General features: G+C 63.8%; 55 protein-coding genes, 1 tRNA gene, 1 rRNA gene and 1 pseudogene (1 of these 58 running past the window's edge). 22 read left to right on the top strand and 36 right to left on the bottom strand.

Annotated features, from left to right (window positions below; genetic code table 11):
- A protein-coding gene (gene car / locus CH276_RS23085; protein WP_094629460.1) for a carboxylic acid reductase crosses the window boundary here: on the top strand, positions 1–251 show its end. Its footprint begins 3,277 nt before the window's first position; the window shows 251 of its 3,528 coding nt (coding positions 3,278–3,528); its start codon lies off the left edge, out of view; the stop codon is at positions 249–251.
- 42 nt (positions 252–293) lie between these two features.
- Here car and CH276_RS23080 read toward each other — a convergent pair whose 3' ends face one another.
- Genes CH276_RS23080 through CH276_RS23065 form a run of 4 tightly spaced genes read right to left on the bottom strand, consistent with a single transcriptional unit; the run spans position 294 to position 5,160 of the window.
- Positions 294–1,874, bottom strand: coding sequence for a regulator (locus tag CH276_RS23080; RefSeq protein WP_094629427.1), 1,581 nt, complete (start codon positions 1,872–1,874; stop codon positions 294–296).
- Between the two features lie 8 nt (positions 1,875–1,882).
- Positions 1,883–2,596, bottom strand: coding sequence for a cysteine hydrolase family protein (locus CH276_RS23075; RefSeq protein WP_045195078.1), 714 nt, complete (start codon positions 2,594–2,596; stop codon positions 1,883–1,885).
- Positions 2,593–4,428, bottom strand: coding sequence for an allophanate hydrolase (atzF, locus tag CH276_RS23070; protein WP_094629426.1), 1,836 nt, complete (start codon positions 4,426–4,428; stop codon positions 2,593–2,595). Before atzF ends, CH276_RS23075 begins: the two co-directional genes overlap by 4 nt.
- A 57-nt stretch (positions 4,429–4,485) precedes the next feature.
- Positions 4,486–5,160 carry a GntR family transcriptional regulator gene (locus CH276_RS23065; protein ID WP_045195076.1) on the bottom strand — a complete coding sequence of 225 codons (675 nt, stop codon included), beginning with the start codon at positions 5,158–5,160 and terminating at the stop codon, positions 4,486–4,488.
- A gap of 102 nt (positions 5,161–5,262) precedes the next feature.
- Between CH276_RS23065 and CH276_RS23060 the strand changes: the two genes are divergently transcribed.
- Positions 5,263–5,559, top strand: coding sequence for a DUF503 domain-containing protein (locus tag CH276_RS23060; RefSeq protein WP_094629425.1), 297 nt, complete (start codon positions 5,263–5,265; stop codon positions 5,557–5,559).
- Positions 5,560–5,576: 17 nt separating this feature from the next.
- Here CH276_RS23060 and CH276_RS23055 read toward each other — a convergent pair whose 3' ends face one another.
- Positions 5,577–6,140 carry a dihydrofolate reductase family protein gene (locus CH276_RS23055; RefSeq protein WP_032398152.1) on the bottom strand — a complete coding sequence of 188 codons (564 nt, stop codon included), beginning with the start codon at positions 6,138–6,140 and terminating at the stop codon, positions 5,577–5,579.
- A 79-nt stretch (positions 6,141–6,219) separates the two neighbouring features.
- Here CH276_RS23055 and CH276_RS23050 point away from each other — a divergent pair, with 79 nt between their 5' ends.
- The 5 genes from CH276_RS23050 (at position 6,220) to CH276_RS23030 (ending at position 8,960) form a co-directional block, all read left to right on the top strand.
- Positions 6,220–7,371, top strand: coding sequence for an NAD(P)/FAD-dependent oxidoreductase (locus tag CH276_RS23050; RefSeq protein WP_094629424.1), 1,152 nt, complete (start codon positions 6,220–6,222; stop codon positions 7,369–7,371).
- 19 nt (positions 7,372–7,390) lie between these two features.
- Complete coding sequence (locus CH276_RS23045) at positions 7,391–7,681, top strand: hypothetical protein (RefSeq protein ID WP_032398153.1); 291 nt, start codon at positions 7,391–7,393, stop codon at positions 7,679–7,681.
- Positions 7,682–7,731: 50 nt separating this feature from the next.
- Entirely contained in the window at positions 7,732–8,151 is a 420-nt protein-coding gene (locus CH276_RS23040; RefSeq protein ID WP_094629423.1) for a hypothetical protein, read from the top strand.
- The gene (locus tag CH276_RS23035; protein WP_094629422.1) at positions 8,148–8,441 is read left to right on the top strand and encodes a transcriptional regulator; all 294 of its coding nucleotides are present in this window, start codon (positions 8,148–8,150) and stop codon (positions 8,439–8,441) included. The genes CH276_RS23040 and CH276_RS23035 overlap by 4 nt, the downstream gene beginning before the upstream one ends.
- A 96-nt stretch (positions 8,442–8,537) precedes the next feature.
- Positions 8,538–8,960, top strand: a complete 423-nt coding sequence (locus CH276_RS23030; protein WP_032398156.1) for a VOC family protein — start codon at positions 8,538–8,540, stop codon at positions 8,958–8,960.
- A gap of 15 nt (positions 8,961–8,975) precedes the next feature.
- Here the strand turns inward: CH276_RS23030 and CH276_RS23025 are convergent, their stop codons facing one another.
- From CH276_RS23025 to CH276_RS23010, 4 genes are all read right to left on the bottom strand, one after another.
- Complete coding sequence (locus CH276_RS23025) at positions 8,976–10,247, bottom strand: MFS transporter (protein ID WP_094629459.1); 1,272 nt, start codon at positions 10,245–10,247, stop codon at positions 8,976–8,978.
- Between the two features lie 13 nt (positions 10,248–10,260).
- Entirely contained in the window at positions 10,261–10,896 is a 636-nt protein-coding gene (locus tag CH276_RS23020; protein WP_094629421.1) for a GyrI-like domain-containing protein, read from the bottom strand.
- 118 nt (positions 10,897–11,014) lie between these two features.
- Entirely contained in the window at positions 11,015–12,559 is a 1,545-nt protein-coding gene (locus tag CH276_RS23015) for an alanine/glycine:cation symporter family protein (protein WP_094629420.1), read from the bottom strand.
- Positions 12,560–12,651: 92 nt separating this feature from the next.
- Positions 12,652–13,869, bottom strand: a complete 1,218-nt coding sequence (locus CH276_RS23010; RefSeq protein ID WP_235387101.1) for an EAL domain-containing protein — start codon at positions 13,867–13,869, stop codon at positions 12,652–12,654.
- 186 nt (positions 13,870–14,055) lie between these two features.
- Here CH276_RS23010 and CH276_RS23005 point away from each other — a divergent pair, with 186 nt between their 5' ends.
- The 9 genes and pseudogenes from CH276_RS23005 (at position 14,056) to CH276_RS22965 (ending at position 25,898) form a co-directional block, all read left to right on the top strand.
- A complete protein-coding gene (locus CH276_RS23005) occupies positions 14,056–15,420 on the top strand; it encodes a serine/threonine-protein kinase (RefSeq protein WP_094629419.1) in 1,365 nt (454 codons plus the stop codon).
- A gap of 30 nt (positions 15,421–15,450) precedes the next feature.
- Entirely contained in the window at positions 15,451–16,785 is a 1,335-nt protein-coding gene (locus tag CH276_RS23000; protein WP_094629418.1) for a flavin monoamine oxidase family protein, read from the top strand.
- An 11-nt stretch (positions 16,786–16,796) separates the two neighbouring features.
- A pseudogene (locus CH276_RS22995) lies at positions 16,797–17,194 on the top strand (alanine:cation symporter family protein); the annotation flags it as partial.
- 261 nt (positions 17,195–17,455) lie between these two features.
- Positions 17,456–19,060, top strand: coding sequence for an SLC13 family permease (locus CH276_RS22990; RefSeq protein WP_094629417.1), 1,605 nt, complete (start codon positions 17,456–17,458; stop codon positions 19,058–19,060).
- Positions 19,061–19,246: 186 nt separating this feature from the next.
- Entirely contained in the window at positions 19,247–21,310 is a 2,064-nt protein-coding gene (locus CH276_RS22985) for an AMP-binding protein (protein ID WP_094629458.1), read from the top strand.
- A 708-nt stretch (positions 21,311–22,018) separates the two neighbouring features.
- Positions 22,019–22,468, top strand: a complete 450-nt coding sequence (locus CH276_RS22980) for a carboxymuconolactone decarboxylase family protein (protein ID WP_094629416.1) — start codon at positions 22,019–22,021, stop codon at positions 22,466–22,468.
- A gap of 149 nt (positions 22,469–22,617) precedes the next feature.
- On the top strand, positions 22,618–23,370 hold the full coding sequence (locus CH276_RS22975) for a DNA-formamidopyrimidine glycosylase family protein (protein WP_254923948.1): 753 nt from the start codon (positions 22,618–22,620) through the stop codon (positions 23,368–23,370).
- A gap of 108 nt (positions 23,371–23,478) precedes the next feature.
- Entirely contained in the window at positions 23,479–25,326 is a 1,848-nt protein-coding gene (locus CH276_RS22970; RefSeq protein WP_094629415.1) for a DEAD/DEAH box helicase, read from the top strand.
- The gene (locus CH276_RS22965; protein WP_141214773.1) at positions 25,326–25,898 is read left to right on the top strand and encodes a hypothetical protein; all 573 of its coding nucleotides are present in this window, start codon (positions 25,326–25,328) and stop codon (positions 25,896–25,898) included. The genes CH276_RS22970 and CH276_RS22965 overlap by 1 nt, the downstream gene beginning before the upstream one ends.
- A gap of 21 nt (positions 25,899–25,919) precedes the next feature.
- Here CH276_RS22965 and CH276_RS22960 read toward each other — a convergent pair whose 3' ends face one another.
- Complete coding sequence (locus CH276_RS22960; RefSeq protein ID WP_032398164.1) at positions 25,920–26,384, bottom strand: SRPBCC family protein; 465 nt, start codon at positions 26,382–26,384, stop codon at positions 25,920–25,922.
- A 47-nt stretch (positions 26,385–26,431) separates the two neighbouring features.
- On the bottom strand, positions 26,432–26,800 hold the full coding sequence (locus CH276_RS22955; protein ID WP_094629413.1) for a winged helix-turn-helix transcriptional regulator: 369 nt from the start codon (positions 26,798–26,800) through the stop codon (positions 26,432–26,434).
- Between the two features lie 79 nt (positions 26,801–26,879).
- On the opposite strand from CH276_RS22955, the gene CH276_RS22950 reads away from it, so the two are divergent.
- The gene (locus CH276_RS22950) at positions 26,880–27,290 is read left to right on the top strand and encodes a RidA family protein (protein ID WP_094629412.1); all 411 of its coding nucleotides are present in this window, start codon (positions 26,880–26,882) and stop codon (positions 27,288–27,290) included.
- 57 nt (positions 27,291–27,347) lie between these two features.
- Here the strand turns inward: CH276_RS22950 and CH276_RS22945 are convergent, their stop codons facing one another.
- The 5 genes from CH276_RS22945 to CH276_RS22925 form a co-directional block, all read right to left on the bottom strand.
- A complete protein-coding gene (locus CH276_RS22945) occupies positions 27,348–29,339 on the bottom strand; it encodes a TerD family protein (protein WP_094629411.1) in 1,992 nt (663 codons plus the stop codon).
- A 132-nt stretch (positions 29,340–29,471) separates the two neighbouring features.
- On the bottom strand, positions 29,472–30,260 hold the full coding sequence (locus CH276_RS22940; RefSeq protein WP_303396066.1) for an amino acid ABC transporter ATP-binding protein: 789 nt from the start codon (positions 30,258–30,260) through the stop codon (positions 29,472–29,474).
- Positions 30,257–30,997, bottom strand: coding sequence for an amino acid ABC transporter permease (locus tag CH276_RS22935; RefSeq protein WP_094629410.1), 741 nt, complete (start codon positions 30,995–30,997; stop codon positions 30,257–30,259). Before CH276_RS22935 ends, CH276_RS22940 begins: the two co-directional genes overlap by 4 nt.
- Before the next feature lie 30 nt (positions 30,998–31,027).
- Positions 31,028–31,888 carry an ABC transporter substrate-binding protein gene (locus CH276_RS22930; RefSeq protein ID WP_094629409.1) on the bottom strand — a complete coding sequence of 287 codons (861 nt, stop codon included), beginning with the start codon at positions 31,886–31,888 and terminating at the stop codon, positions 31,028–31,030.
- Between the two features lie 206 nt (positions 31,889–32,094).
- A complete protein-coding gene (locus CH276_RS22925; protein ID WP_094629456.1) occupies positions 32,095–33,099 on the bottom strand; it encodes a LacI family DNA-binding transcriptional regulator in 1,005 nt (334 codons plus the stop codon).
- 172 nt (positions 33,100–33,271) lie between these two features.
- On the opposite strand from CH276_RS22925, the gene CH276_RS22920 reads away from it, so the two are divergent.
- The 4 genes from CH276_RS22920 to hydA are packed head-to-tail and all read left to right on the top strand — an operon-like array spanning position 33,272 to position 37,157.
- The gene (locus CH276_RS22920) at positions 33,272–34,234 is read left to right on the top strand and encodes a dihydrodipicolinate synthase family protein (RefSeq protein ID WP_032398170.1); all 963 of its coding nucleotides are present in this window, start codon (positions 33,272–33,274) and stop codon (positions 34,232–34,234) included.
- Entirely contained in the window at positions 34,224–35,372 is a 1,149-nt protein-coding gene (locus CH276_RS22915) for an NAD(P)/FAD-dependent oxidoreductase (RefSeq protein WP_094629408.1), read from the top strand. Before CH276_RS22920 ends, CH276_RS22915 begins: the two co-directional genes overlap by 11 nt.
- Positions 35,373–35,385: 13 nt before the next feature.
- Positions 35,386–35,772 (top strand): allophanate hydrolase-related protein, encoded by a 387-nt coding sequence (locus CH276_RS22910; RefSeq protein ID WP_032398172.1) that lies wholly within the window; start codon positions 35,386–35,388, stop codon positions 35,770–35,772.
- The gene (hydA, locus tag CH276_RS22905) at positions 35,769–37,157 is read left to right on the top strand and encodes a dihydropyrimidinase (protein ID WP_032398505.1); all 1,389 of its coding nucleotides are present in this window, start codon (positions 35,769–35,771) and stop codon (positions 37,155–37,157) included. Before CH276_RS22910 ends, hydA begins: the two co-directional genes overlap by 4 nt.
- Before the next feature lie 50 nt (positions 37,158–37,207).
- On the opposite strand, the gene CH276_RS22900 is transcribed toward hydA, so the two are convergent.
- Positions 37,208–37,630 carry a phosphate acetyltransferase gene (locus CH276_RS22900; protein WP_094629407.1) on the bottom strand — a complete coding sequence of 141 codons (423 nt, stop codon included), beginning with the start codon at positions 37,628–37,630 and terminating at the stop codon, positions 37,208–37,210.
- Between the two features lie 789 nt (positions 37,631–38,419).
- On the opposite strand from CH276_RS22900, the gene CH276_RS22890 reads away from it, so the two are divergent.
- The gene (locus CH276_RS22890) at positions 38,420–39,694 is read left to right on the top strand and encodes a GGDEF domain-containing protein (protein ID WP_094629405.1); all 1,275 of its coding nucleotides are present in this window, start codon (positions 38,420–38,422) and stop codon (positions 39,692–39,694) included.
- Positions 39,695–40,032: 338 nt separating this feature from the next.
- Here the strand turns inward: CH276_RS22890 and CH276_RS22885 are convergent.
- From CH276_RS22885 to rrf, 19 genes are all read right to left on the bottom strand, one after another.
- Positions 40,033–40,106, bottom strand: a tRNA-Pro gene (locus CH276_RS22885).
- Between the two features lie 85 nt (positions 40,107–40,191).
- Positions 40,192–41,640, bottom strand: a complete 1,449-nt coding sequence (der, locus tag CH276_RS22880; RefSeq protein WP_032398188.1) for a ribosome biogenesis GTPase Der — start codon at positions 41,638–41,640, stop codon at positions 40,192–40,194.
- The gene (gene cmk, locus CH276_RS22875; protein WP_094629404.1) at positions 41,637–42,320 is read right to left on the bottom strand and encodes a (d)CMP kinase; all 684 of its coding nucleotides are present in this window, start codon (positions 42,318–42,320) and stop codon (positions 41,637–41,639) included. Before cmk ends, der begins: the two co-directional genes overlap by 4 nt.
- Positions 42,320–43,513: a pseudouridine synthase gene (locus CH276_RS22870; protein ID WP_094629403.1), complete on the bottom strand. Its 1,194-nt coding sequence runs from the start codon at positions 43,511–43,513 to the stop codon at positions 42,320–42,322. Before CH276_RS22870 ends, cmk begins: the two co-directional genes overlap by 1 nt.
- Before the next feature lie 12 nt (positions 43,514–43,525).
- On the bottom strand, positions 43,526–44,209 hold the full coding sequence (gene scpB / locus CH276_RS22865) for an SMC-Scp complex subunit ScpB (RefSeq protein ID WP_045195024.1): 684 nt from the start codon (positions 44,207–44,209) through the stop codon (positions 43,526–43,528).
- Entirely contained in the window at positions 44,206–45,042 is an 837-nt protein-coding gene (locus tag CH276_RS22860; RefSeq protein WP_032398191.1) for a segregation and condensation protein A, read from the bottom strand. The genes scpB and CH276_RS22860 overlap by 4 nt, the downstream gene beginning before the upstream one ends.
- Positions 45,039–45,965: a ParA family protein gene (locus tag CH276_RS22855; RefSeq protein WP_371828399.1), complete on the bottom strand. Its 927-nt coding sequence runs from the start codon at positions 45,963–45,965 to the stop codon at positions 45,039–45,041. The genes CH276_RS22860 and CH276_RS22855 overlap by 4 nt, the downstream gene beginning before the upstream one ends.
- A 146-nt stretch (positions 45,966–46,111) precedes the next feature.
- Complete coding sequence (gene xerD, locus CH276_RS22850; RefSeq protein WP_032398193.1) at positions 46,112–47,026, bottom strand: site-specific tyrosine recombinase XerD; 915 nt, start codon at positions 47,024–47,026, stop codon at positions 46,112–46,114.
- 5 nt (positions 47,027–47,031) lie between these two features.
- A complete protein-coding gene (locus CH276_RS22845) occupies positions 47,032–47,664 on the bottom strand; it encodes an NUDIX domain-containing protein (RefSeq protein ID WP_094629402.1) in 633 nt (210 codons plus the stop codon).
- Positions 47,661–49,394 carry a CTP synthase gene (locus CH276_RS22840; RefSeq protein ID WP_032398195.1) on the bottom strand — a complete coding sequence of 578 codons (1,734 nt, stop codon included), beginning with the start codon at positions 49,392–49,394 and terminating at the stop codon, positions 47,661–47,663. The genes CH276_RS22845 and CH276_RS22840 overlap by 4 nt, the downstream gene beginning before the upstream one ends.
- A gap of 150 nt (positions 49,395–49,544) precedes the next feature.
- Positions 49,545–50,492 carry a copper transporter gene (locus CH276_RS22835; RefSeq protein ID WP_094629455.1) on the bottom strand — a complete coding sequence of 316 codons (948 nt, stop codon included), beginning with the start codon at positions 50,490–50,492 and terminating at the stop codon, positions 49,545–49,547.
- A complete protein-coding gene (steA, locus tag CH276_RS22830) occupies positions 50,489–51,673 on the bottom strand; it encodes a putative cytokinetic ring protein SteA (protein ID WP_032398510.1) in 1,185 nt (394 codons plus the stop codon). Before steA ends, CH276_RS22835 begins: the two co-directional genes overlap by 4 nt.
- 84 nt (positions 51,674–51,757) lie before the next feature.
- The gene (gene recN, locus CH276_RS22825; RefSeq protein WP_176459399.1) at positions 51,758–53,527 is read right to left on the bottom strand and encodes a DNA repair protein RecN; all 1,770 of its coding nucleotides are present in this window, start codon (positions 53,525–53,527) and stop codon (positions 51,758–51,760) included.
- A gap of 2 nt (positions 53,528–53,529) precedes the next feature.
- Positions 53,530–54,495, bottom strand: a complete 966-nt coding sequence (locus tag CH276_RS22820; RefSeq protein WP_032398196.1) for an NAD kinase — start codon at positions 54,493–54,495, stop codon at positions 53,530–53,532.
- Positions 54,492–55,313: a TlyA family RNA methyltransferase gene (locus CH276_RS22815; protein ID WP_032398197.1), complete on the bottom strand. Its 822-nt coding sequence runs from the start codon at positions 55,311–55,313 to the stop codon at positions 54,492–54,494. The genes CH276_RS22820 and CH276_RS22815 overlap by 4 nt, the downstream gene beginning before the upstream one ends.
- A 1-nt stretch (position 55,314) precedes the next feature.
- Complete coding sequence (locus CH276_RS22810) at positions 55,315–55,557, bottom strand: hypothetical protein (protein ID WP_032398198.1); 243 nt, start codon at positions 55,555–55,557, stop codon at positions 55,315–55,317.
- A 77-nt stretch (positions 55,558–55,634) separates the two neighbouring features.
- A complete protein-coding gene (locus tag CH276_RS28775; protein WP_094629400.1) occupies positions 55,635–56,624 on the bottom strand; it encodes an HAD-IIA family hydrolase in 990 nt (329 codons plus the stop codon).
- Positions 56,621–57,502, bottom strand: a complete 882-nt coding sequence (locus CH276_RS28770) for a hypothetical protein (protein ID WP_082322671.1) — start codon at positions 57,500–57,502, stop codon at positions 56,621–56,623. The genes CH276_RS28775 and CH276_RS28770 overlap by 4 nt, the downstream gene beginning before the upstream one ends.
- A 72-nt stretch (positions 57,503–57,574) precedes the next feature.
- Positions 57,575–57,671: ribosomal RNA gene (gene rrf / locus CH276_RS22795) — 5S ribosomal RNA — on the bottom strand; the annotation flags it as partial.

The raw sequence follows: 57,671 nt of genomic DNA, 5'->3' as shown, positions 1-57,671 counted from the left end.
TCGTCGAGAACTACGACGAATGGTTCGAGCGTTTCAACGCTGCAGTCGAGGCTCTGCCGGAGAAGCAGCGTTCGCACTCGCTGCTCCCGTTGATCGACTCGTACGCACGTCCGCAACACCCGTCGTCCGGAGCGATTCTGCCTGCCGACGAGTTCGCCTCCGCCGTCGGGGACATTCCGCATCTCGGACGCGAACTGATCGAGAAATATCTCTCCGATCTGGTGGCGCTCGAGCTCGTGAGCACACGCTAGAGCAGTTCCCGGTGCGGGCCGTACGGCCCGCACCGGGAAGCACTACTCGCCGACCGGTTGCGGCTCGCCCGTCGGCTTCGAAGCCGGAGTCAGCCGCGAGTACGCCAGACACACCAGTCCGAAGAACAGATAGCCCAGGGCGACTTGGGGATTGGCTGCCCACCCCACCTCGTGTGAATGAATCAGACCGACCCACGACAGTGCCGCGGCCACCCCACCTGCTGCGGCGGCAGCGAGAAACCGTTTGTCGAGAACGAACGTGACGATGGTGCCCAGCATCAGTCCGGCGAGTACCGCACCGGATCCGAACGTCTTCAGCCCGTCGTACACGACACCCGCCTGACCCAGTGCCTCGCTCCCCACTTCCGTCGCCGATGTACCTGCGGCGCTGAGCGCGTTGTCGATCAGGCCCACCGCCCACTCCGCGAGGTTGGGTAGCAGTGCCACCACCACCGCGATGGCGTGCAGCTTCGGCACCGACTGAAATGCCTGGGCACCGATCAGCAGGCCGATGTACAGCAGAATCGGGACGATCGCGGGTATCGGAAGCAGCGTGGCCAATAGACCGAAGAGCCCGAGAAAACACATCAGGCCGATCGCGATGCCCGACGCGAGCGAGTAGCCGGTCCGTCCGCCTGCGTCTTTCCAGCCCGGATGGCCGATGTAGACAGCGGGCGGGAACGGCGATCCGAAGGCAGATCCGACGACCGCTCCGAATCCGTCTGCGAGCAGCACACTGCGGAGGTTGTAGTTGTCTCCCGCAGCGGACGCGCTCTCGACGTTGCTCATCGCCTCGGTGAAGTTGTAGACACCCAGAGGAATTGCGGTCGCGAGCAGCGGAGCCAGGTTACCGAGACCGTCGAGAAGCAGATCGAGGCGCAGATCGGGAAGCCCGAGTGCGATATTGCCGGCAGCCTCGGTCACGTCCGGCACCGACATGTATCCGCCGATCCAGCCGATAGCCGTGCCTACCAGAAGCGCGGCGAGACCGACCGGAATGTTGCCGGGCAGTTTCACGTCCGTGAAGAAGCCGATGAGAATGATTGCGAGAACGGGCAACCCGATCCAGGCGGCCTCCCACATCTGCGCGGCCGGGCGCATCGCGATGAACGTGATCGAGATGCCGGCGAGTGTGCCGAGCATCGCCGCGCGGGGGGTGATCCTGCGAATGTAGGGTCCGACGAACGCTCCGATCATGACGATGATGCCGATCATGAAGGCCCAGGCGAGCCCCGCCGCCCAGGCCTGCATCGCGTCACCCGTCGCCAGGTAGACCGGAAGCATGACCACGAACACGACGATGAACATGTGCGGGACGCTCGGACCGTACGGAAGCGCCGTCACATCGGTTCGGTTCTCGCGCTTGGCGAGCCGACGAGCGAGAACCATGTAGTACAGGTTCCCCAGGATCAGGGCGATCCCGAGGGCAGGCAGCAGGGTCCCGAGGACGTCGCTTCCTGGAATTCCGACCACCGCGATGCTCAGTGTGGTCAGGGTGAGCACGTTGACGAGAATGTTGAAGCCGAGTCCGAAGAATGCGTTGGTGTCGCCCTTCGTCCACCACGCGAGGGTGAGCGAGGACGAAGAGCCTGCAGCGGGTGAGTCTTTCACGTCCATGGTCATGTTCGGTCCTATCGACTTGCCGAGGTGGGGACGAGTGCAACCAACGCGGCCTCGACGTCCTCCGACGGCGCGGTCCAACCGAAAATGCCGCCTTGAGCCGAGATCATCTCGAGGCCCACGCGCTGAAACTCCGGGAAGTACGAACCGACACAGTCCGTCACGACGAGGCATTCGTATCCTCGATCGTTGGCCTCGCGAACCGTGGTGTGCACGCACACCTCGGTCGTCACACCGGTGACGAGCAGGGTGGTGATTCCGGCGCTCGTGAGGATCTCGGAGAGCTCGGTGGCGTAGAACGCCCCTTTGCCGGGCTTGTCGATGACGGTCTCACCTTCGAGTGGCGCCAGTTCGTCGACTATGTCGTGACCGTACTCACCGCGAACGAGGATGCGACCGAACGCTCCCGGATCGCCGATGCGCTGCGATGGTGTGCCGCGGCGTAATTTCGCCGGCGGGCAGTCCGAAAGGTCCGGTAGGTGCCCCTCCCTGGTGTGGATCACGGGTATCCCCGCTTCCCTGGCCACTGCGATGAGACCTGCGAGTGGTTCGATCACGGATCGGAGCAGGCCGACATCGTTGCCGAGGCTCTCCCCGAACCCTCCGGGGAGCAGAAAATCCCTCTGCATGTCGATCACGAGCAGTGCCGTCGTCGTGGGATCGATGGTGAACTCCGACGGAGACGCCGACGGTATCGACGTTTCCGGTGTCTGTGCTGAGGTCATGAGATCTCCTGTGCTGCAATGGAAGTATCGTGAGCAGAATTGATCGCCCGGGAATATGCCCGCCAGCCACCGAACTCGCTGATGTCGTCGACGGTGTGCCGATGCGCGCCGGTCTGGACAGTCGCGTCGCAGACGTAGCCGAGAACGTCGGAACCGTCGGCCAGCAGTACTCGTCCCAGAGCGAGCACCGCTGGCATTCTGCCCGCGAGTACCGCAAGAGAAGCGGCGGGCAGACGCCACCTCTCCACGTCGATTGCGCTGCCGCCGAGAGGAACTCGCAACAGTCCGGGTGTCGGGTCGGTGGTTCCGATCCGAAGCAGTGTGTACGTCGGCGCGGTGGACGTCGCCTCGACCAGGGCCCCACCGAGCTCGAGCAGCTGCGGGTTGGCGCGCTCCCCCGACAGGTGGTGCCCGGCAACGACGATGTCGATGGTCTCGAGGGTCGACCCTTCGGCTGCTGCGGGATGCGGTGGAACGGCACGCCGTTCTCCGAGCAACCGGGCCGCGACCGCGAGGATCATATCGTCGGCCAGCGCAGGCCCGATCACCATGAGGCTGACCGGTCGACCGTCCTGGGTGAGCCCGACGGGAACCGCTACGGCCGTCAGGTCGAGAAGGTTTCCGAAGTGGGTGTAGTGACCGAGCTTCGTATTGCACGCGACGGGGTCTGCGAGTACCTCCGGCACGGTGAAGGTGGTGCCGATGGTCGGCACGATCATCACGTCCATCGACGTCCAGAGCCGAGAGACACGAGCGCGAAGGTCTTGCAATCTCTGCAGAGCACGGAAGGCATCGACAGCGGTGTAGTTCCGCCCTCCCAGAAAGATCTCGCGGACGACCGGGACGATGGAATCGGGCTTCTCGCTCAGGAATTCGTCGAATTCGACCAGTCGCTCGGCGACCCACGGTCCTTGATACAGCAGCGATCCGGCGTCGAGGAAGGGTGTGAGATCGACTGTGGTGGTCCGTAACCCATGATCGGGAAGCGACAGGCGCGCCACCGAATGCGCATCGAACATGGCCGCGTCGCCGAAGAAGTCCAGCTGCTGCAGGTCCGGTAGTCCGACGGTGATGTCACGCCCGTCGTACTCTTCTCCGCGCGGACGTGACCAACCGTCCGCTGGATCCTCGGCGCACATGATGTCGAAGACGAGTTCGAGGTCCTCGACGGTGGACGCCATCAGGGTGATGCAGTCCAGCGACTTGCACGCGGGGACGAGGCCGACGGTGCTGATGAGGCCGCGCGACGGCTTGTATCCGACGATCCCGTTGAGCGCGGCAGGCACACGACCCGATCCTGCGGTGTCGGTGGCCACACAGAACGGCACCTGCCCGAGGGCGACGGCCAGTGCCGATCCGGAACTGGAGCCACCGCAGATCATGTCGTTGCCGTAGACGCTCCGCGGAATCGCATGGGGCGTGCGAGTTCCGTTCAGCCCGGTCGCGAACTGGTCGAGGCTGGTCTTGCCGACGAAAATGGCGCCCGCGTCGACCAGTGCCTGCACTGCCGGGGCCGTCGAATCCGGCGTGTAGGCGTAGTCGGGACAGGCGAGCGTGGTCGGGTATCCCGCCACATCGATGCTGTCCTTGACTCCGAAGGGAATTCCGTACAGGGGTAGCGACACTGCGTCGGATCGCGCTTCGAGTGCAGCGGCGGCCGCGAGCAATTCCGAACGGCCGACAACGGTGATCCATGTTCCGTCGTCGCCGCGTGCAGCCACGGCGGTCGAGAACGCCTCCACCGTTGCGGTGGGAGTCGATGTGCCGTTTCTGTACGACGCGAGCATCTCGGAGACGGTCGGGCCGAGTGCCGGTCCCAGGTCTGAAGTCATACCGTCGATTGTCGACAGTTTTCTGTTAATGCAGGTTGTTGCCGTGTTTCGAGTCTGTTAGGAAATACTCTCGAGATGCAGGTAGGTCAGCTCGCCATGCTCCTTCAACGCAGCGAGCGCGACCGAGAGGTCGTTCGATTCGATGGCGTCGAGCAACCACTCGTGACGCCTGATCCCATCGATAGGATTGGCGACTCGGGCTTCTTCCCTGAGGTTGCGGGCCATCGGTAGCTGTAACTTCAACAGGATCGGCGCATAGGCCACATCGAGCTGGCGGCTTCCGGCCAACGCCACGATTGCCTCGTGAAAACGCCGGTGAGCGTCGTCCTTCTCGAGAGTGTCCCCCCGCGCATCGGCGTCGCGCATCTCGTCGAGCGCCGCTCTCACCGGCGCGAAAGCACTGTCGGGAGGCGACGCGAGTGGGAGCGCACGCTCGAGCGCATGTCGTTCGAGAACCTGACGCAGCTCGAAAAGTTCGAGAATGTCCTCCGCCGACCACACCGTCACTCGAAACCCGCGACGTGGGAGATGCTCGACCAGACCCTGCTGAGCCAACAGGCGCAACGCCTCACGCACGGGTGCTCGGCTGATCCCGAGTCGCGCGCACAGTGTTTCCTCGACCACGCGCGATCCGGGCTCGAGCGCACCGCTGAGCACCTCGGATCGGACCTGGCGAGTCGCCATTTCGACAAGGCTCGGCGGCAAGGAACCGTGTCCCGCCGGTGCAGCCATGACGCCAGTGTACGAACATGCGCGCCGAATGGCGTGCATCCACGGTATTGCCGGGCCGAGTCGGGGGCCGCTCGCCCACCCCGGCGTTAGACTGGCACGCCTATGTGGATTGGATGGATAGAATTCGACTTCCTTCTCGGAGATGTTCACTCACTCAAAGAGAAGCGCTCCGTGATCCGGCCGGTGGTCTCCGAAATGCAACGCAAGTTCGCGGTATCGGCGGCGGAAACCGATCATCGCGAGTTGCACAGGCGAGCAGGTATAGGCGCGTCCGTCGTAGCAGGCGATCGCGACCACGTCACCGATGTTCTCGACCGAATCGAGCGCGTCGCGGCCTCGCGGCCCGAGCTGCAACTCGTCTCCGTTCGGCGGCGCACCATCCGAAGCGACGACATCTGAACACTCGCCCCGCCGGGTCATCGACGTACGTCGAACACCTGCTTCTGAATTCCGTTGCCGTAGACCTCGTGTTCGATCAGTTCGAGATGCGTGGTGTCCTTGTCGGCCGCGCTGAACAGTCGCTTTCCCGCACCGAGCAGGAGTGGAAAGACGAGCAGGTGGTACCGATCGACCAGCCCGGCGTCGGCGAGACTTCGGCCGAGGGTGGCGCTGCCGTGTATCGAGATCGGGCCACCCTCGGAGTTCCTGAGCTCGGCAACGTCGTCGATACTGCGCAGAACGGTTGCAGGCCAGCGTGAGTCGTCCTGCTCGAGCGTCGTCGACACCACATACCTCGGCATGGCGTTGTACCCCGCGAAATCGTCCATGGTGGGCCAGATCGGCGCAAATGCTTCGTAGGAGGTGCGGCCCAACAGCAGCGCAGTGGCTTCTTCCTGCTCACGTCCTTTGATCTCGTACGCTGCCGGATCGAAGTCGATGCCCTGAAACGTCCACCCGGAGTTGCGATAGCCCACCTCGCCGCCCGGCCCCTCCATCACGCCGTCGAGCGACACGAACGCGGTCACGATCACAGTGCGCATGGACGGTCCTTACCGGTGCTGGGGTGGGTGCCGGAATCGTAAACCATCCTCGCGCCGAATCCGTCGATACCATCGACCGATGATCGCCAGCGACATGTCCCGCCCGGCGTGGGACGACGATCCGATCGTGTCCGGCTGGTCGGGACTGCCCGCACTCGACCATGACCGCACCGCCGACGTCTGCGTCGTCGGCCTGGGAGGCTCGGGTCTGGCCGCCGTCGCAGACCTCCTCGACCGCGGTGTCCATGTGGTCGGAATCGACGCAGGGCGAGTCGCAGCCGGCGCTGCGGGCCGGAACGGCGGCTTCCTGCTCGGTGGTCCTGCGACCTTTCTGCACACAGCACTCGCGACATGGGGTCCGTGCGCGGTGGATCTGTATCGAGCGACTCTGGCGGAGATCGACAATCTGGAAGGGCTTCTCGGACCCGACGTCGTCCGACGCACCGGATCGATCAGGCTCGCGGGAGTCCCCGGTTCTCCGAGCGAGCTCGCCGATGCGGAGGACTGCGACGCGCTGGCACAGTGCTTGCGCGAGAACGACGTTGCCGTCGAGCACTATTCCGGCGCGTTGGGAAACGGCATCTTCCTACCGGACGATGCGGTGATGAATCCTGCGCGTCGCGCGCTCGGGCTGGCATCGATTCTCGCGGGACGCGCTCGACTGTACGAATACACGCCCGCAATCGCCATCGAGCCGGGCGCGGTCACGACGCCGAATGGAGTGGTTCGATGCGGCCTGGTTCTCGTAGCCGTCGACGGTCGACTCGAACAGGTACTCCCCCAGCTCGACGGACGGGTTCGGACCGCCCGTCTGCAGATGCTCGCGACCTCGCCCGTCACCCCGGGGCGACTGCCGTGCCCCGTGTACGGACGATGGGGGTACGACTACGCGCAACAGGACGCGTCTGGACGGCTGTATGTCGGGGGCGGTCGTGACCTCTTCGCCGAGCACGAATGGACACCGTCCGGCGAACCGACCGCTCAGGTTCAGCACTACATCGAGTCGGTCGCGGCATCGTTTGCAGGAGAACCTGTCTCGGTCGATGCACGGTGGGCCGCGTCCGTCGGATTCACCACCGACGGTCGGCCGCTGTGCACATGGGTCGACGACACCGTGATCGCATTCGGTGGCTACAACGGCACAGGCAATCTGGTCGGACCGGTCACCGCTCGCGCCGCCGTGGCGCTCGGGCTCGACGCAAGTCCAGTACCGCAGTATCTGAGCAGCTGACGCATGGCAGTGTGGACCCATGGCCGAAGAACCGGAACACACCGAGGACGGTCACTACATCGTGATCAAGGGTCGCCGTTGGCGCGCAACGGATCCTGATATCCCGGAGGATCGAAATGCCGAATTGCGGTCGATTCTGATGGCGTGGCGCAGGGAGGTCAAACGCACGTCGGGTGCACCGGAATCTCGCGCAGGCGTGCAGGCCACCAAAGTCGCCCTCGGCGAGCGAGGAACCCCGTGGTGGGAGCAGTCGGACGACGAGCGACGGGCCCGATGGGAATCGGAAGTGGCGAGGCCGTCCGACACCTGACATCCGCCTGATGGTTGCCATAGTGGAAACTATCCAATACAGTTTCCACTATGGAAAGCATCGGAGAACCCACACCTGCCGAAGCCCGAACGGCTCTCGACGACATCGATCGAGTTCAGCGCGCAGTACGAGACACTCCGTGGCCGGTATGGCTGTATCCGGTCAACGCCGCGCTGCTCGCGATGTTCGCACTGACCGCCCTTCTCGACAGCCGGGTCGCGTTCCTGGGTGTCGCCGCGGTGATCATCGCGGTCAACGTCGTCACCGGATATCGGATGGGGACGCCGTGGGCCCTACCCACCGACCGCGGCTTCCTCACCTGTGTCGCGCTGTCGGGTTTCTCCGTCGCGCTGGCGCAGGCTGTCGGTGATCCCAGCGGACCGGCCTGGCCGGTTTTTCTGCTGGCGGCAGCAGCCGCGTCGATCTACTCGATCGGATCGATTCTGCACTACCGCAGTACGCGTCGATGAGCGATCTCGATCCGATCATTCACCCGGCCCACCGGCTCCGAATCTGTGCCCTTCTGGCCGCTGCGACAACGGTGGAACTGGCGATCGTCAAGGAACACAGCGGGTTGAGCGCATCGGCGCTGAGCAAACAGGTCGCTGCTCTGGTCGATGCGGGATACGTCGAGCAGCAGCGATCACGGACGGACTCGCGGCGACTGTGGTTGTCGTTGACCAAGGACGGTAGAACGGCCTATCGACGTCACGTGGCCGCACTGCGCGCCATTGTTGCCGACACCGACGCATCCATCTGATCTTCTGCGGTGACTTTCCCTCACGGTGCGGGTCTACCGATTCGACGGATCCCGTCGTAGTTCAGCCCGCTCGTTCATCAGAAGAAGGAGACTTCGATCATGTCCATCCTCAACCCCTATCTGTCGTTCCGAGACAACGCGCGCGAGGCGATGGAGTTCTATCGGTCGGTCTTCGGTGGCGAGCTGACCGTCACCACGCTCGGCGAGGCCAACGCCAGCGAGGATCCCGCTGACCGGGACAAGATCATGCACGGCCAGTTGACCACCCCGAACGGGTTCACTCTGATGGGAGCCGACACGCCGTCGTCGATGGAGCACACGCCCGGGAACACCATGAGCGTCTCGCTCAGCGGCGACGAGGAGGACGAACTGACGAGCTACTGGAACGCGTTGGCCGTCGACGCGCAGTTCACGATGGGTCTCGACAAGGCCCCGTGGGGCGACACCTTCGGTATGTTGACCGACAAGTTCGGTGTGCAGTGGATGGTCAACATCGCCGGATCCCCCAGCGAGAGCTGAGTACGGCTTCCGCCGCTACCGGACGAGGTTCTTCGGCGAGACCACCTGTTGGAGACCGTCGGGCCCCCAACCTCGATCGAGTGCCGTCAACAACGATGCACAGCCGATACCGGACAGGACGAGCGCGGAGCCGAACATCGCCGTGTAGCCGAACAGGTCGCCGACCACACCGGCTGCGATCCCGGCTGCGCCCTGCGCGAAGACGATTGCGCACGCCATCAGCGTGTAATCGCTTCCCGCGAAACGCTTCTCGGACGCGTCCATCATCAGAGCGAACACCGCCACCGTGGCCGCACCACCGAGGACGTGTTCGGTGATGTTGGCGGTGACCAGAAGTGGGAAGCCGCCGACTCCCAAGGAGGCAACGACATACAGGGCAAGGCTGAGCGTTTGACTCACCCCGCCGACCAGCAGCGCCCGACGCCGTCCGTGTCGAAATGACAACCATGCCCCCAGTGCGGCTCCCCCGAGCGCAGCCACCGACGACAGACCGCCCTCGACCAGCGCTATCCGGGGCAATGACAGTCCACTGTCCGACAGGAACGGACCCACGAGGGCCGACCCCATCGAGTTACCGAACTTGAAGCCGATGATCAGCAGGATGAACGCAACCATGCCGGGCCTACGCAGTCGGGACCACCAGGCAACCGCCAGCCGCACCGGCGTTTCCGGCTCGGCCGCTCGGTCGGATTCGGCGTCTGCAGCGTCCAGTTGCGTCCGCATCCACCACACCGGAACAGTCGTCAGCACGATGAGCAGTGCCATCGCGACGAACAGCACCCGCCATCCGGCAAAGGTGAACAGCCACAACAGCAGTCCGCCGCCGCACACCATCCCGATGCGGTAGGCACCGACCTGCAGACCGTTGCCCAACCCGCGCTGCGCCGCGCTGAGCGTACGCACCGCGATACCGTCGGTCGCGATGTCCTGCGTCGCCGAGAGAGCATTCATGACGAAGATTCCGACGAACAGCCAGCGCAGTGTCGAGGACAGATCGAGGAACGACAACGCCAGTGCCACCGCCGCGGCCGAACACTGCAGCGACAACAGCCACCGTCGCCTCGATCCGTACCGATCGACGTACGGAGCCCAGAGAAATTTCAGCGCCCACGGGAGAAACAGCACACCGGTCGCGCTGATCTTCACCAAGGAGAAGCCCGACTCCCGGAGGACGACAGGTAGGGCCTGGGTGAAGAATCCGAACGGCAGTCCCTGTGCGAAGTAGAGCGCACCCAGGAGAGTCAGAGTCCCGGCGGTGAACGATGCCGGACGCACCGCATTGGTCATGCCGGTCATCGTGTCAGAGCGACGCCGACTCCGCCGAACGCGCCACCGGCTGGCGGAGGATGGTGCGCAGCTTCGTCGGCTCCACCCTGCGCGGATCGCTGAGATAGATCTCGTGATGTTTGCCGGTCATCGTCATTCCAGAACTGGGAATGTATCGGTGATGGAGCTCGTCGAGTACCGGCGTCTCGTCGTCGTAGGACCCGACATGCAGCGTCTGCACGCACAGCCCCTCGTCGAGAGTCTCCAGTCGAATTCTGCTCGACGCATCCGAGGTGCTCTTCTCTTCCGCGGACGCCTTCGCCACGTCGAACATCCGACGGTCGATCCAGTCGGGCACCATGATCATGGCCGTCCAATTCCACTCGGCCTTGTTGCGGGCGGTCGTGAACGAGGCCATGTTCTCGGCCCACCACAGAGCCTCGAGCGGCGGAACGACATAGTCGCGGTCGAGGGTGTTCTTGCTGGCGAACTTCAGTGCATAGGCCACGGGGTAGAGCGCCCCGATTGCTTCGGTGTACTGCGGAGCGGTGTTCGGATCGCCGTGTCCGTCGATCATCAGGAAGGTCAGCGGCGGAACGACAAGGGTACGAAAGATGTTGTGGTGCGCAGAGTATGCGTCGAACGTTTTCTTGAAATCGACTTTCGTCATTCGGCCCCCGGTTACCACCACTGTCGAATACTGCGAAACATCTCCAAGAGATACCCGACAACCGACATCGACGAGACCGATACCGCCCGGTCTCGTCGATGTCGGTTCGTCCGATCTGTCACACCCCGGCGTCGACCTTGTCCGGCTCGCCTCGGCGCATCGCCAGGTACTCGGAGAGTTCGCGCTTGACCACCGGCAAGAGCAGGTACAGGCCCGTGATGTTGACCAGCGCCAGCAGGAACAGCGTCGCATCGGCGAAATCGAGCACGGAACCGAGGGACAACACGGTTCCGATGACGGTGAACATGCAGAACATCACGTTGAAGAAGGTGCGCGAGAAGCGGCTCCGTCCGAACAACGACGTCCATGCCTGCAGTCCGTAGTAGGCCCAGGTGATTGCGGTGGACAGAGCGAACAGTGCCACCGCGACAGTCAGCACGTACGGGAACCACGGCAGCACCGTCTCGAAAGCGTCGGAGGTGAGGGTGACTCCTCCAGCGGGAAGCTCACCTGTCTCGGCGACGATCGCCCGCTGGTCCTGCCAGGTGACGGTGTTGGCGATCACGATGGTCAATGCCGTCGCGGTACAGATGACGACCGTGTCGATGAAGGGCTCGAGCATGGCCACGAAGCCCTCGGTGACCGGATGCCTGGTCTTGACGGCCGAGTGCGCGATGGCCGCCGAACCCAGTCCGGCCTCGTTCGAGAACGCGGCGCGCTGGAATCCGATGATCATGACGCCGAGTACGCCGCCGGCCACACCCTCGGGTGAAAACGCACCTTCGAAGATCGCGGTGAATGCCGTGGGGACCGAACGGAAGTTGACGGCGATGACGACGCCGCACGCCACGATGTAGATCAGCGCCATGGTCGGTACGAGCTTGGCGGTCACCGCCGAGATCGATTTCATGCCGCCGATGATGACCAGTCCGATGATCAGTGCGACGACGATACCGAATACGGCTTTTGCTCCGTCGGAGCCGAGGAATCCGTCCTCACCACCGGTGACCGAACGGACCTGCGCGTAGGTCTGATTGGCCTGGAACATGTTGCCGCCGCTGATCGCGAAGAACGTGATGACGATGGCGTAGAAGACGGCCATGACCTTGCCGACCTTGGCGAGTCCCCGCTCCGCGAGACCCTTGGTCAGGTATTTCATCGGCCCACCGGAGACGGTGCCGTCCTCGTTGATGTCTCGGTACTTCACACCGAGCGTGCACTCGACGAACTTCGATGCCATACCCAGCAAGCCGGCGAGGATCATCCACAGGGTCGCGCCGGGGCCACCGAGCGTCACTGCGACGGCGACACCGGCGATGTTGCCGAGCCCGACGGTTCCGGACACCGCGGCGGTGAGGGCTCTGAAGTGACTGACTTCTCCTGGCGCGTCTGCCTCGTCCTCCTTGCCGCTGACCAGAATCAACGCTCTCTTGATTCCGCGGACCTGGATGAACTTGAACGCCACCGTGAAGATGACGGCTCCGACGATGAGCCACAGGACGATCAATGGAACAGCGGCTCCACCGATATTCACGGTGAAGAAGACGACATTCGACACGGCAGCGGAGATCGGATCGAAGGCATTGTTGATCGCCGTCTCGATGGAGCTGATCGTGCCTCCGTCCGCGGCCAATAAATCGGTTGCGAGGGGGTGAGAGCTCATGGCTTCGAGTGAACAGCACGGGGACGGCCGAAGACGTGATTTACCGAATTTCGGGCAACAATTTACTTGATCTTGACGATGAGCCCGCGGACTCACATCGCAGATCTAGCCGGTATCCGTCTCAGAAGCACCGTTGCAGCATCCAGTACGACATGACGGTCGTAGGTGAGGCGGTAGTCGTACATCGGGGTGCCGTCCTCGGCCGCTCCTCGCTCGACCGCGATGAGCGCCACGCTCGACATAGGAGCCACGATCACGATCGAACGTTCCAGTGCCAACGGTTCGTCCGCGTCCACGAACACTTTCCGGAAACCTGATTCCGGCGACGCGGCATTCGAGTCGAAGACGGCCATCAGCGCAGTACGTGCGGCGAGGTCCTCGAAGATCGCCTCGCGCGCAGGCGTCAGGCCGGTGGACGCACTGACGGTCGCCAGTACGACGGTCGAGGAACCGGTGCCGTACGCACTGTGCAACAGGCTGTTCTCGATGGCGTCGAGCAGTGTCGAATCCGCGTGCCTGCGGGCGCCGAGAGCATGGGTGAGCCCGTAGGGCGTGACCGCAACGGGGGCACGCACGGTCAGCGTTCCAGTCGGATCGAGCGATCGGACCGGCCCCTGCACCTCGCCGAAATCCGGAAGAGCCTCCGGTGCCCCGTAGAGATATCCCTGCCCCAGCACGGCACCCATGGCGAGCGCACAACTCTCGTGATGCTCGGTCTCGATCCCTTCGGCCAGAACCAGGGCACCGGTGCGCTCGGCCTCGGCGGCGACAGCGGCAACGATGGCGGCGGTCTCGTTGCTCGAGCGCCCCTGTACGAGTTCCATGTCCAGCTTGATCACGTCGGGACGCAGCAGTGGGATCAGGGCGAGGCTGGAAGAATCCGCCCCCACATCGTCGATGGCGACTCGCCACCCCAGGTTTCGAGCGTGTTCGGCCGCCCTCAGCAGACCGGCCGGATCACCCATCAGGTCTCGCTCGGTGATTTCGACGATGATGGACAGCCGCGACGCGTCCTCGAGAATCGGTAGATAGTCCCGTGGAGGCGGTGCATCGAGGGCGATGGGTTCGGCATTGACGAACAGTGCGAGCTGGTCGGGATAGCCGGACTCGAAGGCACCGCGCAACGCGCTGATTCGGCAGCGCCAATCGAAATCGGCAGTGACGCCCTGTGCCCGCGCCACGCCCAACAGTTCCGGCGGCGAAATCGGCGCACCGCCTCCGCAGGTCCGCACCAAGGCTTCGTACCCCACGACGGCGCGTCCGTCCAGCGTCACGATCGGCTGGTAGACCGACGTGATCCGGACCGACATCGGCGAAATCTCCGCACTCGCCGAGGATCGATGCATGGGTGGACCCTCCCTCGATACTGATCGATCGGTCCCCACCCGGGGCATCATCATGCCCGACCGCACCCTGATGTCGACACCCGACTGCGGTCTGCGCGTCTGTTCGTTGGTTATATGGTGCTCCGAGGACTCGAGGAACGGCGGTGACCGATGGTGGGAGCGGACTCACGTCCTCATACCCCTCACGACCGCCTCTTCGCGGGTCGATACCGACTGGGCACGATCCTGGGGCGCGGCGGAATGGCCGACGTCGTGCACGCCGACGACCACGTTCTCTGCCGATCCGTAGCGGTGAAGATATTCCGCCACGGCGAGCCCCCCGACACCGCCCAACGCATCGATGCAGAAATACGGACTCTCGCGTCACTGTCGCACCCGGGTCTGGTGACGCTGTACGACGCGGGCACTGCGCTCGATCCGAGCGGGGTGCCCGTGCCGTACCTGGTGATGGAGCTGGTCGACGGTCCGACTCTGAGCGCGTATCGCCGGAGCCGAACGATGGACACCGCCCACGTCGCTCGGATCGGATACGAGCTGGCGGAGGCTCTCGCCTACATCCACGGTCAGGGTGTGGTGCATCGCGACATCAAACCGGCCAACATCCTCCTTGCGCATGCTCCGGACGTATCGATGGGACAGTGCGCCAAACTTGCCGACTTCGGCATCGCTCGTATCGTCGACGCCGAACGACTCACCGAGCACGGCACCACAGTCGGTACTGCGCACTACCTCAGCCCGGAGCAGGCGACAGGTACCTCTGCAGGTCCCCCGACGGACATCTACACGCTCGGGCTGGTTCTCATCGAATGCCTGACCGGCACAATGGCATTCGAGGGAAGCGCGGTTGCAGCGGCGGTGGCGCGTCTACACCGCGATCCCGCCGTTCCCGAGGGGCTCGGATCGGACTGGCACGCGTTGTTGACGGAGATGACATCGAGACGGCCGGAGGATCGACCGGCCGCAGCTGCGGTCGCCCACCGGTTGCGTGGGCTCTCGCGAAGCACGACATCTATTCCCCGCACCGCCGCGATTCCAATGGAAACTGTGAACACGGTTGCGCCCCCAGCAGTTTCAGCGTCGACCGAAGCGGAACCTCCACGCCGTCGATGGATCGTTCCTGGAGCAGCGGCTCTGTTCGTCTCGCTGGGCGCAGCGATCCTCTGGGTCGCAGTCGGCACGGGCGAGGAGCCGGAGCCCCTGTCACCGTCGACGCCGACGCCGACGCTTGTGCAGTCGCCCGCGGCGGCGCCCACAATGCCCGCGCCCGCACCTGCGAGCCCGATTCCAGTGCTCTCGAACCCACCTGAGCCTACTCCCGGACCCACGACGAATTCGCTTCCGACCGAGCCCGCTGCGCCGGCTCCGCTACCGCCGGGTGACGACAAAGGAAGCTCGGGGAACGGCAACGGGAACTCGGAGAAGGGCAACAAGAGCCCCGGCAATTCGGGAAACGGCAACGCGAACGGGAACAGCAACGGAAACAGTGGCAACGGCAATTCCGGCCGAGGGAACTGACCCCGCGGCCGTCGACAGACAGGAGTGACGGTGACACACGTCGATACCCTCGTGGTGGGAGCAGGTATTTCCGGCTTGGTCGCTGCGACACTCCTGCATCGCGCCGGTCAGCGCGTCGTCGTTCTCGAGGCCAGAGATCGCGTAGGCGGTCGCGTCCGGACACTGCGCACCGACGAAGGCACCCTCGACGTCGGAGCGTCCTGGATTCACGGAACAGACGACAACCCCCTCGCCGATGCAGTACACGCTTTCGGAATGCGGACCGTCGAATTCACCGTCGGTAGCTACCAGCCGGACGGCAGGCCCATCGCGTACTACTCCCCTACCGGGACCAGGTTGAGCGATGCGGCCGCCGCCCAGTTCGGTGCCGACGTTCACCACTTCGACGAACTGTTCGCGACGACCATCGCGAATTCACCCCCCGGAACGTCGTTCGGTGACGCGGTGGAAGCAACTCTGACGCAACTGGATTGGGACGACGATCGACTCGAACGAGTTCGTGAGTTCCTGGGACATCGAGCCGAGGAACAGTTGGGGGTAGGAAAGGATCTCCTCGACGCGCACGGTTTGGACGACGACGCCATCGAGGGTGACGAAGTCGTGTTCCCGGATGGTTACGACGAATTGGCCGTTCGGCTGGCCGAGGGGCTCGATGTTCGACTCGAACATGTTGTGACGCAGGTCCGGTGGGGTCGAGACGGAGTTCTGGTCGATACCGGGTCCGGGAGGTTCTCGGCCGAGCGCGCTGTGGTGACGGTGCCGATCGGCGTACTGAAGTCTCCGGCGTTCACGGTGGAACCTCCTCTGCCGGAACCCGTTTCGGGTGCCCTGGAACGATTGGAGATGAATGCCTTCGAGAAGGTGTTCATCCGGTTCCCCACCAAGTTCTGGGACGAGAACGTCTACGCCGTGCGGCAGCAGGGCGAAGCCGGACGCTGGTGGCACTCCTGGTACGACGTCACCATGCCGCCGGGGCGTCCGACGCTTCTGACGTTCGCAGCGGGCGCGTGCGCTCAGCAGATCCGGCACTGGTCGGACGAGCGCATCGCGGACTCGGTTCTCGAGGCACTACGTGGCCTGTACGGTGACCGTGTCGCTACGCCGGACAGCGTGTATGTCACTCGCTGGCAGGACGATCCGTTCTCCCACGGTTCGTACTCGTACATGACGGTGGGTTCACGTACGCGCGATCACGACGAACTGGCCACTCCGATCGGCGATGTACTTCACCTCGCCGGTGAAGCAACGTGGACCGATGATCCGGCAACGGTCACCGCGGCGTTGAAGTCGGGACATCGTGCAGCAGAACGGATTCTGGGGCGTCCGATTCCCTACCGAGATATCTGGGGTGCTACCGAGGAGTGACGGATGGCACCGTGGATACCGTCAGTTCAGTTGTGGATTTCTCGGCAGACCATCTCTACAGCGTTTTTCACATCTATCTGTTGATCGGCGTCGGGCTGTACTTCACCGTCCGCACCACGTTCGTCCAGGTCCGGTTGCTGCCGTCGATGTTCGAGTCGATCGGCGGATCTCGATCGAAGCCGAGGGCGGAATCTCCGCGTTCCAGGCATTCTGCGTCGGTCTGGCATCTCGGGTGGGTACGGGAAACATCGCCGGCGTAGCCATCGCCATCACTCTCGGTGGACCGGGCGCGATCTTCTGGATGTGGCTGGTTGCGGTGGTCGGCATGGCGACTGCGTTCGTCGAGGCGACTCTGGCGCAGATGTACAAGGTGCGCAATCCCTATGGCAGCTTTCGTGGTGGCCCGGCCTTGGGTAAATGGGCCTTCGGTGCGCTGGCGGACTTCGAGGCCATGCGGCGCGAGGGTCGCGAAGACAAATTCGTCGGACGCGGCAACAGTCATCTGCCGGGCGACCTTCCCGGCGACGTGTGGGATCCGGTGCTCGACAACGATCCGACGATGAACAAGCCCGACGTCGCGCGGTAAGCGTCGACACCGGCCCCAGCCAAGTCGGACCTTTCGGACATTTCACGCGTTAGGGTGATGAAACGTCCACACCGAGGAGGATCCATGACGCAGGTCGGCGACGAGGAGAAGGCCGGGCGCTCATCCGAAGGCCACGACTTCGACGAGGTGGATCAGAGATCGGCCGGAGAACGAGAAGCCGAAGTGCAGCCCGGTCGCCGCAAGCGTCAATGGGTCGGCCTCGGCGCAGGCATCCTGTTGGCCATCCTCGTGTACCTGATTCTCCCCGATGACGTAGCGCATCCAGCGCGGCTGACCGCAGGCACCGCCGTCTTGATGGGTATCTGGTGGATGACGGAGGCGGTGCCCATCCCGGCAACCGCACTGCTTCCCCTGGTCATCTTTCCGGTCTTCGATTCCGATGTCGCCGTCAACGATGTCGGAGCTTCCTACGGCAACAACATCATCTTCCTGTTCATGGGCGGATTCCTCCTGGCGCTGGCCATGCAACGGTGGAATCTGCACCGACGTATAGCCCTGTTGACCGTCGACGCGATGGGCACCAAACCGACGATGGTGATCGCCGGGTTCATGATCGCGACAGGCTTTCTGTCGATGTGGGTGTCCAACACGGCCACCGCCGTCATGATGATTCCGATCGGTGTCTCGGTGCTGGTTCTGGTTCTCGACATCGGCAAGAAGGCCGGAGCGGTGCCCGGCACCGGTGCTGACTCCGCCCCCGACGACGACACCATCACCCAGGCCGTCATCAAGAGCAACTTCGGGACCGCTCTGATGCTCGGCATCGCCTATGCCGCGTCGATAGGCTCGCTCGGAACCATCATCGGCACTCCACCCAACACTCTGCTGGTGGGCTACCTGGAGGGGCAGGGAATCACGATCGGGTTCCTCCAGTGGATGATCGCCGGTGTTCCGCTCGCCGTGATCCTGCTCGTGACCGCCTGGTTCCTGTTGGCCCACGTGATGTTCAAGCCGGAGATCGACGACATACCCGGTGGCAAGCAGCTGATCAGAGGCGAACTCGACGCCCTGGGCAGGATGTCGCAGGGTGAGATCCGGGTCGCGATCGTCTTCTCCCTGGCGGCAGTGTCGTGGGTGGCCGTTCCGCTGATCTTCGACGATGCCCCGATCTCCGACACCGGGATCGCCATGACAGCAGCACTGCTGCTGTTCCTGCTGCCCAGCGGAAGCAAGAAGGGCGTACGCCTGATCGACTGGGAGACCGCTGTCAAGCTGCCCTGGGGCGTGTTGCTGCTGTTCGGCGGCGGGCTCGCCCTGTCGGCCCAGTTCGAGTCGAGCGGCCTGACGGACTGGATCGGCAGCGTCGCTGGTGGCCTCGACACCATTCCGGTGGTCATGTTGGTCGTCGTCGCCACGGCCGCGATCATCTTCCTGACCGAGATCACCAGCAACACCGCGACGGCCGCGACGTTCCTTCCGGTGGCAGGTGGCGTCGCGATGGGCATGAACATCGACATTCTGGTCCTGACCGTCCCGGTAGCGCTCGCGGCCACCTGTGCGTTCATGCTGCCCGTGGCGACTCCACCGAACGCGGTGTCCTATGCCAGTGGCTACATCACGATCGGCCAGATGATGCGAGGCGGCTTCTGGCTCAATCTGATCGCCATCTCATTGATCACCATCGCCGCGTACACAGTGTTCGCGTGGTCGCTCGGCATTCAGTTCTGACGGTCTCTACGGAAGAAGTCGATCACTTCGATACCGACTTCGGCCGAATTCGCCCGCACAACCGTGCACCGGGTTTACGATGACGACTTCATCCAGGCGGATGACCCGTTCCAGGTGCGCGCCGCCATCCCCTGGTCGGTGCTGCGTCGGCGTTGCCGTCGACTCGGCAAGGCACGGGGGTGGAACATGGTCTCGGACGTCATCGACTGCAACATGGTCTTCGAGCACGACATCGAGCAGGTATGCGGTGTGTTGAGCGCGGTCGAGTTGTTTCCACGCTACTTCCCCGGGCTCGACCACTGCACACTCCGTGAGTCCACGGCCGGCTACCTGTGCGGAGTCAATGGTGTCGAGCACGCCCTCGACCTGGTGGTGGACAGACGCAACCGGCCGATCATCACCATCGAGCATGTCGAGTCCGGCGGATTCGTCAGATTCACCCTGACTGCGCGCGCGGCCGGTGAGACCAAGATCGATGTCACCGTCTTCAGGGCGGGGCTCGGCGGGTCCTACTCACCCCAGCCCGAGAACAACCGCGCAGTGGTCGATTGGGTGATGGGTGGTCTGCGCCGTCTCGAGAACTCCCTTTCCGGAACCTCGACGTCGATCGTGACCAACACCGGCGATTCGCGGTCGCTGCCGCTGGCGATCATGAAGACGATGGTGGGAACCGGTGTCATTCGTGCTGCACGTCCCGACCGCGCGTACCGACAGCTGAACTCGCTGGCCAAATGGGGTTTCACCCTCGGCGGCGGTTTCGCGGCCGCAGCAGCGAAGTCGCCGAACGAGATCGCCCTGATAGACGACCGAGGAACCCGTACTTTCGCGGAGATCCACCACCGTTCGCACCGCATCGCAGCGGGTCTCGACGCGTCCGGAATCAGCCCCGGAAGCACCGTCGGGGTTCTGGCTCGAAACCACTCGGCGATGATCGAGTGCACCGTCGCGTGCGGCATGCTCGGCGTCGAGGTGGTGCTTCTCAACACCGGTCTCGCTGCCCGACAGATCGAGACGATCGCCGCCCGCCACCAGCTCCGAATGCTGTTCGTCGACGACGAGTTCGATTCGATGGTGCGCTATCTGCCCGACCACGTGACTCGGGTGAGTCTGTCTTCCCATACCGCCGTTCCGCGTCGACGCACCCTCGAGCATTTCGTCGCAGCCCCGTCCGCCACGTTCACCAGGCCGGACCGCCCCGGGTCGGTTGTCGTGTTGACCTCCGGTACCAGCGGCTCACCGAAGGGGGCGGTTCGGCCCACGCCGAAGGGCTTCGGAACCGTGGCAGCCATGCTGTCTCGCATGCCCCTTCGGATGAACGAGAGGATGTTGATCGCGGCACCGATGTTCCACAGCTGGGGGCTGGCGGCATTGCAGATCAGTACTCCCCTGCGAGCCACTGTGGTCCTCCTGGACCGATTCGATCCGGAGGACTGCCTGCGGGCGATCGAGGCGCACAGATGTACCTCGTTGATCGCGGTTCCGATCATGCTGCAGCGGGTACTCGACCTGCCCGACGAGGTGCGCTCACGTTACGACACCTCGAGCCTCCGGGTCGTCGCGTGCAGTGGATCGGCATTGACAGGGTCGACCGTCAGCCGCTTCATGGACGTCTTCGGTGACGTCCTCTACAACTTCTACGGGTCCACCGAGGTCTCGTGGGCCACGATCGCGACTCCCGAAGACCTTCGCGCTGCGCCGGCGACCGCCGGACGCCCTCCCCTTGGTACGACTGTGGCGGTGCTCGACGCGGACGGTACTGCCGTTCCAATGGGGACCCTCGGCCGAATATTCGTCGGCAACGACATGCTGTTCGACGGGTACACCAACGCCGCGCCGCCGTCGACGGCGTCCGCCCGCGGAGCTGCCCTGATGGACACCGGCGATCTCGGGTACATCGACTGCAACGGACGGTTGTTCGTCTGCGGCAGGGACGACGAGATGATCATCTCCGGAGGCGAGAACGTCTTTCCGGGCCCCGTCGAGGATGCCATCGCCAATCTTCCGCAGGTCGGCGAGGTCGCGGTCGTCGGTGTGCCCGACCCCGAATACGGGCAGCGTTTGGCCGCATTCGTCGTCGGCCGTGGGTCGGCCGGCCTCGATGCGGACATGGTGCGCGCCTACATTCGAAATCGTTTGAGCCGCTTCTGCGTTCCCCGCGACATCACGTTCCTCGACGAACTGCCCCGAACCGCGACCGGCAAGGTGATCAAGAGAATGCTGATCGAGCCGCCCACCGCCGCTGGGATGTGACGTTCCGTTCGAAGGCACGGCCGGCGATGCACGCTCGGTCACTCTCGATGCCGACAGCCGCGAGCTGGATCGCGTTCGGACCTGCGTCACAACCGACGCCGTGACCGAAATTCGGGCTGTGTCGGCGACGCGTGTCGACAACAAGGTTCTCATCGCGCCTACCGACAGACAGTCGATCGCCAGCACACTGACGAGGCGGAAACCGACGGTTCCGGATAACCGGCGCCCAGACCCGGTGTGTCTGTCACGCCGAACCGAACAGCCCCGCCTCCGATGCGGTGCAGCTTCCGGGCATCCTCGCCACTGATCGACACCGTTGTGAGTTGCTCGATCGCAACTTTTTCCTCGATCGTTCACTTCGTGCCGCGCGTTGTACTCACTGTCTCAGTTGCTTGACTATTCAGAATCTGAGATTGTTGTTCGCTGACACGGGAGGAACGCGAATCGCTATGTCGAAGGCATCGAAAGACCCCCGAGAGGGAAGTACGGCGCAGGAACCTGGCGCGCATTCTTCGTTTCTCGAGCTGTTTCTCGAAGCGACTCGCGCAGAGCATGTCTCCGACGACACACAGCCTTCGCGCGACGACCGTAGCGGTGGGCCAGCCTCTCTGCGCTGACAGACCATGGCCGAGTTCGCCTCCGCCGGCAATTCCCCTACAGCCCCCTGCCATGATCTGTCGACACCGCGCACGAGGAAGAGGAAACACAATGATCGACGACGAAGCCACGAATCGGAGCAGGGGCCCGCGATTCGAGGACGGACTCGAGGTCCGCCGAAATGTAATGGGAGACGAGTACGTCGTGAAGGCGTTTGCCCATGCCGCGAACACCGACTCCGCTGCACTGCAAGACTTCGTCACCGACACCGTGTGGGGCGGGGTGTGGACGCGGCCCGGCCTCGACCACCGCAGCCGCAGCCTGCTCAATCTCGGGATCCTCATCGCGCTGCGCGCCCACGAGGAACTCGCAGGCCACGTACGAGGGGCGCTGCGCAACGGCCTCACCAGAACGGAAATCACCGAGACGGTGATTCATACAGCGGGCTACTGCGGAGCACCGGCCGCGCTGGCGGCGATGCGCGTCGTGCAGAAGGTCCTCGACGCCGAACTGGGACCGCTGGTGCCCGAAGTGGACACGAACGAGTCGAAAGACCGATGACGGCACCCGCGCATAGCGCCCGCGAATCGGGTACACCGGATCCATGCCGGAACTACCCGAAGTGGAAAACGCCCGACAGGTCGTCGAAAAAGCCCTCGATCGCGTCATCGTCGACATCGACGACACCGACACGTTCGTGCCGACCGCACATGCCAGGCGATATCGCCCGGGCACTGAAGGGCGGGAAACTCACCGAGGCGCGTCGACGAGGCAAGGCCATGTGGTGCGAAACCGTCACGGCCGACGGCTCGGGCGGTCCGACCCTGGGCATCCACCTGGGGATGGGTGGACGCGTCATCGTCACCGCTCCCGACGGTGAACGCACGTCGCAGTACGGGGGTGGCGACCCTCATGTCGGTGAGCGCCCGACCGACAAGCCCGAGTGGACGCGCTTCTCCATGACGTTCGACGACGGTGGACAGCTTCGACTCTTCGACAAACGCCGCCTCGGCCGGGTTCGACTCGAACCCGATATCGACGCTCTCGGCCCGGATGCCGCGGAGATCACCCGCGACGACTTCCGTCACCGAATCGGTTCCAGTGGTGCACCTCTCAAAGCCCGACTACTCGATCAGTCCGCCATTGCAGGCGTCGGCAATCTACTGGCCGACGAGGTGCTGTGGCAGAGCGAGCAATCCCCGTCCAGGCGCGCCAAGACACTCACGACGGAGGAACTCGACGAGCTCCGCGTTGTTCTGCGCCGCGCGATCAGATCAGCGATAAAGAAGGGTGGCGTACACACCGGGGAGATCATTCCGTTCCGAAAAACGGATGCGGCGTGCCCTCGATGTGGTGCGCCGATGGCCCGCGGAACAGTGGGCGGCCGCACGACGTGGTGGTGTTCTAGCAATCCTGATCCGATCCATCGCGGAGTCTTATCCGATGGCGCTGTAGGACAGTAATTTTGGGAAAAGTCAAGCCATTTCCGGATGCGACACAATGTCACCGGACGGCGTACGGTGTTGGCAGCTTCGGACCCAGCCGAGGCAGCGAACTTCGCCGGAGGGTGCATGCTTTCGACCGCCGACACAGACCCAGCTCCTCACGTCACCTATCTGCCTCACCGTCATTGTTTCGCCGTCTGGCACAGCACCCCGGAGGCGACACTCGAAGGAGAGTCCACTCCCGTCGAGCTTGCGGTTCCCGGCGCGGACGGCACCGTTGCCGTGCGCACTGTGGACGCGCAACTCGTGGCGGCGAACGGTTGCGAGCTCCGAACCGCAGCCGGCTCTGCGGAAGGCATGTCGGCACGCGGATGGTTGGCGATCCTGAACTACGTCGAGCACAATCCCGACGTGAGCGGGGTTCCACGAGATCTCGTCGATGCACTCCCGCCTGCGGCGCACGCTGTTCCCAATGCCGGCGGCTCCAGCGTGATGACTGCACATGGTGCCGCTGACGCGCTCCGCGCCAGCCTGCGCATGCAAGACGACTTGACCGAGAGTGCGTCTACCTTCACTCCGAGGCCCTATCAACTGCACGGTGCGTCCTGGGTGCCGACGGTTCAGGAGATCGGCGGCGGCGGAATCCTCGCCGACGAGATGGGGCTGGGCAAGACGCTCCAGGCCATTTCGCACATGATCGTCGGAGCGCGGCGAGGCGAGGGCAGCTACCTGGTCGTCTGCCCGACGTCGCTGATCAGCAACTGGCGCCGTGAGATCGAGAACTTCTCCGATGGCGAATTGGTCGTCAACGTGTACCGCGGACCGTCCCGCACCCTCGAGCACTGCGCCGACGCGGGTTCGGTGACCGTCACCGGGTACCCCACCCTGCGCACCGACACACATCGATTGAGCGAAATATCCTGGAGCACTGTGTTCTTCGATGAGGCGCATGTGATGAAGAACTGGCGGACCAAGATTGCTCGCGCAGCGCGTCGGCTGAAGTCCACCACGCGGATAGCCCTGACCGGCACTCCCGTCGAAAACCGAATGGACGAACTCTGGGCACTGATCGATCTCACCAATCCCGGACTGCTCGGAACCCGGGCTCGGTTCACCCGACGATTCTCGGCACCCATCGAGCAAGGAGGTTCGGCGACCGCACTCGCACAACTGTCGAGCGCGATCGCGCCGGTCGTCCTCCGCCGGACCAAGGCCGAGGTTGCAACGGATCTGCCGCCGAAGCACCACATCGACGTTCTGTGTCCGATCTCGAATGAGCAGGCGCTGCTGTACAACTCGGCCGTCGAGGAAGCATTCGACACCGGTTTCGGCACCGACCGTGGACGGGGAACGGCAGTACTGGCGCTGCTCACCCAGCTCAAACTGATCTGCAACCATCCTGGGCTCGTCACGGGCGATGTCAGTCGCCTGGCCGATCGCTCCGGCAAACTCGACAGGCTCACCGACATCGTCGAGGAGCTCACCGAGTCCTCGCGAGCTGCGCTCGTGTTCACGCAGTACCGCCGAACCGGGGAAATACTGGCCGAGCACCTCGAGAACGTCACCGGAGCTCCGATTCCGTTCTTTCACGGCGGACTCGACGTAGACAAGCGCGACGAGATGGTCGAGCAGTTTCAGAACGGCAATCGATCCCCCGTCATGGTTCTCAGTCTGCGCGCGGCGGGGTACGGCCTCAATCTCACCCGCGCCGACACGGTGATTCACTACGACCGATGGTGGAACCCCGCGATCGAAGCGCAAGCCACCGACCGAGTGCACCGAATCGGACAGAAGTCGCCGGTGGCGGTCATGGCACTGACGACGGAGGGAACTCTGGAGGAGCACATCGCATCACTCCATACCCGGAAGAAGGCGATAGCCGGTCTGACCGAGAGCAACAACGAGTTGGCCCTGGCGGCACTCGATGATTCGACTTTGCGCGAGACGCTGTCACTGAGGACGGTGTCGCGCTGATGGCCACCACACCTCGGGCCGCGGTATTCGGGTCGACTCCGTGGGGGAAGGAGTGGATCCGGCGCGTCGAGCCCATCGCTGTCACTCGGCCGAACCCGATGCTCCCGCGGGCGCGCAGTCTTGTGCGCAACGATTCGGTTGTCGTGAACCGCAACCAGATCGGTGAGTTTCGCTGCGTCGTGTCCGCGGGCATGAAGTGTGAGACGGCTGTGCTCTCACTGCCCCGATACACGGCGACGGAACGAAAGTCGGTGATGCGCATTCTCGCCCGCCACACGCGCGGAGGTGCGAGCAGCGGTGACCTCCCCGACGAGGTTCACGCCGATCTTGTAGCGGAAAAGTTGTCGCCGGTCCCCGACGCCACCGGAGCGTCCTGTACCTGCTCCGGAAGAATCGATCCGTGCCTCCACGTAACGGCCGCTACGTACGCCATCAGTCTGATCGTCGATCAGATGCCGACGTCCGCATTGGCCGTCCGTGGAGTCGATCTTTCGGCAGCGACTACGGTGAAGGATGTTCCTCGACGTTGGATGCCGATCGAAAATCTCGACAGCACAGCGTTCTTCGGCTGACCTGAGACCTGCGGCTCGAGATCAGGACGTCGCTTCGACTGCCAGTCGAGCGAGTGTGTCGTTCAACTGATCTTCGGTCACCAGCGGAAACTTGATCTGCTGGAGCAACTTCTTGTCCGTGACCTTGGACCAGTCGTAGGTGTGGCGGACCAGCGTCTCGTTGGGGCCCTGAGATTCGAGCTCCCACAGCCATTCCCAGCCGGGAGGCTCGTTGCCGGCGGGCGCCGTCTTCCACGCGAGCAGCTTGTCTTTGATGTAGCCGCTCACCACATTGTCGGTCTGGTACTCGCCGCCCATGTGATCGCCCTGCATGTTCATCGTGAATTTCTCGCCGACCTTCTGAATGCGGTCGGCGTGGTCCACGCTCCGGACGAACCCGGATCCATCGAGAGCTTGATGCCGCTCGGGATTGGACAGCACATCGAATACCGCGTCGACGGGTGCTTCGATGGTGCGTTCGACTGTGACCTTGGAATTCTCTGTCATGACTACCGCTTGCCCAGAATTCGCCAGCTTCAATCTTCGGACCGTCGTCACAGGAGGTCGAAGTCCGCGCGAGCTCGTTCGATCTCCGGCATGTGGTCGGTAGCCCATTGCAAGATGGCGTCGATCGGCATCCGAAGGGTCTTCCCCAGTCGCGTGATTCGGTACTCGACGGCGACGGGACGCGAACTGAGCAGGACCCTTTCGACGACACCGTTTCGTTCGAGTTTGCGCAATGTCGCGGTGAGCGATTTCTGTGTCACGTTCGGGATGGCGCGACGCAGTTCGTTGAAGCGGGAGGGTTGTTCGCAGAGTACGTCGAGCACCGCCAGCGACCATTTGTCGAGTACCTGATCGAGCAACTCGCGATGGGGCGCGCTGATGGTGAGTTCGCCCTGCACGGCCGGGGTATCGGTCATGAAACCACGTCTCCTTGAAGTTACTTTCGTGCACCAGGTATCAATAATATACCTAGCCGCAACCATCGAGGAGAAGCCGATGTCCGTCATCTATTCCAGCCCGGAAGGCATGACTCAGCACGTGCCGTACCACCATGTAGCCGTAGGTACCGGAACGCGCCACGTACACGTCAGTGGCCAGATCGCACGCCGCGTCGACGGTGCCCCGGTGGCCCCTGGCGACCTTGCGGGTCAGGTTGCACACGCGCTGAGAAATACTGCCATCGGATTGGCAGGTGCGGGTGCGACATTCAGCGACGTGGTGCGATTGACCTTCTATGTCACCCATTGGGCACCGGAGAAGATCGGCGAGTTCATGACAGGTGTCGAACAGGTCGCAGTCGACATAGGACTTCCGACTCCCATGCCGCCCGCCTCGCTCATCGGAGTCGACTACCTCTTCGAACCGGACGTACTCGTGGAGGTCGAGGCGACGGCGATACTCGACTGAATTTCACTGCGGGCCCGGATCAGTGACGACGTCGGGGCAACTCGTACAGTCGCGCAATCAGTCGACCGCAGTGTCGGTGGACGACGATTCCGGGGCCGACGGGACCCATGGCTTCAGCGGTTGCACGACGTCGCGGTAGAAGGAATCGAGGCCGTCGGTCACACTTCCGATGAAGCTGGCCGCAGAGCCCGAGCGCTTGCTACCCATCTTGGTCGGTGACGTCAGTGTGAAGTACTGCAGTTCGCTGATCCGGCCTGCGGTCAACGATTTGGTGTCCGAGCGCACTGTCGCCAAGTTCTCGCAGGATATTTCGCCTGGGTCTGCGAACACGGCTTCGACCAGGATGTCGGCAGGAGCGTTCTTCAATTGCTTGAGCAGCCATGATGCTCGTCGGAGCGCGGTCCCGTCGGTCGGAGCGTCGATAGCGGTGCTGCACTGAATCTTGTTGGTACGCAGGTCCGCTTCGACAGTGACATCTCCGGCGGCATCAGGAATGCGCAATGTGGCCGAGAGACAACCGGAGGCAACGAGTTGCTCGACGATGTACTCGTTGCGCGCCTGGGGATCTCCGCTGAACTTCCTCGGGAGGTGATGCTTCACCGGAACGCCGAGATCGGCAGTCATCCGCAAGGCCAGGTGCCTGGACAGCGACGCCCATGTATTCGCCACCGACAAGGCCTTCACATCGCCGGAGCGAAGCGTTCCTGCGGTGACCGAGTCGCGAACTGCAACCCAGTGGCGACCCATGTCGACGAACTCCGTCGCGCCTGACTTCGGGTGCGTCAGATACCGGACGAATTCGCTCAGAATCCATGCTTGCAGTGGCTCCGCAAGGTCGCCGTGCGACAACAACATTCGAGCCTCGTGAATGACCTCGGACCAGGAGATATGCCGCAGGGAGACCTTGTTCAGCTTGGTCTTGTTCACCTGGACCGGGAGCTCACCGGCGGAGGCCGGAATGTCGTTGGACAAACTCAGAACGGTCTCGTATTTATGTCGTTTTGCGACATCGAGGTAATTCTCGAGCTGCTCTTTCTGTAGCTTGCCGGTGCCGGTTTTCACTTCCAGCAACGCTGTCCACACTTGGCCCGCGCGCGATACTCGAAACACACCGTCGGGGATGACCTTGCCCTCGCCCTTGACGAACTGCACTTCGAGGTAGCCCTCGAAGGGACCGGACGGCGCTCCGGCATGTGCGCAGATTGCGCGAGCGAACGGACGAACCGCCTGCATCGTCGCGATCAGCGCCGAGGTGGCCCTCTTCTCCTGCTCCTCACCGGATCCGACACCGGACACGGAGAACAGGCGAGCCGTCTGCCACCCCTCTCCCCCGGCCAGGGTGAACTGAGGCGGCGCGACCTTCTTGGCAACGGGCTTCTTGGTGCGAACGCCGCGTTTCGGCGGTTCGACATCGACAACCGAGACGTCGACGATCTCACCGGTCGTATCGACGGCCGGCACGTGCGAGTCGGCGACCTCGACCACGACAACTTCGTTCGCCGAAGCTTCGGGCTCGCCGTCGTCGACGTCGACGCCGAAGTCCTGGGCCAAACCACCCAATCCGGATTCCCAGCCCTGACCGACCGCGCGTAGTTTCCACACGCCGTTCCGTCGGTACACCTCCCCGAACACCAATGCTCGTTCCGACGACGCATCGGCAGTGAGGAACTCCCCGAGCACCGAACCTGCTTGATCCCGCACCTGCATCGACAGTTTCCCGAAGTCACCCAATGGAACATCGTCGGAGCTACCCGCGATGACCACCTTCTCGACTTCGGCTGCGAGAGAATCGAGATGGATCGACACTCGTTCCTGTTTGCCTTCGTCGGTGCTACTGCTCCCGCGGTAGCGTACGGTCGCGTCCGCGGACTCCGGCTGGTTGTAGAAGACGAAGTCTGCATCGGACCGAACGTGCCCGCTCGAATTCACCAGCAATGCAGACGCATCGAGATCTCGCTCCGGGTCTACCCAGGACACGATGACATCCAGTTCGGTCACGTCGTCCGGCAGAGAAATGTTCTGACCCTTGACGAGAATGGGTGAACTCACGCTGACACGCTCCTGTCGGACAAATCGGACTCCGACTGCTCACCCTATTCACAGCGTGACGGTGTGAGTCGAAGACGCCCGACATTCATTCATTCGGCCTACGGCACGCATGGTTGGCCCCGCTTAGGCCGGTCAGAGGATACGACTCAAGAACTGTTGTGTACGAGCATTTTTTGGATTGTCGAAGAACTCGCGCGGAGGTGCTTCCTCCACGATCTTCCCGTCGCTCATGAAAACGACTCGGTCTGCGGCCGCTTTCGCGAAGCCCATTTCGTGGCTCACCACCACCATCGTCATACCCTCGTCGCGGAGTCGAAGCATGACGTCGAGCACCTCGTTGACCATCTCGGGATCGAGGGCAGAGGTGGGCTCGTCGAACAACATCACTTCGGGCTTCATTGCCAACGCTCGTGCGATCGCCACGCGTTGCTGCTGACCACCGGACAGTTGTGACGGATAGTTCTCTCCCTTGTCTGCAAGGCCGACGAGGTCGAGTAGTTCCTGAGCTTGCCTGCGCGCCTTGTCCTTCTGCGTGCCGAGGACATGACGTGGGCCCGATGCGACGTTGTCCAGCGCCGTCATCATGGGAAACAGGTTGAAGCTCTGGAACACCATTCCTGTGTGGTGCCGCTGCTTGGCGATCTGCGCCTCCGACAGCGGCGTTCGCTTGACCCCTTCCGAGAAGCCCATCATCTCGCCGCACACTCGGACGGTCCCGGATTCAATGGTCTCGAGACAGTTGAGCGTGCGCAGCAAGGTGCTCTTTCCACTTCCCGACGGCCCGAGCAGCAGGACCACTTCCCCTTTGTCCACCGTGAAATCGATGTCGTCGAGGACGACGAGATCGTTGTAGGCCTTGGTCATGTTCCTGACCTCGACCATCGTCGTGGCCTTCCTGGTAGTAGACGTCGCACTGGTCATCGGTTCACGGCCTCGGCTTTCATTGCGCTGTCGTCGAGCTTCGGACTCGACGGACCGCCCTTACGGCGGTAATTGCGGTCGTATCCACGCCCTACCCGTACTTCGATCATCTTCTGAATCAACCCCCACAGAGTCGTCAGCACCAGGAAGTACAACGCTGCGGCGCAGAGCCCTTCCAGCACTCGGAAATTCACCTGCACCAGGAACTGGGTCCGTCTCAGCAATTCCTGTACGGAGATGACCGACACCAGAGTTGTGGTCTTGAGCAACCCGTTGAAGCTGTTGCCGAGTGGAGGAATCATCACCCGCAGCGCCTGTGGGAGAACCACCACGCGGAAGACCTTCGTGGGCGACATGCCGAGGGCTCGTGCCGCTTCGGTCTGTCCGGTCGGAACCGAGAGCAATCCGGAACGGACTATTTCCGACAGGTATGCGGCTTCGTTGAGAACCAGGCCCACGAGTGCCGCCTCGATCACGCCCAATTTGATGCCGACCTGAGGAAGTCCGGTATAGATGATCACCAACTGCACCAGTAGAGGCGTGCCGCGCATCAGCCACACGTAGAACCCGGCGACTATCCGCAGGGGTGCGAGCTTGGATGATCGCGCGGAGGCGACCACCACTGCGAGAGCGAGTCCGAGGATCATGCTGACTACGGTGAGCCAGATCGTGACCCACGCGCCCTCGAGCAGCTGGGTGCTCGTCAGGATGGAGAAGAATGCGTCCCAGGACCACATGTGGGTGCCTTTCGACTTACGTTGGTCGGATCAGCTGTCGAGAGGACCGGTGCTCACGGCAATATCGCCGTCGTATCCGGTGACGTCGTACTGCTCGAACAGGTCGGGCAGATATCCGTCGCTCCTCATCTCCGACAGCACACGCGCCACCTCTGCGGAGGATTTGCTGTCCTTCGCGAATCCCATGGCCAGAGGTGCCTCGTTGATTCCACCGACGGCTGTCTCGAATCGTCCGTCTTCCTGGTAGAACGACGTGACCGACTCGACGATGGACGTGCCGTCGAGCTGGCCTGCCGAAAGCGCTTGATAGGCATCGGCATTGGTTTTGAATGTCTGCACTGTCAGCGCCGGCTTTCCTTCGGCCGCAAACTGCTCGGCCATGGCGGTCAGCGTGTCGAATTCGTATCCGGGCGCTTCGACCCCGATGGTCTTGCCCGCCAGGTCGTCCACGCTGGAGATCGATTCGGGGTTGCCCGACGGCACCGAGATCGAGACTGCCTGCACCTCGTACGGAACGAGATCGATGGTCTCGGCACGTGCAGGCGTGTAGAACATTCCGGTGTCGATCATGTCCCAACGGCCGGCCTGCACACCGGGAATCTGTGCCTCGAACTCGATGTTGACGAACTTCGGCGTCAAACACAGGCGCTTGGCGATCTCCTTACCGAGGTCGACACGCATGCCGATCACGTCGCCGTTCGGATCGACGTACTGCATCGGCGGAAGAGTCGCGTTGGTGGCCATCGTCAGTACGCCTTCTTCGGCAAGGTCCGAAGCACCGAGCGTGGGTGTGCAGTCCGTCGGCGCGGCTACGGAATCGTCCGAGGAACTACAGGCAGTGAGGCCGGCCACCACGACAGCGATAGCGGCGATTCCTGTTAACTTACGCATTGAGCGAGCCTTTCCATATCGACTGCAGCACTACACGTTCGAGGACGGGGCGGCAGCGACGATGAGGGAGTTGTTCGAGAAGAATCGATCTTTTGGGATCGATTGCATCAAGCGTCGCAGACGAATTCGGAGGCGTCAACGCGGTTAACACTGCCGACACGCGGTACATCAACTGTTAACCGTTCGCAGGTGATCGCGCTCACCGATCACAGTGCGGCACACGACGACCGCTCCACCAGACGAGCACCGATTCGATACGTGCGCCCATCGGGTTCGAGCGAATCCTTGATCTGCTGGAACAGCAGGTCCATTGCCACATTCGCCAACTGAGCGGCACCGTTGTCGACGACTGTGATTGCCGGCTGCCACATCGCGAGCCACGGCATGTCCTCGTGGCAGATCAGCGACAACTCGTCCGGCACCGACACTCCTCTGCCGACGAGCGTGGGCAGGATGCCGAAGACAGCCTCGTGGTTGGCCGCGTAGAGAGCAGTCATCGCCTGGGGTGCATCCAGTAACGAATTGATCGCTTCGGCGCCGAACTCCGTGGTGAACGGGCCTTTCCGGACGATCGTCTCGTCGACCGGAATGCCTGCGTCGGCCAGCGCCAGTCGATAGCCCTCGTAGCGCTCACGTCCGGACGTCGCATCCTCGTTTCCACCGACATACCCGATACGACTGTGCCCGAGCTCGATCAGGTGCGCTGTCGCGTCGCGAGCACCCGTTACGTCATCTGCCAGCACCGTCGACGCAGAGCTCCCCTTCACCGAACGGATCAGGTTGACCACCGCTCGGCCCTGCTCCAGAAGCGCATTCGACGCCGCAGCACTTCGACCGCTGCCGATCACGATGGTTCCGTCGACGCCGTGCTCGCCCAGCATGGCCAGTACGTCGTCCTCGCGCGCCGGATCGGCATCGGTGATGCAGAGCAGTACCTGAAATCCACTGGCTGCTGCCCTCTTTTGGACGACCTCGGCGACAGTGTGAAAGGTCGCGTTGAGCAGGTTGTTCATGACCAGACCGATCAAATGCGACCGGTTGGAGCGCAGCGCGCTCGCGGCCCTGTTCGGCCGATACCCGAGAACCCGGGCCGCATCCTCCACCGCTGCCCGTGTCTCCGCCGAGATCAGCGACGATCCACTCAACGCGCGTGATGCCGTGCTGCGCGAAACCCCAGCAGCGCTCGCAACGTCGATCAAGGTGACCGCCATCGGTTCTCCGTTCTCTTGCTTCACGCCTAGGACAGACATATTCGACCGTGGTCGCGTTACAAGTACGTTTCCGGCTTGACGACTCGACCACCCCGAAGGCAGTCTATGCAATCGATCCCATAAATGCGGGTACGACGCGTCGTCGATCGTCCCGAGCCCGAAAGGCACTCCCATGAATCGCGATGATGTCGCGTGGTCCGGCTACTGGCCCGCTGCCCCCACACCGTTCACGCAGTCGGGTGCCGTCGATACCGAGGCAATTTTCGACTTGATGAATCTCTACGCGCAGACGGGAGTTCACGGTGTACTCGTGAACGGCAGCACAGGCGAGTGGTTCAGCCAGAGCGACCACGAACGAAAGACCGTAACGGAAGCATCGATCGATGCAGTCGCAGGCCGCTTCCCTGTCGTGATCGGTGTCAGCGCGTACACAGCTGCGCAGTCCTCCGCGCTCGCGAAGCACGCTGCTTCCGTCGGCGCGGACGGCATACTGGCGACGCCTCCGCCCTACGTACACACCTCGGCGGAAGAGACATTCCAGTACTACCGAAGCGTCAGCACCGCAACATCACTGCCGTTCATGGCCTACAACTGGCCACGGGGCGTTGCGGTCGACATGGGAACCTCACCCGACTTGTTCTCTCGACTCGCCGACCTGGACAACGTCGTCGCGATCAAAGACAGCACCGGTGATTGGCTCGCCATGCTCGACACCGTCGAGGCCGTGTCAGACCGCGTCCGTGTATTCGGGAGTTTTCTGCATCGACGCGGCCTTGCCACGCTGCTCGAGCTGGGCGGGGACGGCAACATCGACGGAGGTGGGGTGGGCGCGCCCTTCGCGGTGCCGTTCTACGAGGCCGTCGCTGCACGGGACGCCGACACCGCGCGCATGTGGGTCGATCGTTACCGCGCGTTTTCGGGCCGGCTCATCGCCTCGGACTACAGCGGCGTCTACGCCTCCCCCATCCCTCAGTTGAAGGCCGTGATGAACCTTCTCGGTCAACCAGGAGGCACTGTGCGAGAACCACTGCTTCCGGTCACCGACGCCGACACGCTTGCCTCGCTGCAATCGGTCATCGTCGAATCGGGTATCGACGATGCCTACGCGACCTTAGGAGCTGTGCATGCGAACTGAAGTCGACGTCGTTGTCATCGGAGCCGGAATCGTCGGCGCAGCAACGGCTCTCGCCCTCACCCGCGCGGGATCCCGCGTCGCTGTACTCGATCGCACCCTGCCCAACACCGCCGGCTCGGGTACGACCGCGGGCAACCTGCACATCCAGACGATTCACACCCGCAGGCCTGGGCAGGGCCGAGCCGTCGACGTCGAACAGCTACTTCCGTTGCAGAAGTCGACGAGCACATTGTGGAACACGCTGGACGAGACCGTGCCTGGTCTCGGGCTGAACCGGTGCGGCGGCTTCATGGTGGCCGAGACCGAAGAGCAGGTCCACGCCCTCATCACGAAGCACCGATGGGAACGCGATGCGGGGATTCCGACGGAGGTACTGAGCGGTGACGAAGCGCGGCAGGCGCTACCTCTGCTCGGCCCGAGCATTCAGGCCGCAACCTGGTGCCCGTGGGACGGATTCGCCGAACCCGACCTCGCAGGCCCTGCCCTGTTGCGACAGGCCGCGGCCGAGGGAGCGTCTGTACACCCGTCGACACCGGTGATCGGACTGACCCACGACGGTGACGTCTGGACCGTCGACACCAACGGTGGGACGTGGATTGCACCTGTGGTGATAGACGTTGCAGGTCCGTGGATGGCACCGATCGCCGCGATGGCGGGGACATCGCTCGAACTCGTCCCGACGTCGTTGCAAATGCACGCGCTGAAAGCCGCGCCCCGGACGCTCGAAGTGCTCGTACAGCACGTCGGGGAAGGAATGTCGATCAAGCAGAATCGATCGGGACGCCTCGTCCTCGGCGGCGGCTGGCCTGCAGGTGCGTTCCACGACAGCGAGCCGGCCCCGAGCAGATCCGACAGCACCACGGGAAACCTGGAGCAGGTTCGACGGCTTCTGCCTGCGCTGAGCCACAATGCGCTCCTCGATACATGGACCGGGCCCGTGGTCACCACGCCCGACGAAATGCCGGTCATCGGCGAACTCGCCGGCGCCCCGGGACTATTCGTGGCAGGCGGCACCTACTCCTTCACCTTCGCACCGCTCTGGGGACACATCCTCACCGAGCTGGTGCACGGTAGGAAACCAGAACTCGACGTAACAGCGTTCTCTCCGAACCGACTCGTCCGAATACAAGCTCACTGAAAGAAGGCTTTGAATGGCACTGGTCACGATGTTCGTCAACGGACAGGCGATGTCCGGCGGCACCCTGAACGACGCGTTGCACAAGGCGCGATTCGTGGGGAAAATCGATACCGCACCGAAATACCGATTCTTCTCCGTGCGTAACGAATTTCCCGGTTTGCACCCGGTGACAACCGATGGATACGTGGTACCGGGCGAGCTCTACGAGGTCGAGTACGACGTATTGCGCGACGAGCTCCTTCCCCGGGAACCGAAGGAACTCGAACTCGGGGTCATCGAGTTGGCGGATGGCTCGGGCTCCCTGTCGATGCGAATGCGCGAGAGCCATCTGACGGCCGCCGGTGTCACCGACATCAGTGACCGCGGCGGATGGCTGGCCTACCTCGCGAGCACACGATGAAGGTCGTGCGCGGTGGGATGGTCGTCGAATCCCACTGGGCCGCTCCGGCAGACCTGCTCATCGACGACGGCAGAGTCGTTGCGGTGCTCACCCCAGGGAGCAAGGTCGACGCGGCAGCAGAGGTCATCGATGCAACCGGGAAACTGGTGATGCCGGGTGGAGTCGATCCACACTGCCACGTCGGGTTCACCTCCGGCGAATTCACCTCGCTCGATTCGTATTTGGAGTGCACGACGGCGGCCGTGTTCGGCGGCACCACCACGATCATCGACTTCGCCATCCCCCGTCCAGGTCAACAGCCGCTGGACGCCGCCGAGGTACAGCGCGCGAAAGCGTCGAGCGGACTGTGCGATTCGGCTCTGCACGCCTGCGTCGTCGAGTGGACCGACACCACGGCCGACCAACTGAAGACGCTGGCCGACGCCGGCATCCGAACTGTCAAGATGTTCACCACCTATGCCGGTGAGACGATGGCCAACGAACACACCATCCTCAACACGATGCAGACCACTCGCGACCTCGGCGGAATGGTCATCATCCACTGCGAATCCGACGCGATCGTCACCGACGCGCAGAACCTCGCGGCGGCATCGGACGGTGTCGATGCCGCACACATGTCGCGAACGCGGCCGGAGCTCGCCGAGACCGCCTCGGTCGCAGCCATTCTCGCGATCGCCGAATCACAGAGTGCACCGGTCTACTTCGTGCATCAGTCCACTCCGGCTGCCGTCGAACTGGTCGCGGACGCTCGCAAACGAGGACTTGTTGCCTTCACCGAATCGGTCGCCCACCATCTGATCCTCGACGACTCGGCCTACGAGGGTGAGCAACCGGAAGGATTCGTCTGCTGCCCACCGCTGCGCTCGGCCGAGGTGGTCGAGGAACTCGGGCGTCACCTGTTCACCGGGCACGTCACTACCATCGGTTCCGACCATTGCTGCTACGACACCGCACAGAAGCAGGTGCACAGCCACGACGTGCGGCATATGCCCAACGGACTCCCCGGAGTCGAGACGCGTCTCCCGGTGATCTACTCGCACTACGTGGACGGATTGGGTCTGACGGCCAGCAGATTCGTGGAGTTGACCTCGGCGAATCCAGCACGTACGAATGGCCTCTATCCACGCAAGGGCTCACTGATGCCGGGGTCCGACGCCGACATCGCGATCTGGGATCCCGAACTGGAATGGACGGTGACCACCGAATCACTCCACATGGCGACCGACTACACCCCGTACGAGGGACACCGACTTCGAGGAAAGCCGGTCACCGTGATCGTGGGCGGCGAGATTGTTGTCCACGACGGCGAACTCATCGACGCCACTCCCCGCGGTCGACACCTCGAGGCCTCACCCCTCGACTTCAGCGGGGCATTCAGTATGTGATCCTCGTACACGAGCGATCTCGCTCTTCGTCCACGGACGATCCGATAGGTCTACTTGTCGGCAAGTCCCGTTGCCTCTGCCAAGTATTCGCGTGAGTCTCGAAATGTTTGCGCAACACCGCGTCCGGCGATGGCGTGGTACCGACTGAGCCGGTCGTCATCGAGAGCTTCTAGGACGGTACTGGAATCCGCGTGCATCCAACCACCGTCTCGAACCAGTTCGTGGGCGCGTTTGCTGGGTAGCGCCGAAATACCCTCGACCCTGATCCCATTCGGATCGGTCGACGCCGCGATGTAATAGGCCTTCTTGCCGGGGTACCCGGCCTTGACCTTCTCGCGCAACCGGAAGACGGCATCGGCCGCGTCGTCGATGGCCGATGCCTGTTCGTCGGAGCCCGATTCGGCGGCAGAGATTCGCGCGATCTCTCCATCGAGCGCGGAAAGCAAAGTGGCGAGGTACTCGAGATCGCTCATGGACCCATGATGCCCTAGATCAGTGATCCCTCGGACCAACACCCGACCGCAGGATGTCGGCGCCTCTACAGCTCGGGCTCAACCTGAGCAAGCGCACAGTCCAGATGCCTACCGGCGATGTCATGGACCGCTAATGAGGCGGAGATCCCCGAACGGTTGCCCGCACCACCTGCAACTTCCACCGATGTAGTCGTGCCCGTCTTCACGCTCGCATTCGTCGACTGCGCATTCGCTGCCGCACGAGAGCATCTGGCCACACCGCTCACCGCTCACCGCCACAGGCCGGGCGGTGACAGTCACTCGGCATACAGACGAAAAAAGACGGCCCCGGATTTCTCCGAAACCGTCTTCGACCTGCAATGTGTCGGGCTGACAGGATTCGAACCTGCGACCACTTGACCCCCAGCTGGATCGACCGTTACATCGATGGACCCACCCGGACGCAACACACAGCTGCTGACCAGGCGCTCTCGCCCGGATCGGTCCAGGTCAATCCGCCCTCGGTCGAACCGAGTAGGGACACGCTCGAACATCGATTGCTCCACGCGGATCCACCGAAAGCCCCACGCACCACACCGATACACCGCTGCGAAAAGTGATCGAACCACCGACCCGACACGGCCTCGTATCCAGACAGCGAGGACACCCCGCTGAAGGGACGAAGCTACAACCTACGCGTCCAGCCTCCGAGCTCTGGTTGAGGCCGATCGCTCGAAAGCTCGGGCACGATCGGGACGAACGGAGCAGACTCCCTATCGGATCAGTTGCAGCTGGAACGGACGTGCTGTCGTGGGCGATCGACATCGTGAGGACAACCTGGGGCCCGATCACGTTTCGGGGATCGAGACGCCGAACGCATCGATAGGCATCACCCGATACTTCATCGACACCGGGCGGCTCGAATGGGATGCTCGTGCCGCCGACATCTTCGAGGCGGGCCTCGATCCCCGGCCTGCAATCGAGATCTGGCACGAACGTGTGCACCCGGACGACGCGCACCTGCTGGTCCAACTCTACGAGGACGCAAGCGCCGACGTCGGTGCGGAGTGTATCTACCGGGTTGTTCTCTCCGACGGCACCGTTCGCCACATTCTCACTCGAAGTGTCGCCGTGGAAACCGCGCCCGATGGCCATCCGACGGTTCTGACCGGAGTGGTTTCACAGGTCCGACCGCTTATCGATACGAGCGAACGCCTCGGTACAGTTCTGGACTCCGTCTCGCTGGGCTTCGCGATCCTCGACCGCGACATGATAATCCGTTACGTCAACACGCAGACCGAACGGCACCTCGGCATCGCCCGGGATCAGCTCATCGGACGACATCTGCACGACGCGCTCCCCGATACCCAGGGCTCCTACTTCGACAACCTTCACCGCGACGCGTTGCTCACCTGCGGCGAGGTCAGCATCGAAGCACCCGCACTCTTTCGCCCCGACACGATCATGGAGGTGACCGCCAACTACGTCGAGGACGTTGTCGCAGTCAGTTTCCGCAACATCACCGATGCAGTTCACAGAGCCACACGATTACTCGACGCATACCGAGAACTTCTCGCCAAATCTCGACTCGACGACCTCACAGGAGTGCTGAACCGATCTGCTCTGTTCGAACGAATCGAGAGGGTCAGCGCCGAAATATCGCTCCCCACAGCAATATTGTTCATCGACGTCGACAACTTCAAGACCATCAACGACACCCACGGCCATCTCGTCGGCGATCACGTTCTACGCATCACCGCCGCCCGACTCGCCGACCTGTGCAATTCCAACACTGTCCTCGGCCGGATCGGGGGCGACGAATTCGTCATAGCGATGTTCGACGATGACGAACCACTGACGACGAACGAGCCCGAACAACTCCGCCGACGACTACGCCGTGCAGCCCGCGCACCCATCGACTTGAACGACTCCACCCTCTCGATCGAATTGAGCGTCGGAATCGCACACAACACAGGCGAGTCGACTCTCGAGGACATGCTCACCCGAGCCGACCTCGCTCTGTACGAACACAAAACCAACATTTCCCGCATCGACGTCCCTCGCCGGACAAAGCATCAGCACTGACCGCTGACGGAACCGGATCGAACCCCTGCGGCAGCGCTACAGCGGATCTGGACGAAACAAGAACCGGAGCCACCGATTCGTCCGAGCTGCAGCTCGACACGGACCCCTATGGGCCCAGTAGCTCCACGAGGAGCAAACCAGCTGAACAAAGTGGCTCCGTCCGCTCAGGTCCATTCGACCGACGCACGCAGATCGCCGGACACCAGCGGATACACCTGGACAGCGCCTCAGCGCCGAGTTCGACCGTGTAAGCATTGAGTAGTGACACCCCCGCGGCACGCACACAAAAAAGACGGCCCCGGATCTCTCCGAAACCGCCTCTGACCTGCATCTATCTGTCGGGCTGACAGGATTTGAACCTGCGACCACTTGACCCCCAGTCAAGTGCGCTACCAAGCTGCGCCACAGCCCGCCGCGCCTCGAAAGGCGCTTGCTGAGATTACCCCAGCCCTACCCCTGAGAGGAAATCGCCTGCTCAGAGGCGGGGTCGGGCTACATCAGCGGTTGTTGCCCTTGCCCGGCCGTTCCCGCTTCTCGCGGATACGCACCGACACACGCACGGGGCTGCCGTCGAAGTTGAACTCCTCACGCAGACGCCGCTCGATGAATCGGCGATAGCCTGCCTCGAGGAAGCCCGTGGTGAACAGCACGAACGTCGGCGGCCGCGTGCTGGCCTGCGTCGCGAACATGATGCGCGGCAGACGTCCGCCACGCATCGGCGGCGGTGTCGCCGCCACGACTTCCTTGAGCCACGTGTTGAGGCGTCCGGTGGGCACTCGCTTGTCCCACGACTCCAGAGCCGTTTCGAGCGCAGGTACGAGCTTCTGTACCGCACGGCCCGTCTGTGCCGAGATGTTCACACGCTGCGCCCACGGCACCCGAGCGAGATCACGATCGATCTCCTTCTCGAGCTGCTGACGACGATCATCGTCCACCAGATCCCACTTGTTGAACGCCAACACCAACGCGCGGCCGGCATCGGAGACCATGCTCAGCACACGCATGTCCTGCTCCGAGATCACCTGTGAGGCATCGAGAAGCAGAATCGCGACCTCGGCGGCCTCGATGGCGGACTTGGTGCGCAGCGACGCGTAGAACTCGGCACCGCTGGCATGGCTAACGCGCTTACGCAGTCCTGCGGTATCGACGAATCGCCAAGTCTTGCCGCCCAATTCGACCAACGAGTCGACAGGATCGACGGTGGTGCCGGCAACATCGTGCACCACCGAGCGCTCGTCGCCCGACAGCTTGTTGATCAACGAGGACTTGCCAACGTTCGGCTTACCGACCAGAGCGACACGCCTGGGTCCCCCACCGGGAATTCCCTCACGCGGCGTCTCGGGCAAGGCCTCGAGCACGCGATCCAGCAGATCACCGGTACCGCGGCCATGGGTGGCCGAGACCGACAGCGGCTCCCCCAGACCCAGCGACCACAGCGCGGCAACCTCGGACTCGGTGCGGCCGTCGTCGACCTTGTTGGCCACCAACAGAACCGGAGTCTTCGAGCGACGCAGTACTCGCGCCACTGCCTCGTCCGTCGTCGTCGAACCGACTCGCGCATCGACGACCAACAGGATCGCATCGGCGGTGTTCATCGCCAACTCGGCCTGGCGCGCAACGGATTGCTGCAGACCCTTCGCGTCGGGTTCCCAACCGCCGGTGTCCTGCACCAGGAAGCGTCGACCACTCCAGTTCGCCTCGTACGACACCCGGTCACGGGTGACGCCTGGGACGTCCTCGACCACTGCTTCGCGTCGTCCGATGATGCGGTTGACGAGCGTCGACTTACCGACGTTCGGTCGGCCCACCACGGCGAGAGTCGGTACGGCTACGGCATCTTCGCCGTCTTCACCTTCGTTGAGGTCGACGTACTCCCACTCGCCCTCGTCACTCCATGTTCCGTCGCCCGCGGTTTCCGCTGCGCCGGAGAAGAATTCTTCACTCACTGGACTGCTCCACTTCTGTCGTTCACCACGAGCAGCAAACGCTCGATCACGCCGTCGAGATCCAGCTCGCTGGTATCGACGATCACCGAATCCTCGGCGGGACGAAGCGGTGACACTGCTCTCGTCGAATCTGCGTGATCGCGGCGTTGCACGTCCGCGAGCACGGATTCGTAGTCGTCGTCGCGACCCTCTTCGATGTTCTGTTTGTTGCGACGCTGTGCCCGCGCTTCCGGTGAGGCAGTCAGGAACACCTTCACGTCGGCGTCGGGAAGAACGACGGTGCCGATGTCGCGGCCCTCCACCACGATTCGCGTCGACGAACTCGCAAGGTCGCGCTGCATCTGCACCAAGAGCTCACGCACCGCAGGCACTGCGGAGACGGCCGAGACGGCCTTGGTGACCGCATCGCCGCGGATTTCGCCGCTGACGTCCTCACCGTCGAGCAGAACGGTCTCGGACAGCGGGTCCTTGCCGATCTCGAGGGGAAGTGCTGCAACAGCTTTCGCGACAGCGTCTGCATCGGTGGGCTCGACGCCCGAGCGCAGCACCCACACCGTCGCCACGCGGTACATCGCACCGGTGTCGAGGTAGCTTGCTTCGAGTGCCGATGCGAGCCTGCGCGATACCGACGATTTGCCGGTGCCCGAAGGCCCGTCCATCGCCACGACGAGCGCGCTCATCACAGGCCCACGGATTCGTAGAGCTTGCCGATCTCGCCGCGTCCGAGGACACGCAGTGTTCCTGGACGCTGATCGCCGAGCACGATGTTGCCGACATCGGTACGCACGAGACGTCCGACGGGGAAGCCGACCTTGTCGAACAACCGACGCACGATGTGCTTGCGGCCCTCGTGGAGCGTCACCTTGACGAGAGACTTGCCGTCCGAGATGTCGAGCAGCTGGAAGCCGTCGACCTTCACCGGGCCGTCGTCGAGGGTCACGCCTTCACGCAGCTGCTTACCCAGAGTGCGGGGAATGGTGCCGAACAGCGTCGCGAGGTAGGTCTTGGAGACCTCGAACGACGGGTGCATCAGACGGTGAGCAAGATCACCGTCGTTGGTGAAGAGCAACAGCCCCTCGGTGTCGGCATCGAGGCGTCCGACGTGGAACAGTCGCTGCCCCGCCTGCACGCGCTCGGAGACGATGTCGCCGACGCACGGGCGTCCCAGATCGTCGGACATGGTGCACTGCCATCCACGCGGCTTGTTCATCGCGAGGTGAACCAGCTCTTCCTTCACGACCACGCGAGTGCCGTCGACGCGGACCACAGCGATGTTGGGATCGATGCGGATGCCCTGTTCGGTGACGATGCGTCCGTCGACCTCGACGCGGCCGTCGGCGATCAGTTCCTCGGCGGCACGACGCGATGCGACGCCTGCCTGCGCGAGCACCTTCTGCAACCGAACGCCTTCACCGGCGGGTACGTGCTTGCGCGGTGAGGAATCGGTGTGCTGATGCTTCGCCGGTTTGGCGTTGCTGATCGTGGTCGACGGAACCTGCTTCTTCTGCGGCTTCGGCGGCTTGGGACGCGAGGGCTTCTTGCGAGGAACGGCGTCGTTGCTGCGGTCGTTGATGCCGGTCTCGACAGGCTTGTAATCGAAGGATTCCTGCTCGACGCCCTTGCGCGGGGCCGGCCGGGCTCCTGCACGAGGAGCTCCGGTGCGGGGTGCACCAGCACGGGGTCCCCCGGTACGAGGGGCACCAGCGCGAGGGGCTCCGGTGCGGGGAGCGCCGTCACGGGGCGCCGCGTCGCGGGTGCGATCTCCGCGGCGCGCGTCACGCGCAGTGTCCGACCTACCTGCGGTCGGCTTCCTGCGCGGATCTTGTCTCTTGTTACGGTCCGGTGTGCCATCACGGCGAGCGGGCTTGTTCACTTGTCTTACCTATCAGTCGTCCGAGTCGAGCTCGGCTGCCGGATCGGGTTTCGATCCGCGGTTCTTGGTGGAGCGGGTCGTTCTCGGGTCGGTGTCCATGCTGTCACTGATCTCGTCGATCAGGTCCACACCCGGCAACAGCGGTGCCAGTTCGGGTAGATCACCGAGCGATGCGAGCCCGAGCCGTTCGAGGAACAACTCGGTGGTGCAGTACATCGTGCCGTTCGTCTCCGGGTCCGTTCCTGCTTCGGAGATCAGTCCACGGGCGAGCAACGTACGCATCACTCCATCGACATTGACTCCACGTACGGCGCTGACTCGTGCGCGGGTCAACGGTTGACGATATGCGATCACGGCCAGGGTTTCCAATGCCGCGCGTGTGAGCTTGGACCGAGCCCCGTCCAGAAGCAGCCGTTCGACGTACGGCGCATAGGCGGTTCGGGTGTAGAAACGCCATCCGTCACCGGCGTAGCGAAGGTCTATTCCGCTGGTTCGTTCGGTCAGTGCGGCAGCCATCTCGTTCAGGGTTGCGCGCACGCGCGCTACCGACGCACCCACCGCCGAGGCGAGTTGCTCGTCCGAGGCAGGGGTATCGACGATCAGCAACACAGCTTCCAGAGCCGAGGCGAGGGTGGCGTCGTCGAGCTCCTCGGAATTCTCGCCGTCCTCTAGCTCGAGCTCCGGGTCGACACTCATGCGTAGTCCTCTTCCGTGACCACGATGGGTCCTTCGTCCTTACCGGTCCAACTCACTCGGAGATCGCCGAGCGGCTCGGGCTGCTCGAACGCGATCACCTGTTGGCGGAACAGCTCCAGCAACGCCAGGAATCGCGCGATTATTTCGACCTGCACCTCGCAGTCCTGCACCAACTCCGAGAACGATGCCCACTCGTTGAGGCCTCGGCCCTGCAGATTGTCGAGCAGCCACGCCGCCTGCTCCGGGATCGAGACCGCGTGCTGATGGATGTGATCGAGCCCCACCTGCGGAATCGGTTTGGGGCGAAATGCCGCAGCGGCGATGTCGGCGAATGTGGCCGGGTCGACGCCGAGCAGCACCTCGGGAATCAGATCGGCGTACCTGTCCTCCACCGACACCGATCGCGGATAACGTCGCAGCGCAGCAGCTTCCAGTTCACCGAACAGCAGAGCGACCTGCTTGTAGGCCCGGTATTGAAGTAGCCGGGCGAACAGTAGATCTCGAACTTCGAGCAGCGCAAGATCCTCGGCGTCCTCCACATCGCCCGAGGGCAGCAACCGTGCTGCCTTGAGGTCGAGCAGCGTCGCGGCGACGACGAGGAATTCCGTCGTCTGGTCGAGGCCGACATCGGCACCGAGCGACTTGGTGAACGAGATGAAATCGTCGGTGACGGTGTGCAACGCCACTTCGGTGACGTCCATTCGATGCTGACTGATCAACGACAGCAGCAGATCGAACGGACCCTCGAAGTTGAGCAACCGCACCCGGAATTTCGACGGATCCGCGTCGGCCGGAACCTCGATCGGGGCCTCGTCGGCAGCGTCGACGGTCACGGACCCGACCGGTAGATCACCTCGCGCGCGAGGGCGCGGTACGCCTGTGCGCCGCCGGATTTCGGAGCCCACGTGGTGATCGGCTCACCGGCCACACTGGTTTCCGGGAATCGGACGGTACGGGTGATCACCGTGTCGTAGACGACGTCGCCGAACACCTCGACCACTCGCGTCATCACCTCACGCGAGTGCAATGTGCGGGCGTCGAACATCGTCACCACGATGCCGGCCAACGTGAGCCGCGGGTTGAGCCGATCGCGCACCTTCTCGACGGTGTCGTTCAACAACGCCAGTCCGCGCAGACTGAAGTACTCGCACTCCATGGGGATCAGCACTTCGTCGGCACACGTGAGCGCGTTGACCGTCAACAGACCGAGCGACGGCTGGCAATCGATGAGGACGTAGTCGTAGCGATCGAGAATCGGATGCAGCACCCGCCCGAGTGTCTGCTCCCGGCCGACCTCGGTGACCAACTGAATCTCGGCTGCGGAGAGATCGATGTTGCTGGGCATCAGATCGAGGTTCTCGACGCGAGTGCGCATGATGATGTCGTCGGCGGAGACCTTCGCTTCGACGAGGAGGTTGTAGACCGTCAGATCGAGCTCGTGATGTGCGACGCCCAATCCCGCAGACAGTGCGCCCTGCGGGTCGAGATCCACGAGCAGCACGCGGCGGCCGTAGCCGGCCAACGAGGCACCGAGATTGATGGTCGACGTCGTCTTGCCGACGCCACCCTTCTGGTTGCACATCGCGATGATCTTGGCCGGGCCGTGACTGGCCAGCGGTTGCGGATCGGGGACGGCCCTGGTCTTGCGACCGGTGGGCCCGAGCTCGTTCGGCGCGGGAATGATGTCGTGTGTCTCCCGACTGGATTCCGGTTGACGCGTCTGGAATAGGGCACCGTCGAGATGCGGATGATTCAAGCCTGACTCCGCCGCTGGCGGCTGCGGTGTCGACACGTTCCAGCGCTCCCCTGTCCCGTTCGTCTTCGAGTAGTTCACGCAAACGCTACCGCTTGACGCTCGCGCATCGTCACCGGACACGCTGACGCACGACAGCCGGCCTCGTGCTACCGGGCCCGTGGATGCGCTCCCGCCCACACTTCACGCAGAGTGTTGACGGTGACGAGGGTGTAGATCTGCGTCGTCGTCACCGACGCATGCCCCAACAGCTCCTGCACGACGCGGACGTCGGCGCCGCCGTCCAGCAGGTGAGTGGCGAACGAATGCCGAAGGACGTGTGGTGATACCCCCGCGGTGATCCCGGCCCGCACGGCCGAATCCTGCAACACCTGCCACGCACTCTGTCGAGACAACCTGCCGCCCCGAACGTTGAGGAACAGGGCAGGATTCGAGCGGGAGACCAGCCCCGGCCGGCCGCGCACCAGGTAGGCGTCGACGGCCTCGACAGCGGGTCGCCCGACCGGCACGATGCGATGCTTGCCGCCTTTGCCGCGCAGCAGCACCGAGCGAGCCTCGGTGTCGATGTCGTCGACGTCGAGCCCGACTGCCTCGGATATACGAGCCCCGGTGGAATAGAGCAGTTCCAGCAGAGCCCGATCCCGCAGTCCACGTGGGGCATCGGGACCGGCGATCGACGCCGATTCGAGCAGTGCAACCACCTGATCGACGGGCAGCGACTTCGGCAACCGCTTGGCCGGCTGCGGCGGCTTGACCTCGCTCGCGACGTTGCGCTCGACCATCCCCTCCGCGAGCGCAAACCTGTGCAGACCGCGCACCGCGATCAACGTCCGGGCCGCCGAACTCGCTGCGAGTGCCGGGAATTCGTCGTCACCGCGCCGTAGATAGAGCACGAACTCGGTGATGTCGTTCTCGGCGACCTTCGCCAGATCGGTGATGCCGTAGCCGCTGAGGAACCGCTCGTACCGCACCAGATCGCGACGGTAGGACGACACCGTGTTCGGTGCCGACCCGCGCTCGACCACCAGATGGTCGAGGTACGTCTGAATCTGCTGGCCGATCACGGTGGCTACTTTCGCGAACTCTTTCGCTTCTCGAAGGCAGTCGGCAGATCCGCCCACGGCGCATCGGCCGAACGCAGTTCGGTACCGGTAGCGCGCGCCGCGGCGAACGCGAGAACGCCCGCGACGGCGGATGCGTTGACGATCTCGCCCGACAGCGCACGACGGACGGCCTCGTCCACCGGAACGTAGGACAGCTCGATGTCGGCTTCCTCGTCGTGTGCCTCGGGCCGACCGACCTCGGTCAGGCCCTGCGCGAGGAAGATCCGCACGGCCTCGTCGGTGAACCCGGGCGAGGCAAGCACATCGACCAGAACCGACCACGTCTGCGCGGCGAGCCCGGTCTCCTCGGCGAGCTCACGCTGAGCCGCAACCACCGGCCGCTCCCCCGGCTCGTCCAGCAGACCGGCGGGCAACTCCCACAATCGACGACCTACGGGATGCCGGTACTGCTCGATCATCACCACACGATCCCGGTCGTCGACGGCCAGGATCCCGACCGCGCCGTGATGCTCGATCACCTCGCGCTCGGCCTGACGACCGTTCGGCATCGCCACCTGGTCGAGCCGGAGCGCGAGAATTGCGCCGGAGTACGGCACCGACGAATCGAGGGTGGTGAACTCGTGCCGAGGCTCGCTCATCCGACGGTCTCGGCGGCGACGTCCGATTCCTCCGTCTGACCCGTATCTCCGTGCACGTCGACCGGCAGACGCTCCGCGGCCTTGTACTTCAGCGCGGCATTGATCAACGACGCGAAGAGTGGATGCGGACGGGTGGGCCGGCTCTTGAGCTCCGGATGCGCCTGAGTGGCCACGAAGAACGGGTGCACGGAGGCAGGCAGCTCGACGAACTCGACCAGGTGGCCGTCCGGAGAAGTACCGCTGAACACCAAGCCGCTCTTGGCAATTCGATCCCGGTAGTCGTTGTTGACCTCGTAGCGATGACGGTGACGCTCGGAAACGCTTTCGGTGCCGTACGACGCCGCGACGACCGAACCCTTCTGCAGGGTTGCCGGGTAGGCACCGAGACGCATCGTGCCGCCCAGATCGGCGTCACCGGCGACGGCATCTTCCTGATCGGCCATCGTGGAGATCACCGGATCCTTGGTGTCCGGGTCGAACTCGGCGGAGTTGGCGTCCGTCAGACCGACCGAACGAGCCGCCTCGATGACGACACACTGCAACCCGAGGCACAAGCCCAGCAACGGAATCTTGCGCGTACGTGCGAACTCGATGGCCCCGAGCTTGCCCTCGATACCGCGGATACCGAAGCCACCGGGAATGAGCACGGCATCGACATCGCCCAACGCGGCCTGCGCCCCGGCGGGCGTCGAGCACTCGTCGGATGGGACCCACTTGATCTCGACCTTCGCGCGATGAGCGAATCCGCCTGCACGCAGCGCCTCGGTGACCGACAGGTACGCGTCGGGCAGGTCCACGTACTTGCCGACCAGACCGACGCGCACGGTCTCACGCGGCTGGTGAACACGCTCGAGCAGTCCACCCCAGATGGTCCAGTCCACATCACGGAACGGCAGACCGAGCTGACGAACGACGTACGCGTCGAGGCCTTCCTTGTGCAGCACCTTGGGAATGTCGTAGATCGACGGCGCGTCGGGCGTGGAGATGCAGCCGTCGACGTCGACGTCGCACATCAGCGCGATCTTGTTCTTCAATCCTGGCGGTACGTCGCGATCGCAACGCAGGATCAATGCGTCGGGCTGAATACCGATGCTGCGCAGCGCCGCGACGGAGTGCTGGGTTGGTTTGGTCTTGAGTTCACCGGACGGAGCCAGGAACGGAACCAGCGACACGTGCAGAAAGAACACATTGTTTCGGCCGACGTCGTGGCGCACCTGACGCGCGGCTTCGAGGAACGGCTGCGACTCGATATCGCCGACCGTGCCGCCGATTTCGGTGATCACGACGTCCGGCTGGTGACCCTGTAGGTCGGGGCCGTTCATCGCGAGAATGCGACGCTTGATCTCGTCGGTGATGTGCGGAATGACCTGAACGGTGTCGCCCAGATACTCACCGCGGCGTTCCTTGGCGATGACCGTCGAGTAGACCTGGCCGGTGGTGACATTGGCGAAACCGGACAGATCACGGTCGAGGAACCGCTCGTAGTGTCCGACGTCGAGGTCCGTCTCGGAGCCGTCTTCGGTGACGAAGACCTCACCGTGCTGGAACGGGTTCATCGTGCCGGGATCGACGTTGAGGTAAGGATCGAGCTTCTGCATGGTCACGCGCAGTCCGCGTGCGGTCAGTAGCTGGCCGAGGCTCGATGCCGTCAGGCCTTTTCCGAGCGAGGACGCGACGCCCCCGCTGACGAAAATGTGCTTGGTGTCGGAACGCGACTGAAGGCGTGACAATGAGGCTCCCGTGACGAGTCTGCAGGGCTTGCTCCTATCAGGGGGCTGATAAGAGAGGTGAAGCATGGAAATTGGGCCTGCTACCCACGGGACTTCACGGTAACACCAGTACCTACCTCACCGCCAACGACACGCGCGTTCGTACGACGATCAGCTCGCCGGCGCTCCGACGGTCACGGCGTTGGCATTGGCTCCGGTGCCGTAACGGCCGGACGCGCCGTCCAGCTGCTCCGCCAAGGCGAGAACGGTGGTGATCCGTCCTGCTTCACGGTCGACGTTGTCGACCGTGCTGAGAGCGGACGACAGCGCCGAATCGGCTCGCACGACAGCGATGGAACCGTTGCCCTCGGCCGCACCGGAGCGACCGGCCAGTACCGCGCCTGCACCACGTGAATCGAGGGCTCCCGCGAAGCGGGCGACGATGGCCCCGCGATTGCCGTCCTCCACGTCCGAGGTACCGGAACCGGTGACGACCACAGCCAACTGAGCGGGTGCGACGGCACCGTTGTCGTACGCGATGAACCCGCCGCTGCGCAGCGTCTCCAGTGCCAGCGAGAGCTCCTCGGGAGTCGACTGCGGCTGGGCGGTCTCGGCGTTGAGCAGCAACACCGAACCCAGCAGGTCCCCCGCGAGACTGCCCTGGTCCACCGCGCCGGTGCGCAACTGCACGCCGGCCGGAATGACGTTGGTCAGACGCGTCCGAAGATCGTCGCCGTTCGCAGCGGAGACGAACGAATCGGTCAGCGACACCCGACCGGTGACGGTGGCGCCCGAGGCTCCGATCGACCGCGTGACTCCGTCCACGTCCCCGGGGTCGGCGTCCGGGGTGGTGATCAGCACGACGCTGCGATCGACCAACGTATCCCGCAGCACTCGGCCCGAAACCGCGGCGTCGAAGCCGTCGGCCGAGTTGAGCTGCTCACCCAGGCGATTGTTGGTCGCCTCCAGATCGTCCACCTGAGTTTCGAGGCCGGTCTTGTCGTCTCGAAGGCCCGACACCAGACCGCTCGAGAGCAGACCCGAACCGAGCACGATGCCGATGGCCAGGGCCACGAAGACCGCTGCCAGCGAAATGGCATGTTGACGAAGCGAAATCACGAAAGCAACCCCTGGAACCACAGAGCGAACCGGTTCCACAGATCGATTGCCCAATCCAACGCTTCACCGCCGATGTTGGACACGGCCAACGCCACGATCACGGCAACGAGCGCCGCCAGAATCAACAGCGCGATCGCACCGCCGGACACACGGCTGCGGTACAGCGTCGCAACAGCTTTGGCGTCGACCAACTTGGCACCGACCTTCAGACGCGTCATGAATGCGGCCGGATTGGTGTTGCGTCGACCACGATCGAAGAACTCGTCCAGGCTGGCCGGGCTACCCACCGACACGATGAGCGAGGCCCCGTGATGATCGGCCAACAACAGCGCGAGGTCGGCAGCGGCACCGGTGGCCGGGAACGTCATGGCACCGATACCGAGATCCTGAATGCGCTCGAGACCCTGCGCGTGTCCGTCGGAATCCGCCGGAAGCACAACCTCTGCACCGCATTTGAGCGTCTGCGCAGTGACGTCCTCGGGATCGCCGACGATGAGGTCGGGGCGATGACCCGCCTTCATCGCGGTGTCGGCACCCGCACCGACGCCGATGATGACGGGCGAGTACTCCTTGATGAACGGCTTGAGATTCTTCAGATCCTCGGCGTGACCGGGTCCGTCTGCGACGATGACCACGTGGCGGCCCTCGAGGTCGATGTCGATGTCCGGCACGCCGACTCCGTCGATGAGCAACGGACTCTCGGTTCGGATGAACTCGATCGTGTTGCCCGAGAACGCTTCGAGATGGTCGACCAGGCCCGTCTTGGCCTCGATCATCTTGTCGGAGATCTCGGCTTCGCTCTGCTCCTCGCCCTTGGCGAGACGACGATCGCCGGTGTAGACGCCGCCGTCGTTGAGGCGGATCTTGGTGCCGTCCTTGATCTTCTTGAAGACTTCGGTGCCGGCCGAGTCGATCAAGGTGATTCCGTTGGCGACGATGACCTCGGGACCGAGGTTGGGATAGCGCCCGGAGATCGACGGCGACGCGTTGACCACCGCCAGCACCCCCGCCTCGACGAGCGCATCTGCGGTCAGGCGATCGAGGTCGAGCTCGTCGAGCACGACGATGTCGCCCGGGCCGACCCGTTTGAGGAGCTTGGCCGTGTTGCGATCGACTCGCGCGATACCGGTGATTCCGGGCAGCGAATCCTGACTACGTGACAGCAGAGCCGGCATCTTCATGAGGACCATGATGACCCGATCGACACGCCCGGCGACGGAGGCGCGCCGAAACAACTACCACACTGATCACATCAGCACCAAGAGTTACAACGCGGCTCGATCGGCGTTTGCCGTGGCCAGCAGCTCCTCGGCATGCGCACGTCCGGTCTCCGTGTCGTCCAGCCCCGCGAGCATTCTCGCGAGCTCGACGACCCGCTCCGACGACGACAACGTTCTGACGCCGCTGTTCGCCGCGCCCTTCTTGGCGTCGGTCTTGTCGACCACCAGGTGGGTATCGGCGAACGCAGCGACCTGCGGCAAGTGGGTGACCACGATGACCTGGTGTGTGCGAGCCAACCGGCCGAGTCGACGCCCGACCTCGACGGCCGCGCGACCACCGACTCCGGCGTCGACCTCGTCGAAGACCATCGTCGCACCCTTGTCCGAGCCCGCCAGCACCACTTCCAGTGCCAACATCACCCGCGAGAGCTCACCGCCCGATGCACTCTTGCTGATCGGAAGCGCCTGGGCACCGTCGTGCGCGGACAGACGAAACTCGACCTCGTCGACGCCGTTGCTGCCCGCATGCAATTCGGTACCGTCGACGACGATCGGGGCCGTGTCGGACGGTCCGGCGGGAAGTGCGCGAACATCGATCTGCAGCTTGGCTTTTCCCATCGCCAGGCCCGCCAGCTCGACGCTGACCGCCTTCGAGAGCTTTACGGCGGCCTTCGCTCGAGCCGCACTGAGCTTCGACGCAGCCGCCGCGACGTCGATCGCAGCCGCGTCGACCTTGGCGCTCAACTCGGCGAGCGCATCGGCCGAGGTGTCGATGTGCGAGAGTCGCTCGCGGGCGTCTTCCGCCCAGGCGATGACGCCGTCGACATCGGCGGCGTACTTGCGCGTCAACGACTTCAGCTCGGCCTGCCGGTTCAGGATCGTGTCGAGGGCACCCGGATCGGACGGCAGATCCGTCAAGTACGAGGTGAGGTCTGCCCCGATGTCGCCCACGATCGCCATCGCGTCGTTCAGTCGCGGCAACAGCTCGGTCAGTGCTGCGTCCTCGGCATGTTCGAGGCGAGAGCGAGCCTCGCCCAGCAGGTACAGCGCGGACGCCGTGTCCGACGCCTCCTCGGTACTCCCGACGAGTGCTGCCGAGGCACCTTCCGCGGTCTCACGCAGCGAATCGAGGTCCCCCAGCCGACGCACATCCTCGGCCACGGAGCGATCTTCACCCGGCTCCGGTGCCAGAGAGTCGATCTCCTGCAGGCCGAACTGCAGCCGATCGGCTTCCTGCGCCAGCTCGCGGCTGCGTTCGGTGCGGTCGATCAGCTCGTTGCGCGCGTCGAGCCACGTCTTGCGCGCGGTGCGGTACTTCGACACCAGGGACGCCACCGCGTCCCCGGCGAATCTGTCCAGCGCGCCGAGTTGCTGATCGGGACGCAGCAGCCGCAGCTGGTCGTTCTGACCGTGCACGGTCAGCAGCGAGTCGGTGAAGTTCGACAGCACCGATGCGGGCACGCTGCGCCCACCGAGGTGCGCACGCGAGCGACCGTCCGAGTTGACGGTACGCACGGCGATGATCGAATTGTCCTCGTCGCGTTGACCTCCCGAGGACTCGAGCACCTTGTCGACGTCGTCGATCACCTGCTCCGACGCGGTGTCGGTACTGAATCGCCCCTCCACGACAGCACGCTGTGCGCCGAGCCGAACCCGGCCTGCGTCGGCGCGGGCACCCGACAACAGGTGCAGACTGGTGACCACCATGGTCTTACCCGCACCGGTCTCGCCGGTGAGTACGGTCAGCCCCTCGTGAAACTGTGCGCTGGCACCGGAAATGACTCCGAGGCTGTCGATCCGAATCTCTTCGAGCATTCCTACCTCGCTCTCCCCCGCCACCCGGTAACGGGCAGTTCGAATTTCTTGACCATGCGATCGGCGAACGGTGCCGAATCGAGTCGAACCCATTTGATCGGTGACGCTCCCCGCACCACCTCGACGCGAGCACCTGCCGGCAGGCTCAGTGTGCGCCTGCCATCGCAGAATACGAATCCTGCGTGTCCGCCCGCATCGATCTCGACCGCGATGATCGACTCGGGGCTGGTGACGAGCGGCCGCGCGAACAAAGCGTGCGCGTTGCTCGGAATGACCAATATCGCTTCGAGTTCCGGCCAGACCACAGGCCCACCGGCCGAGAACGCGTAGGCCGTCGAGCCCGTCGGCGTCGAGATCAGAACGCCGTCGCACCCGAATGCGGACACCGGGCGCCCATCGACTTCGAGCACGACCTCGAGCACCCCGAGCCGCGACCCGTTCTCGATGCTCGCTTCGTTCAGTGCCCAGCCCCGATCGACCACCTGATCGCCCACGCGAATCGCAATGTCCAACGTCATGCGTTGTTCGATGCGGTAATCCCCGGCGATGACGCGGGCGAGGGCACCTTCGAGGTGGTCGGCCTCGGCCTCGGCCAGGAACCCGACGTGCCCGAGGTTGATGCCGAGCACCGGTATCGAGGCCGCTTGCGCGAGCTCGGCTGCGCGCAGGAAGGTCCCGTCACCACCGAGCACGAGGACCATCTCGCAGCCGGCGGCTGCGTCCGGTCCGAACTCGACGACGTTGAGCTTCATGTCTGCGACGAACACATGGTCGTGTTCCTCCGTATCGGAGGCTTCGATCTTCGATGGCTCGACCTCGTCGACGAGCACACGGAGGCAGATGCCCGCTTCATCGAAGACCTTGCCCACCCGACGCGCGGTTTCGGCGATGTCCGGTCGACCTGGATGGGCGACGAGAAGAATCTCTCGAGTCGACTCCCGTTCCGGTACTGACTGGGACGGAGTCACTGTGGTCCTTCCTCGATCGCGAGCCGGACGAGTTCCGTGATGTCGGCGCGTGGCGAGTCCTCGCCCACACCTGCCCTCAGCCACAAAAAGTACTCGACATTGCCCGACGGCCCCGGCAGTGGGCTTGCCGCCACAGCTTGCACCGTGAGATTCGAGGCGACGGCCGCCTTCGCCACGTCCTCGACGGCCTCGGCGCGCAGTGCAGGATCGCGCACCACACCTCCGGAACCCACTCGATCCTTGCCGACCTCGAACTGTGGCTTGACCATCAACACCATGTCGGTACCCGACTTCGAGCAGGCAACGAATGCGGGAAGAACGAGCTTGAGCGAGATGAACGACAGGTCTGCGACGATCACGTCCACCGGTCCACCGATCGTCTCCGCATCGATCGACCGAACGTTGGTGCGGTCGATGACATGAACGCGGTCGTCGGATTGCAGACGCCACACCAGCTGCCCGTATCCCACGTCGACGGCGACCACTTCACGCACACCTCGACTGAGAAGCACGTCGGTGAAGCCACCGGTGGATGCACCGGCGTCCAGACAACGTGCACGCTCGACGGTCAGCCCGAGCGGCTCGAATGCGTCGAGGGCGCCGAGCAATTTGTGCGCGCCGCGGGAGGCCCACGAGACCTCGTTGTCTTCTTCGGCCACCAGAAGCGGTGTGCCCGGTTCCACCGCGGTCGCGGGCTTGGAGGCCACGGTCCCGGCGATCTTCACCCGGCCCGCTTCTATCAGCTCCGAAGCGTGCTCGCGAGATCGGGCGAGTCCACGACGAACCAGCTCGGCGTCGACCCGTGCGCGACGAGCCACGTCAGGTCTTGTCGACGGTGGTCAGGGCGCGCACGAGTACCTCGTGCGCGCGGTCGAGCAGACTCGCGTCGCGCGCAAGGGCGTCGGAATCCACAGCCTCGGATTCCTCGTGGGAAGTCGACTCGATCGTGAGTTGATTCAGCAGCGAGGTTACTTCGGTGCGAACAGTGTCCGGATCTGCAGACGACTCATCGCCTGCACCGCTCGGCCGGTGCTGTCCTGGTAGTGGAATAGACGCGCTCATCGCCTCTCACGCTATCGGATGGGTCCGACGTACGCCCGATCGCCGCCGCTCTCGGAACACTGCTGTCGAATGCGGTATCAGCACCCGAGCAGCGAACGCAGATCGCCGAGTCCATCCCCCTCGAAGCGAATGTCCGAGAAGGCCGAGCCGGACCAGGCGACGTGCAGTGTGGCACGCGCACCCTCGAACGCATCGGGCGTACCGTCCCCGCCGTACTGCACCGAGAGCACCTCGTCGTCGATGGCGACCGTCCAACCGGTCTTGCTGCCGACGCTCGACGCCACTTCGTCATTGTTCAGGACTCCGAGATCGAGGCCGATGTGAGTGGGGCGCAGATGCCGAGGCGCATGCAGCAACTCTGCAGCGGTACTGACGCCGGTCAACACCAGCAGCGACGGCAGACCGATTTCGTTCGCACCAGCGATGTCGGTGTCGAGCCTGTCTCCGACGACCAGGGCCGCGCGTGCTCCGCTGCGCTCGATGGCGTCGTGCATGATCGGGGCGGCCGGCTTGCCTGCCACGATGGGCTCGATATCGGTGGCGTTGCGAACCGCCGCGACCATCGAGCCGTTCCCCAACACGAGTCCACGCTCGGTCGGCAAGGTGGCGTCGATGTTCGTAGCCACCCACAGCGCACCCGCCCGGATGGCGAGGACAGCCTCGGCAAGCATCTTCCAGTCTGTATCGACGGAGTGCCCCTGCACCACGGCCACGGGATCGTCGTCGGCAGACCTGACCGGCTCCAGACCGACCTTGGTGATCTCGTTCGCCAATGCGTCGGTGCCGACGACGAGCACCCGTGAGCCCGGGTCCACCTTGCCCGCGAGTACCCGAGCGGCCGCCTCGGAACTGGTGACGACGAACTCTGCTGAGGTAGCGAAGCCGAGACTACCTAGATGTTCGGCGACGTCCTCGGGAGCACGACTGGCATTGTTGGTGACGAAATACTGCTTCTCGGCCCCACCCGACAATGCTTCGACTGCACCGGGAATGGGATCCTTGCCGGCGTAGACGGTGCCGTCGAGGTCGAGCAGCAGAACGTCGTGGGCGTCGCGTAGCAACGTCACTGACTGCCTCCGGACAGCTCCTCGACCCGCTCTTCGGCGTCGGTCTCACCATCGACATCGGCCGCAGCAGCGTTGAGGAACCATTTCACACCTTCATCGACGCGACCTGCAGCAACCAGCGCATCGGCGTAGACGTAGAACAGGCGCGCGGCAGCGGTTCCGGATCGCGACGCGTCGAGGTCCGGGGTCTGCAGCGTGACGACGGCCTGGTCGTACTGGTTCAGGTCCATCCGCGCACCTGCCACGACGATTCGAAGCTCCGACGCCTCCTCACCGGTCAGCTCACGCGCCTCGTCGCTGCGACCGAGTTCGATAGCGCGCTCGGGACGTCCCAGTCCGCGCTCGCAGTCGGCCATCACAGCGATCAGACCCGGCCCGCCTGCCATGCGTCGGGCAGCGCGAAGCTCGGACAACGCTTCGGCCCACTCACCAGCGTGGTACGCCGCGATTCCCGCGGTCTCACGGACTACAGCGATACGACCGGCACGCTGACGAGCAGCGCGCGCATGCAGTAGCGCCAACTGCGGATCGTCGTCGAGCAATCTGCTGGTCATCACGAGGTGACGGGCCACAGCAGTGGCATTGTTCTTGTCCAAGCTCAACAGGTCTCGGCGCACTGCCGGCTCGAGCTGCCCGGCTTCGACCTCGTCGGGCAGATCCGGTTCATCCGGACGCGGCGGTCGACGGTCCGACGATGCACTGTTTCCGCGCCGATCTCCGGAGAATCCACCTTCACCGCCGCGTCTGCGAGGAGGACCGTCCGAGCGACGCGGGTCTCCGCGGCGGTCCTGAGCGCGGGGGTTGCGGTCTCGGGACTCGCTCGGGCGGTTGCCGCCGTCCCCTCGGGAGGGGCGACGATCGTTGTTGTCTTCCGACACGGGCGTCCTTTCGGATTTCGGTACAAACGCAAAAAGGGGACCCACCAGGTGGGTCCCCTTCTTACAACGGGTGTTCGGCGGTGTCCTACTCTCCCACACCCTGTCGAGTGCAGTACCATCGGCGCTGGAGGGCTTAGCTTCCGGGTTCGGAATGGGACCGGGCGTTTCC

Origin of the sequence: Rhodococcus sp. 06-470-2 (assembly GCF_002258235.1) — a bacterium.
In the GTDB taxonomy this organism is placed as follows: Bacteria; Actinomycetota; Actinomycetes; order Mycobacteriales; family Mycobacteriaceae; genus Rhodococcoides.
Note: the sequence above shows the minus strand (reverse complement) of the source record. Positions and strands in the feature narration are given on the sequence as shown.

Bases quoted from the DNA above. Each gene is read 5' to 3' on its own strand.
- CH276_RS23080 (WP_094629427.1), bottom strand. From the start codon at position 1,874: ATGACCATGGACGTGAAAGACTCACCCGCTGCAGGCTCTTCGTCCTCG.
- CH276_RS23075 (WP_045195078.1), bottom strand. From the start codon at position 2,596: ATGACCTCAGCACAGACACCGGAAACGTCGATACCGTCGGCGTCTCCG.
- atzF (WP_094629426.1), bottom strand. From the start codon at position 4,428: ATGACTTCAGACCTGGGACCGGCACTCGGCCCGACCGTCTCCGAGATG.
- CH276_RS23065 (WP_045195076.1), bottom strand. From the start codon at position 5,160: ATGGCTGCACCGGCGGGACACGGTTCCTTGCCGCCGAGCCTTGTCGAA.
- CH276_RS23060 (WP_094629425.1), top strand. From the start codon at position 5,263: ATGTGGATTGGATGGATAGAATTCGACTTCCTTCTCGGAGATGTTCAC.
- CH276_RS23055 (WP_032398152.1), bottom strand. From the start codon at position 6,140: ATGCGCACTGTGATCGTGACCGCGTTCGTGTCGCTCGACGGCGTGATG.
- CH276_RS23050 (WP_094629424.1), top strand. From the start codon at position 6,220: ATGATCGCCAGCGACATGTCCCGCCCGGCGTGGGACGACGATCCGATC.
- CH276_RS23045 (WP_032398153.1), top strand. From the start codon at position 7,391: ATGGCCGAAGAACCGGAACACACCGAGGACGGTCACTACATCGTGATC.
- CH276_RS23040 (WP_094629423.1), top strand. From the start codon at position 7,732: ATGGAAAGCATCGGAGAACCCACACCTGCCGAAGCCCGAACGGCTCTC.
- CH276_RS23035 (WP_094629422.1), top strand. From the start codon at position 8,148: ATGAGCGATCTCGATCCGATCATTCACCCGGCCCACCGGCTCCGAATC.
- CH276_RS23025 (WP_094629459.1), bottom strand. From the start codon at position 10,247: ATGACCAATGCGGTGCGTCCGGCATCGTTCACCGCCGGGACTCTGACT.
- CH276_RS23020 (WP_094629421.1), bottom strand. From the start codon at position 10,896: ATGACGAAAGTCGATTTCAAGAAAACGTTCGACGCATACTCTGCGCAC.
- CH276_RS23015 (WP_094629420.1), bottom strand. From the start codon at position 12,559: ATGAGCTCTCACCCCCTCGCAACCGATTTATTGGCCGCGGACGGAGGC.
- CH276_RS23010 (WP_235387101.1), bottom strand. From the start codon at position 13,869: ATGTCGGTCCGGATCACGTCGGTCTACCAGCCGATCGTGACGCTGGAC.
- CH276_RS23005 (WP_094629419.1), top strand. From the start codon at position 14,056: ATGGTGGGAGCGGACTCACGTCCTCATACCCCTCACGACCGCCTCTTC.
- CH276_RS22990 (WP_094629417.1), top strand. From the start codon at position 17,456: ATGACGCAGGTCGGCGACGAGGAGAAGGCCGGGCGCTCATCCGAAGGC.
- CH276_RS22985 (WP_094629458.1), top strand. From the start codon at position 19,247: ATGGTCTCGGACGTCATCGACTGCAACATGGTCTTCGAGCACGACATC.
- CH276_RS22980 (WP_094629416.1), top strand. From the start codon at position 22,019: ATGATCGACGACGAAGCCACGAATCGGAGCAGGGGCCCGCGATTCGAG.
- CH276_RS22975 (WP_254923948.1), top strand. From the start codon at position 22,618: ATGCCAGGCGATATCGCCCGGGCACTGAAGGGCGGGAAACTCACCGAG.
- CH276_RS22970 (WP_094629415.1), top strand. From the start codon at position 23,479: ATGCTTTCGACCGCCGACACAGACCCAGCTCCTCACGTCACCTATCTG.
- CH276_RS22965 (WP_141214773.1), top strand. From the start codon at position 25,326: ATGGCCACCACACCTCGGGCCGCGGTATTCGGGTCGACTCCGTGGGGG.
- CH276_RS22960 (WP_032398164.1), bottom strand. From the start codon at position 26,384: ATGACAGAGAATTCCAAGGTCACAGTCGAACGCACCATCGAAGCACCC.
- CH276_RS22955 (WP_094629413.1), bottom strand. From the start codon at position 26,800: ATGACCGATACCCCGGCCGTGCAGGGCGAACTCACCATCAGCGCGCCC.
- CH276_RS22950 (WP_094629412.1), top strand. From the start codon at position 26,880: ATGTCCGTCATCTATTCCAGCCCGGAAGGCATGACTCAGCACGTGCCG.
- CH276_RS22940 (WP_303396066.1), bottom strand. From the start codon at position 30,260: ATGACCAGTGCGACGTCTACTACCAGGAAGGCCACGACGATGGTCGAG.
- CH276_RS22935 (WP_094629410.1), bottom strand. From the start codon at position 30,997: ATGTGGTCCTGGGACGCATTCTTCTCCATCCTGACGAGCACCCAGCTG.
- CH276_RS22930 (WP_094629409.1), bottom strand. From the start codon at position 31,888: ATGCGTAAGTTAACAGGAATCGCCGCTATCGCTGTCGTGGTGGCCGGC.
- CH276_RS22925 (WP_094629456.1), bottom strand. From the start codon at position 33,099: ATGGCGGTCACCTTGATCGACGTTGCGAGCGCTGCTGGGGTTTCGCGC.
- CH276_RS22920 (WP_032398170.1), top strand. From the start codon at position 33,272: ATGAATCGCGATGATGTCGCGTGGTCCGGCTACTGGCCCGCTGCCCCC.
- CH276_RS22915 (WP_094629408.1), top strand. From the start codon at position 34,224: ATGCGAACTGAAGTCGACGTCGTTGTCATCGGAGCCGGAATCGTCGGC.
- CH276_RS22910 (WP_032398172.1), top strand. From the start codon at position 35,386: ATGGCACTGGTCACGATGTTCGTCAACGGACAGGCGATGTCCGGCGGC.
- hydA (WP_032398505.1), top strand. From the start codon at position 35,769: ATGAAGGTCGTGCGCGGTGGGATGGTCGTCGAATCCCACTGGGCCGCT.
- CH276_RS22900 (WP_094629407.1), bottom strand. From the start codon at position 37,630: ATGAGCGATCTCGAGTACCTCGCCACTTTGCTTTCCGCGCTCGATGGA.
- cmk (WP_094629404.1), bottom strand. From the start codon at position 42,320: ATGAGCGCGCTCGTCGTGGCGATGGACGGGCCTTCGGGCACCGGCAAA.
- scpB (WP_045195024.1), bottom strand. From the start codon at position 44,209: ATGAGTGTCGACCCGGAGCTCGAGCTAGAGGACGGCGAGAATTCCGAG.
- CH276_RS22845 (WP_094629402.1), bottom strand. From the start codon at position 47,664: ATGAGCGAGCCTCGGCACGAGTTCACCACCCTCGATTCGTCGGTGCCG.
- steA (WP_032398510.1), bottom strand. From the start codon at position 51,673: ATGAAGATGCCGGCTCTGCTGTCACGTAGTCAGGATTCGCTGCCCGGA.
- recN (WP_176459399.1), bottom strand. From the start codon at position 53,527: ATGCTCGAAGAGATTCGGATCGACAGCCTCGGAGTCATTTCCGGTGCC.
- CH276_RS22810 (WP_032398198.1), bottom strand. From the start codon at position 55,557: ATGAGCGCGTCTATTCCACTACCAGGACAGCACCGGCCGAGCGGTGCA.